Source organism: Shimia litoralis, assembly GCF_005518135.1.
GTDB classification, from domain to species: domain Bacteria; phylum Pseudomonadota; class Alphaproteobacteria; order Rhodobacterales; family Rhodobacteraceae; genus Shimia_E; species Shimia_E litoralis.
In genome coordinates this window covers 56,906-102,339 of record NZ_SULI01000010.1, presented here as the reverse complement: position 1 = coordinate 102,339, position 45,434 = coordinate 56,906, and the positions used below count along the sequence as shown (strand labels likewise).

The following is a 45,434-nucleotide window of genomic DNA, read 5'->3' as shown; positions in this document are numbered from 1 at the left end:
CATAGTTCATCTCCTTTGTTGCAGTAAATGCTATCAAAGGAGCGGCATCAAACCGTGACAGGTCCACTTGTGCTTCTTGTTCGATTATCTGCAAACGCTTGATGCAGCAAACGCTCCACCTCGTTTTCATCATCAACTTCAACTGCAAACACACAACGGAACGGCAACGGCACACTTGTATTATCAAGCGAACGTAATCGTTGTTCCAAATTAGTAGTCCTACCAATCTTCACATAGTTTTCGAACGCTGAATTTACGAGAACGTATACGACACCCAATTTGCACACTCCAATAGCAACCTAAAACGCTACAGATATGCTAAAATCACTAAACCATAACGTCAACACACACTGCATCTGCTTCAATTCTGCTACGCATAAAAAAAGGGCTGCGAAATACGCAACCCTTTGTTTTATATGGTAAATTCGAAGGTTCGAACTTAGCGCTTGGAGAACTGGAAGCTCTTACGCGCTTTGGCCTTACCGTATTTCTTACGTTCCACAACGCGGCTGTCGCGTGTCAGGAAGCCTGCGGCTTTCAATGCGCCACGCAGCGAGGGTTCATACAGTTGCAGAGCTTTGGAGATGCCGTGCTTAACCGCACCCGCTTGACCGGACAAGCCACCGCCTTTGACGGTTGCGTATACGTCAAATTCACCTTCAACGCCGGCAACCGTAAACGGCTGGCGCAGGATCATTTGCAGAACGGGACGTGCAAAATATGCATCTTGCTCTTTGCCGTTCACAGTCACTTTGCCGGAACCAGGCTTGATCCAAACACGAGCAACAGCGTCTTTACGCTTGCCAGTCGCATAGGCACGGCCAAGTTCATCACGAACAGGTTCGCGAGGCGCAGCAGTTTCAACAACAGCTTCGACACCAGCAACGGCGGTCAGCTCTTCGAGAGAATTGATTTGATCAGCCATTGTTTAGCTCCGGGTGTTCTTGGAGTTCATGGATTTCACATCCAACACTTCTGGCGCTTGCGCCTCGTGGGGATGCTCGGACCCGGCATATACACGCAAGTTGGTCATAACTTGGCGTGACAGACGGTTGCCTGGCAGCATACGCTGAACCGCTTTGGTCACAACGCGCTCGGGGTGTGCACCCTCGAGGATCTCGCCAGCCGTGCGGGATTTGATCCCACCTGGGTGGCCAGTGTGCCAATAGTAGTTTTTGTCCGTGCGTTTTTTGCCGGTCAATTGGATCTTGTCCGCATTGATCACGATGACATTGTCACCCATGTCCATGTGCGGAGTAAAAGACGCCTTGTGCTTACCGCGCAGGCGCATGGCGACGATCGATGCGAGACGACCAAGCACGACGCCTTCAGCGTCGATGATGATCCATTTCTTGTCGATGTCTGCCGGAGTAGCAGAATAGGTTTTCATAGTGGTCTACCTGATGTTTGGTTGACAGATGGGCCGTATTCCGGCGCACCGAAATTCGATTGGGGGGTTATATACGTGTGCCAGACACGGTCAAGCACCATAAAGTCCATTATATTGTTTGAATTCAATGACTTGCAAAATAGGTATCAATATACCCCACATATTTTCACCTGAATGCTCCCATAATGACGGAATCTTACTCTGGAACACAAATTTCGTTTTTCACGATCGCAACGATGGTCCGGAACACCAGACCCGTCATGATGACCAGAAGACAGCACAACAACCCCGCTCCAATGATCACATGCGCCCCAGACCCCGTCAGCGTGGCGAACTTAAAAGAGGCAATGGTCAATGCCGCGACGGGAAAGCTCAGAGCCCACCAAGGCAGCGCAAAAGGAAGCTTGGCCAGCTTTGGCAGTTGAACAGCCACCAAAATGGCAAACACATAGCCTGCATTCAACAGCACACGCGCAAAACTGTCGATCTGCCCGGTCAGGCTAAGGTATCCAAGAAACCCAACCGCCGGTGGGGCGATCAAGATCACCAAGGTCGGATACAGTTTCGCCGGAATCGGGTTGTGAAAGATAAGCCGGTTAAACACCAACGTCAGCAAAACCACCCAAAAAACTAGCCCAGCCGAGAAAAACAGCCATGAAAGCTCGACATACCCCAATTGGGCGCCAGCGATTGGGGCGATGACATTGCCCACTGCCGGAATAAACCAAGCGGGTGTCAGTTGACCGACCTCAAAGCTACGGTGGCTAATCCAGCCGGACACAACGGCGATGGTCAGCATGCCTTGCAGAGCTGCGCCGATCACCCAAACCCCATCTGCCGCATCTGGATAATGCGGCAACAAAGCCGATGACATGAGCAAAAGAGAGATCGAAATCGCCGGAAAGAAGGCAAGTCTGACTGGGTGGTTCCATTCAGCCTGAACCGCGGCGTGATACATGAATGCCTTGGCCAGATACAACAACGCAAGCACCACAAACGTGCCGATGCCGACCCACATGACCATTTTGGACGCAGCCCCCACCAATGGCCACACATCGGCAGCGCCATGCAAAGCCAGCGCGAGCCCAAACAAGCCCATGGTGACCGCAAAAAATGGAACGGGAAAGTGTTTTAGACGTGATTCAGTAGTCGCCATCGAGGTGCCCTTTCCGAACAAAAATGAACACGCCTGCAATTACATATAATTTTTGGAATATCAACAGATCATCCCTTGGGCATGTACGCGCAATCGGATGTGGTGTGAGGCCATCAAGACCGTGTCATCGCGGAGGAATGGAATAGGTCATTGTGGATCGTGCGACCGGGTCCGATTTGCCTTCGGAGTACAACAGAATATCCGTCACTGACAACGCCTTGCCTATTTTCAACAATGTCGCCTTGGCAATCAAATCCTTGCCAGCCTCGGGTTTGCGCATAAAATCAATGGAACATCCGGTTGTCACCGCCAAAGCCTGTTTCCCGATTTGGCCCATCGTGGCCACATAGGCGGCCACATCCGCAAGAGCAAACATTGACGGACCAGATACTGTTCCCCCCGGACGTAGATGGGTGTCATTAATCCGCAACCGCATCACGGTGCCAGTGTCATCCAATTGTTCGACGATGAACTGCCCTTTTATCTGGGGAAAAATTTCGTCAAGGAACGCGTTCATCTCGTCGACAGTAAATTGTACAGGCATGCTTTTCTCCATGATCTCTTATCGTTAGAGTTGCCCCAAAGTCACCGGAGGACAAGATGGCAATTTTGGAACGTCGCGACGTAAATGCGGTCGCACACTTGACGATGAATGCACCCGAGCGGCTCAACGCGCTCTCGGATGAAATGCTCGCAGCTCTCCAGAGCACCCTTGGCGAGATCAAGGATGATACATCGATACGTGCGGTTGTACTTTCCGGGACGGGCAAGGCGTTTTGCGCCGGACATGACCTTAAGCAAATGACCGCAGGGCGTCAGGCCGAAGACGGCGGCAAGGCGTATTTCAAGGACCTGTTTGATCGCTGCGCGACCATGATGATGACAATTCAAGCCCTGCCCCAGCCGGTGATCGCCCAAGTCCACGGCATCGCCACCGCAGCAGGATGCCAAATGGTTGCAACCTGTGACATGGCCGTCGCCGCCGAGGGCACGAAGTTTGGCGTCAATGGTGTGAATATTGGACTTTTCTGTTCGACTCCGATGGTGGCGTTGTCACGGAATATTGCGCGTAAAAAGGCGTTCGAAATGCTGACAACCGGAAAATTCATCGACGCTGACGAGGCAGAGAAATTAGGCCTGATCAATCATGTCGTTCCGGCACAAGATTTGGAAACCAGTGCAACTCAGCTTGCTGAAACTGTCGCGGCCAAACTGAGCGCGGCTGTGAAAATCGGGAAAGAAGCCTTTTACACCCAAGCAATGATGTCGACTCAGGATGCATATGCCTATGCTGGGAATGCGATGGTCGAAAACATGCTGTTTCGCGATACCGAGGAAGGTATTAGCGCATTTTTGGAAAAACGATCTCCTGACTGGAGCCAATAAGCGTTTCCACGTATTCAACGGTGTTTTTCCTAACTCGCGGTTAACCTTGGGGTTGAAATAGGCCACAATAAGACGGAACAGATCGTTCGTTGATGCGCTCTGGCCAGATGGCCTGCATCTATCGCGAAATGATCGTACAACGATTCGCTAGGCCTCCATTGGTCCGCCAATGGGACGCCGGTGCGCAGCTTTTCGCTTGGGGCATTTATTGCTTACCTCGCCCCCGAGCGAAAGCTGCGCCACCTAATTTTCATTATCTTTGGCATGGTTGAACGCCACACGGCATATCACTTGGCTGCCGAACGCGATTGTTTCCAATCAGTGCGCCCTCTGTTCGCGGATTTGCGCTAGGTGAGGCGCGGGTCTCGTGGCATAATGTGTAAATCGCCCATGCGATGTGACAATACCAAGCGCCTTTGAGTGGAAGTCCCTCCAACGCTGCCGGAAACCGGCGGTGCAGATGTTCCACAATGGCAGCTTGGCTATGTTCTCAAGACCTACCTTACCGATGCAGCGCGCGAGCTTAACGCTCGGCGCTGCACTGGTTGCCTCTTTCCAAACGCCCTTGGCTGTCCTATGTCGCCTACTATGACCCAAGATTTACATATCATCGGCGGCGGAATGGCCGGATCAGAGGCCGCTTGGCAGGCCGCAAACATGGGCGTATCGGTGGTGATCCACGAGATGCGGCCCAAAGTTGAAACCTTCGCACATCGGACAGGTGACCTTGCCGAAATGGTGTGTTCGAATTCATTCCGATCGGATGATCACGAACAAAACGCTGTGGGGTTGCTGCATTGGGAAATGCGGCAAGCCAACGGGATTATCATGGCAACGGCTGACAAGCATCGCCTGCCCGCTGGGGGCGCCTTGGCGGTCGATCGCGATCCATTTGCCCAAAGCGTGACCGCAGCCTTGATGGATCATCCAAATATTCGCGTGGAATACGGTGAAATCTCCGAGCTTCCGACCGAAGGCCATTGGATTATTGCGACAGGCCCTTTGACGTCTGCGGGTCTTGGGGCAGCCATCCAAAATGAAACCGGTGCCGATGCGTTGGCGTTTTTCGATGCCATTGCCCCGATTGTGTATGCCGACAGCATCGACATGGATGTGGCATGGATGCAGTCACGGTATGACAAAGGTGACACCGAAGCCGAGCAAAAAGCGTATTTGAACTGTCCGATGACCAAGGACCAATACGAGGCGTTTATCGATGCCTTGCTGGCGGCCGATAAGACCGAATTTCACGAAGGTGAAACAGCAGGATATTTTGACGGATGCCTACCCATCGAAGTGATGGCGGATCGTGGTCGCGAAACCTTGCGATTTGGCCCGATGAAACCCGTCGGTCTGACAAATAGCCACAAACCAGAAGACAAACCCTATGCCGTCGTCCAACTGAGAAAAGACAACGCATTAGGAACGCTCCTTAACATAGTGGGGTTTCAGACAAAAATGAAATACGGGGCGCAAACAGATGTCCTGCGCATGATCCCGGGACTGGAAAATGCGAGCTTTGCGCGATTGGGCGGAATTCACCGCAATACCTTTATCAATTCGCCGACGCTGCTAGACGAACAAATGCGCCTAAAGTCCCGACCCAATATCCGGTTTGCCGGTCAAATCACAGGTGTCGAGGGCTATGTCGAGAGTGCAGCCATGGGGCTTCTCGCGGGCCGTCTGGCGGCCGCTGAAATTTTGGGCCGGACATTAAACACGGCGCCGCTGAATACGGCAATGGGTGCGTTGGTGCACCACATCACGGGCGGTGCTGACGCCAAAACGTTTCAACCTATGAACGTGAACTTTGGCCTTTTTCAACCGGTTGACGGGCTTAAAGGTGGGCGGCGCGGACGCAAAGATCGCTACAAAGCCTATTCGGATCGCGCCAAAATCGATTGGCAACACTGGCTGGACGCTCAGTCAGAAGAGTAGAGGGCGCAAGATGTTTCGGACACGGTTTGCGCCTTCGCCGACGGGCCCACTGCATCTTGGTCACGCCTTTTCCGCGTGGTGCGCACATGACGCGGCCCGCGCTGCAGGGGGCGAGTTTCTGCTTCGGATCGACGATTTGGATCAATCGCGCGCCCGCACGCACTGGGAACAGCAAATTTACGAGGATTTAACGTGGCTTGGGATCACGTGGGACGGCCCGGTACGACGTCAATCAGATCATCTTGATGACTACGCGGAAGCGCTCCGCAAACTGGAAGCGCGGGGCCTCACCTATGCCTGCGCATGCAGCCGGCGCGATATCGAACAGGCCGCAGATGCGCCGCAAGAAGGAGTGCCCACGTTTGGACCTGACGGGCGTATATATCCCGGAACCTGCCGTACACTTGCCCTGCCACAGACCGACGCGCATTGTATTCGTCTTGATATGGCCAAAGCCTGCACAGTTGGGTTACCAAAATCTTTTCACGAAACAGGTCAATCGCGCCACGGGACCCATGCGCTGGAGGCGCAAACCCTTCTGCGCTCAGTCGGCGACGTTGTGCTTGCCCGACGCTCGATGGCCGCAGCCTATCATCTGGCTGTTGTCTTGGATGACAGCCAAACCCAGATCAGCCACGTCATTCGCGGCAAAGATCTGTTTGATGCCACGCCCATCCACGTCTTGCTACAATCCCTGCTGGGCCTAAGCACCCCAGAATACCATCACCACGACCTTGTTCGCGACGATGCGGGCAAACGTTTGGCCAAACGCGACGACGCGCGCGCGATCGCGAAATACCGCGCTGATGGCCTTACGCCACAAGACCTGCGGACCATGGTGGGATTGTAATTTTCCGATCATTGACCTCAAGACGCGCTTAAACCATTGGCGCCATCAATTCAGTCTCGCTGCCCTCTCTGACCGCTGTGTAAAAGCAACTGCGCCGGTTTGTGTGACATGCTGGACCCGTTTGATTCACCGTGACCAACACACAATCACGATCACAGTCCAGTCGAAAATCGACCAGTTCTTGGACATTGCCACTGCTCTCGCCTTTGATCCAAAACGCCTGACGCGAGCGCGACCAGTATGTGACGCGTCCAGTCTCCAGCGTTTGGCGGACGGCATCTTGGTTCATCCAAGCCATCATAAGAACGTCTCCGGTCTCGGCGTCTTGTGCTATCGCCGGAATCAAACCAGCTTCGTTATACTTTAAAGTGGTAGGATCAAATTCCATGACAATTCTCCTTCACGAACCCTTTGCATCTTCGGTTGCGCTCTCTATCTAGGAATCACGTGGTAAAGGAAACCGACATGTCCGGCGAAAATGATCTGATCAAGTTGTATTCAGGGCGCATTCTGGCGCTGGCAGCGGAAATTCCACATACGGATCGCCTTGAAACCCCAGATGCGACAGTCAAGAAACGCTCGCCTCTGTGCGGGTCGACGGTAACCGTCGACATCGCCCTTGCGGATGGCCGGATCAGCGCATTTGGCCAAGATGTCAAAGCCTGTGCATTGGGTCAGGCAGCGGCATCAATTGTCGGCGGCAACGTGATCGGGGCCAGCAGATCAGACATCGAAACCGCACGCGACTCGTTAAAAATCATGTTGAAACAAGACGGCCCGACTCCCCCATCCCCCTTTGAGGGACTTGAGGTGTTACGCCCTGCGCGCGAATACAAGAACCGCCATGCATCGATCATGTTGGCGCTCGAGGCGACGCTCGAAGCGTTCGATCAAGCCGAGCAAGCGCACTGCGCCTAAGTCCAGATTTGCAACCACGATAAAAAAACCGCCGCGCTTCTGACAGGAAACGCGGCGGAGTTGGTGCGTGTGCAACCATGGACCCATTTGAAGAGAGAGTGAGGCAACCCCTTCTTGGACTTGGGACAGGCAGTGTCAGTCGCGATGCATCAAAGTTGGGGACAGGATGCAGAACAAGGTCCAAACACACACGCAGGCAAATTTCTCAACAGGTTACGCAACTCCAGGCACATGCAGCGCCACAAGCAACATCACAACCAGCGCGGCGCCACCAATGGCGTCCTGAAACAATGTGTCACCAGAGTTCCGGATCACAGCTTTGATTTGGGTCATCATGGGGCGTCTCCTGCGAATTGATCTTCCGTTGCCCCTTTGTTCTCATATTCTTAACGCTGTGTAAAGAACTTTATGAGAACATTTGCGAACATGAGGGAACAAAACATTTAACCTACTGAGATTAAACGGATCGCCTGATCTTGCTCCATCAACCACAGTAGAACACGTGCCGCCTGCCCTCTGGGTGTTTCCAATGTGGGATCATCTGACAACAGCTTGCGGGCATCACTTTGGGCAACCGCCATCAGCGCCGACTGGTTTTCCAGATCGGCAATGCGGAATTTTGGCAGACCCGATTGCGCGGTGCCAATCAAATCTCCTGCGCCGCGCATTTCCAGATCGGTTTCGGCAATTTTGAACCCGTCTTCGGTCTCGCGCAATGTGGTCAAGCGTTTCTGGCCGTTTTCACTGAGCGGGGCTTGGTACAACAGAAGGCATGTCGACGCCTGTGACCCACGCCCGACCCGCCCGCGCAGCTGATGCAACTGGGCAAGACCAAAGATCTCTGCGCGTTCAATCACCATGATCGTAGCGTTGGGCACATCCACGCCCACTTCGATCACCGTCGTGGCCACCAATACCTGTGTTTCGTTGCGCGCAAACGCCGCCATGGCCGCATCTTTTTCTGCGGCTGGCATTTGTCCATGCACCAGCCCGACAACACCTTCGCCCAGCACAGCACGCAGATGCTTAAACCGGTCTTCAGCCGCCGCCAGATCAACAATTTCGCTTTCGTCCACCAGTGGGCAAACCCAATAGGCCTGTTTGCCCTCCGACACCGCTTTCTGGAGGTGATCCACCACTTCTTGCATCCGTGATGTCGACACCAACGCCGTTGAAATGGGCTGACGGCCTGGGGGCTTTTCGTCCAAGATTGACACATCCATATCGCCATATTGGGCCAACGATAACGAGCGCGGAATCGGTGTGGCCGTCATTACCAGCACGTCGGCGCCGGCGCCTTTTTTACCCAGTTCAAGCCTTTGGCGCACACCAAATCGATGCTGTTCATCCACAATCGCCAGCCGCAAATCGGCAAATTTCACATCTTCTTGAAACACCGCATGTGTCCCGACAAGAATGTGAATTTTGCCTTGTGACAAAGCGGCCAATTTTGCGGCGCGTTCTTTGCCTTTGTCGCGGCCAGTCAGAATTTCCAGCACCACCCCAGCACTTTCGGCAAGGGGCTGTAGCCCTGCAAGATGTTGGCGCGCCAAGATTTCTGTTGGCGCCATCATGACGCCCTGCCCGCCTGCCTCGACCGCGACCAGAAGTGCCATAAACGCCACGAGGGTCTTTCCGGCCCCGACATCGCCCTGTAACAGGCGGTTCATTCTCAGGTCCGTCCCCATATCGCGTGTCACATCGGCGATTGCGCGCCCCTGAGCATTTGTCGGTTGATAAGGCAAAGCCGACAAGACCTTGCGTTGCAAATTCCCTGTGGCCTCGCTGATGATACCTTTGGCGCGTTGCAACTTAGATCGCGCCAGCGCCAACGTCAGCTGGTGGGCGAAAAACTCGTCATACGCAAGCCGCGCACGTGCAGGCGTGTCTGATGCCAAATCCCGCGCATGCGCCGGAGCATGTGCCATCTGTATCGCCGTTTGCCAATCAGGCCATTTTTCTTGGGACTTTTGCCCCGGATCAATCCATTCCTCGAAGGCTGGACATCGGGCAAGTGCGGAAATCACCGCCTTGGTCATCACCTTTTGCGACACGCCAGACGTTAACGCATATACCGGCTCAAACACAGGAATACTCGCGGCATCCTCGATTGTGACGATGTGGTCCGGATGCACCATTTGCGGCACCCCGTCGAACAACTCGACGCGCCCCGAGATCAGACGCCGTTCCCCTTCCGGTAGGATTTTTTGTAAATACTCGCCACGCGCATGAAAAAACACCAGCTGAAAACTACACTGCGCATCCTCGACGTTAATCCTGTACGCGCCCCCCCGAGATCGCGGCACCAAATGGGCCCCGATTTCGACTTCGACCGTTACTGTGTCTGGCAGGCTGACCTCTAGCACAGAGTCGCGGCGTTGCCGATCAATGCCCGAATACGGCAGAGACAGCACCAGATCCTTCGGCTTTTCTATTCCGATTTGTGCAAGATGTTGTGCAGTCTTAGGACCGACACCATCAAGAGAGGTCAGGTTCGCAAAGAGCGGAAAAAGAGCTTCGGGGCGGCCAGTCATAGTCCCTCAATCAAAGATAACCACGTGTCTTCATCAAGGGTTTCCACGCCCAATTCAGCAGCTTTTTTCGCCTTGGATCCCGCCCCAGGTCCCGCGACAAGGATATCTGTTTTCCCGGAAACCGATCCAGACACTTTGGCCCCTAAGGCCTCGGCGCGCGCCTTTGCCTCGGCCCGTGTCATTTTTTCCAAAGTGCCGGTGAACACGACCACCTTGCCCGCTACCGGGCTGCCATCGGTTTTGGGGCGTTCGGCATCTTGCACTGACAAATGCGCCACAAGGGCATCAATCGACTGGCGTTCATGGTCCTGAGCAAATGCAGTCACCAAAGAACGCGCCATGACATCGCCGACACCATCAATATCCAACAAATTCTGCCAGTCGGGCCCCTCGAACTCTTTGGCGCGGACCATGGCGTTTTCAAACTCAGCCCATTGCCCGTAATGCATGGCAATCAAATTTGACGCCGCCTCGCCAACGTGGCGGATACCCAAGCCAAACAGCAAACGGCCAAAACCGATTGTGCGTTTGCTCTCTATGGCTTGAAACAGTTTCGTGGCACTTTGCGCGCCCCAGCCCTTGCGGTTCTTTAACTTGGTAAAGTTATCTGCATCCCGCGCCGCCAGTGTGAAAATGTCTGCGGGTTGGCGAACGGGTAGATCTGGATCGTCATAAAACATCTCGATCTGTTTTGCGCCCAAACCATCTATATCAAAAGCCTTGCGCGAGACAAAGTGCTTAAGCTTTTCAACAGCTTGCGCCGGGCAAATTATTCCGCCTGTACAATATCGCACGGCATCACCCGGTTCTCGAATTGCATCAGAATTACATCGGGGGCAGTTGTCCGGAAAGACGTATGCCAAGGCGTCTGTTGGTCGCTTGGACAAATCCACATCCGCGATCTTGGGAATTACATCACCTGCGCGGTAAACCTGGACCCAATCGCCAATTCGAATGTCCCGTCCGTCACGAATCTCTTTGCCTTTGCTGTCCCTGCCCTGAATATAATCTTCGTTGTGCAGCGTCGCATTCGACACAACAACACCGCCCACGGTCACCGGCGACAATCGCGCAACCGGAGATAACGCCCCTGTACGGCCCACTTGAATGTCTATGCTTTCAAGGCGTGTCCATGCCAATTCTGCGGGAAACTTATGCGCAATTGCCCAACGTGGCGTCGTCGAGCGAAACCCAAGCCGTGCCTGAAGATCAAGCCGATCCACCTTGTAGACGACGCCGTCAATGTCATATCCCAACGTCGCACGCTGGGTCTCAATTTTGCGATACTGTGCAATCAATTCGACTGGGGTGTCGCAAAGTTTTGTCAAAGGATTGATCTGAAAGCCGAGATCGGCCAGCTTTTGTATGGACCCCATTTGTGTCGTGCCAAGGGGGGCGCTCAGGTCCCCCCACGCATAGGCAAAAAACCGCAAAGGGCGCGCCTGTGTTATGCGTGCATCCAACTGGCGAAGTGACCCTGCTGCGGCGTTGCGCGGATTGGCAAAGACTTTTGCGCCGGTTTCTTGTTGTCGTGCGTTCAAAGCGTCAAAATCTGCGTGGCTCATGTACACTTCGCCACGTACCTCAAGCACCTCTGGCGCATGTGTCAGTGACTGGGGAATGTCAGATATTGTGCGCGCATTTTCTGTCACGTCTTCGCCCGTGGTTCCATCGCCACGCGTTGCCGCTTGTTTCAGAATTCCGTTTTCGTACCGCAATGACAGGCTGAGCCCATCAATCTTGGGTTCGGCGGTGAAGGCAAGCGGACCATCGTTTTGTCCCAGATACTTTCGGATACGATCCACGAAATCCGTGACGTCATCATCTTCGAACGCATTCCCAAGCGACAGCATAGGAACCGCATGACGAATCTTCCCAAAGCCATCTGACGGCGCAGCACCGATCATGTGGCTTGGGCTGTCACCACGCGTTAGATCAGGGAATGCCGCTTCAATATCAGCGTTTCGGCGCCTAAGAAAATCATACTCTGCATCCGAAATTTCAGGCGCATCTTGGCCATGATACGCGGTGTTGGCTTGCGCCAACAGGCCCGCCAAACGTTCAAGTTCGGCGCGCGCCTGCTCATGTGTCAGTTCAGAAATGTTAAGTTCGGCCGTCACCTGATCGCTCTCCAATCACATTTTATCAAGTGATAGGCGGCTGTCGCGGTGACGTCCAGTGGCAAGGTTTAGGCGCGCAAAGCCATACGCTCTTGATCGTTTTGGTCCATGGGCTGTGGATCTCGCAAGACATAGCCACGCCCCCAAACGGTTTCGATGTAATTGTGGCCATCGGTGGCTTCGCTTAGTTTTTTGCGCAATTTGCAAATAAAGACATCAATAATCTTAAGCTCTGGTTCGTCCATTCCCCCATAGAGATGGTTCAGGAACATTTCTTTGGTTAACGTCGTCCCTTTGCGCAACGATAGCAATTCAAGCATCTGGTATTCTTTACCAGTCAGATGCACCGGCTTGTCACATGCGGAAACTGTTTTCGCGTCAAGGTTGACCTCCACAAGCCCTGTTTGGATCACAGACTGGGAATGCCCTTTGGATCTTCGGATAATAGCATGAATGCGTGCGACAAGCTCCTCGCGGTGAAATGGCTTGGTCAAATAGTCATCCGCGCCAAATCCAAAGCCTTTGATTTTGCTTTCGGTGTCATCAGCACCGGACAAGATCAAAATAGGAGTATCGATCCGCGCAAGACGAAGCTGGCGCAACACTTCATGACCATTCATGTCCGGCAACCCAAGATCCAACAAAATAAGATCGTAATCATAGAGCTTTGCAAGATCGATCCCTTCTTCCCCCAAATCGGTTGCGTACACATTAAGGTTCGCATGGGTCAGCATCAGCTCGATACTTTTGGATGTGGTGGGATCGTCTTCTACCAACAGCACACGCATATTATTATCCTCATCTCTGGGCTTGTTAAGATTAACCGTGACGAAAAAAGGTTAACCCACAGTTACCGCTTAGATAAAAACTACATAATCTACCTATGGTTGTCTATACTTTTGCAACGCGGTGGCCTTAAGCGCCTCAACGCCATGGATGGACACCGCTGTCACCCATTCAGAAAACTCTTCTTCGCTTAAACCATATCTTTCCAGAGCTTCGGATTGAGAGATCAACCCGTATAGCACGCCGCGCACAACCGCAGCTTTGCGCGACGCCACCCATCGTCGTGTATTTACAGGTGGCAAATCCGCCTGTGTTAACACCTGTCCATCGGCCATTGTCACCGTTCGTGGTCGTTCCACTTTCTTCAAAAACATCACTCTATCCCTCGCAACTTGGGCTATGCTGGGACAGATCGCTTAACAGCATGTGAAACTGCCTCTTGAGAGTAGTTAGGATTTTCATATATTCTTGGCGACTTCTGATCGGAGAGACTCATGCCGCTGGATCGCGCGCCCAAACTGAATTCACTTGGTTTTGCCAAACCGCCCTCTGAAACCCGCGTGGTCGTTGCCATGTCCGGCGGCGTCGACAGCTCTGTCGTTGCCGCCAAGCTGGCTGACGAGGGCTATGACGTTGTTGGAGTTACGCTCCAGCTCTATGATCATGGTGCCGCTCTTGCCAAGAAGGGCGCATGCTGTGCCGGCATTGATATTCATGATGCCCGTCGCGTCGCCGAGGAAAAGGGCTTTCCTCACTATGTTCTCGATTACGAGAACATTTTTCAGGATGCGGTGATAGACGAATTTGCAGATAGCTACCTCGCAGGGGCAACCCCCGTGCCCTGTATCCGCTGCAATGAACGTGTGAAATTCAAGGATTTGCTGGAAACGGCCAAAGACCTTGATGCCGACTGCATGGCGACCGGACACTATATTCAGCGAAAAATGGGGCCAAACGGTCCAGAACTCCACAGCGCGGCCGACGCGTCGCGCGATCAGAGTTATTTCCTGTTTTCCACGACCCGTGAACAACTTGATTATTTGCGATTTCCATTAGGGCATTTGCCCTCCAAGGACGCCACACGCGCCTTGGCGGCCGAATATGGCTTGGCCGTCGCAGACAAACCGGACAGTCAGGATATCTGTTTCGTGCCGAACGGCGATTATGCCAGCGTCATTGAAAAACTTCGACCCGGTGCCGCCGAACCCGGTGACATTGTTGACCCGGATGGCAATGTGCTTGCGCAACACGAAGGTGTTATTCACTACACCATCGGGCAGCGGCGCGGCTTGGGCATTGGAGGGCTTTCCGAACCGCTGTATGTGGTGAAACTGGACGTTGACACCAAACAGGTCGTCGTCGGCCCCAAGTCTATGCTGGCGACCCGTGTGGTGCCTGTGCGGGAAATCAACTGGTTGGGCGACGAGCCGTTAGAGTCGCGCAAGGAATGGCACATCAAAGTTCGCGTGCGCTCTACGCGGGCACCAAGTGACGCAATTTTGCGCCCCATCGGCCCCGACAATGTCGAGGTAGAGCTGCTGACGCCAGAACAAGGCATTTCCCCCGGTCAGGCCTGTGTGTTTTATGACCCTGACAGCAGCCGCATCTTTGGCGGGGGCTGGATTTGGCGGGGGTACTAACCCCTGCCGTGCCTCACACAGCGGTCAGAGCACATCTGTACCGCTGTTGAGCAACACATAGATCCCCACCGCGACCATGGCATAGGGGCCAAGGGTCTCTAGGCGCGTTGGAACCGCGCTAAATGTGGTCGCGATCCGTGACAAAAGGATGCCCAGACCGCCAAGCCCAACGACGGCCAGTCCGGCCCCCAGCACGGCTGAAATACGATACGCTGGCAAACTGTCGGCCAGCAAAGGCGCCATGACGGCCAAACTATCCATTGAGAGGCTCAGAAACAGGGCCGTTGCGCCTAGCAGAGAACTTTGGGACAGCGTGGATGTTGCGTGTGACTGCGTGGGGGCACGAAACTGCTGTAAAATCCCCCGCAATCCAAGCACCAAGGGCACCACGCCAAGATAGCCGGCGTATTGCGTAAACCCCTGATCTGCGCCGACGGCCACCGCCATCGACACCGTCAACACAATCACTTGCGACAGCACAAATCCCGCAACAGCGCGCGGCGCCCCAAGCGTGAGCATCATTCCGGTCAACAGCGCCAGATTATCGAGATTGGTCAACACGTGCGCCGCCCCTGCCGAGACCGCAAATCCGACATGCTCCATCATCAGCCGAGGCCGTCCAAGACCGCCTTGGCCGCACGCAGGCCCGGCTGTTCCTGCCCCAGTCCCAAACGTTCCATAGTCAAAGTCATTGCCGCAGATTGCGCCGACGGGTCTTGTAAGACCTGCACCAAAGCCTGTGCGATGTTTTCAGGCACAAAGGCGGGCCCCAAAAATTCTGGGACGACACGGGTGTCTGACACCAAGTTGACCAAGGTCACTGTATCAATCAGCGCGGCCCTGCTCATGATCTGCCAACTGAGCCAGCTCATATCATAGGCGATCACCATAGGTGTCTGATTGGCGGCCAGTTCCAGAGACACGGTGCCAGATGCCGCCAGCGCCACATCTGCCGCGCGAAAGGCCGCGCGTTTGGTGGCTTGGGCGGTCTCAAAATCGGTCTGTGTCGGATCAAGCAATATCGGAGCAATATCCCAGCTTTGGGTCAGCTCACACACCATCTCCGCCACCGGAGCCGCCGCCGGCACCACGACACGTGCATTTGGTACTTTGGCGGCGACTTGGCGCATGGTCTCGCCAAAGGCCGGTGTCAGCCGTGACACCTCGCCTCGCCGTGATCCAGGGAGCGCCAACACCAGAGGCGCATCGTTGATGCCAAAACTGGCGCGAAATTCTGCCACTTCGGCATCGGTCGCGATGGGTTCACAGACCACCGGATGCCCGACAAAGTCACACCGCATACCATGGGCCCGCATATAGGGGGGTTCAAAGGGCAACAGCGCCAGAACCTGATCGATCATACGCGCCATCTTGGCAGCACGCTTGGGGCGCCACGCCCACACCGATGGGGCCACATAATGCACAGTCCGGATCGTACTGGCCGCCTTGACCTCCTTGGCCACACGAAGGCAAAAATCGGGGCTATCAATTGTCACTAGAACATCTGGTTTTGCGTCAAGAACCGCTTGGGCGGTTTGATGCATGCGTCGCTTCAAATGTCGATATTTGGGCAGCACCTCGGCAATGCCCATGACGCTAAGTTCATCCATAGGAAAGAGACTTTGCAATCCCTGCTCTGCCATCAATGGGCCGCCAACCCCGATAAATTCAATATCTGGACGGCACGAGATCAGGCCTTGCATCAGCGCCCCGCCCAGCCTGTCACCAGACAATTCGCCCGCGACAAGAAAGACCTTCATCACATCACCCGAGCGAGCAGAAACAATCCGGTTTGATCTAGTGCGGCCAGCGTGGCCTCGCGATCCAAAATCACAACCTTACCTGCCGAGACGACAATACCATCCAGCCCAGCCTTGGCAGCATTATGAATCGTCTCGGGTCCAATCGCAGGCATATCAACGCGCAAATCTTGGCCTCGCTTGGGGATTTTGACCAAAACCCCGCCCTTTTGACGTCTCAGGCGCTCGGGCGTGTCTGCAACAAATCCCAACAGCGCATCCGTGCCTTGCAAGGTCTCAATCCCAAGGCAAAGCCCGTGCGCGACGACCGCGCCCTGCCCCACATCCAAAGGCGACAACGCCAGCAAGATATCCGTGGCCCGTGCGGCATCAGACAAATGCGATGCACTTGGTTCTTCTCCAGCAATCAGGCCTTCTTGAGCGGTGATCTCTGGCATCAACTCATGAGCCCCGACGACGTTGAAACCTTGTTCCTCGAATATCGCAATAACCAAACGCAGAACCGCGTCGTCACCACTTTGAAACGCAGCCATCAGCCGCGGGGCAAGCGTCATCATTGTGGCATCAAACTGTGTGGGGTCCAAAGGTGGGCGTGCCATCCCCCCCGCAAAGACAACATCGGTAATTCCATTGGCGCGCATGTCGTCAAACAATGCACCCAACTGGTCAAAGCGATGCTCGGAAACCGGCGCCAACAGGCGATGCTCTACGCCATGAAACACCACACGCATCGCCTCTGGATACGCCTTGGACAGTTGAAACGGCAATGCGCCAGAACCAGAAAGGATCGCCAATGTCTGCATGGGTCAGCCCGGTGTCAAGAACGAACGATCCGTTTCGCCCGTTACAAATTTCACAATCTCTTGCACATAGTCGCTGTCGAATTCTTCGCCCATGCGACGTGCACGCTCCTGAAATGCGCCCTCGCCCTGTGCGAGCATCTGGAACGCCGCGCGCAATGCGGTGATATCAGACCGGTCCACGCCACGGCGCTTGAGACCGACAAGATTAAGACCATCCAGTTGCCCGCGTGGCCCCTGCACCAACCCAAAAGGAATCACATCGTTGGTCACCATCGACACAGCGCCAATGATGGCCCCGCGCCCGATGCGCACAAACTGGTGGATGCCAGACAGGCCCCCGATGATCACGTCGTCTTCGATGATGCAATGTCCCGCCACAGCAGAGGAGTTCACCACAATCACGCGATTTCCAAGAATGGCATCATGCGCGATGTGGCATCCCGCCATAAACAGACAATCATCCCCCACACGGGTGACGCCGCCGCCGCCCTCGGTGCCAGGGTTCATCGTGACATGTTCACGGATTCGATTGCGTTTGCCGATCACCAGCAAAGAGGCCTCGCCGTTGAACTTCTTGTCCTGTGGAATTTCGCCAATCACCGCAAAAGAAAACACAACCGTGTCTTCGCCGATCTCGGTCTGTCCTGTGATCACCACATGCGACTTTAGTTCGACGCGGTCATGCAAGACAACCTGCGGACCCACCACACAGAACGGCCCAATCACACAGTCGGCACCGATTTTGGCCCCGTCTTCGATCACTGCAGAAGGGTGAATGCGGGCCTGATCAGAAATGGCCATATCGGCTTACTCCTTGGGAAGATCCATCATGGCAGTAAATTCGGTTTCACAGGCCATCTCGCCATCAACAGACGCAACGCCACTGAATTTCCAGACCTTTGCGCCCGGCTTGCCGCGCACAGTCGTCAATCGCATTTCCAAACGATCTCCTGGCACGACCATGCGGCGGAATTTGCATTTGTCGATGGACATGAAATAGACAAGCATATTCTTGTCAGCCATATCCAAAGCCGTTCCGACCATCACCGCCGCAGTCTGCGCCATTGCTTCGGCAATTGTGACGCCGGGCATGATGGGCTTTCCAGGAAAGTGTCCCTGAAAATGCGGTTCGTTCATTGTGACATTCTTGATGCCCGTCGCAGTTTTATACCCGTCGATATCAATGACTTTGTCGACCAATAGAAACGGATAGCGATGCGGAATGATCCGTTGGATCAGATGAATATCTGCTGTCTGCAATGTCTCGGACATCAGGCGCTCCTGCTACGTGTCTGTTGTACTTGAAGATAGCCCTAACAATCCCAGCCCAATTGGGCAAGCAAGTCAGGGGATTTGACGAAGCCCGGCCCCATCGCCAATGGCCAAATTCAGCCGAGCAATAGCACGATCCGTAATATCAATTGCATCATTTGACGCAAGAACCGTGCGACGTTCCATAATCACAGACGCCCCTGCATCTTGCATCAATTCGACAAGGATGGGGCGTGTGGCATTGACAAAAGCAACCTGTTCTTGGTCGCGCAGCTGTTCGATCTTGCCAGCCTTCGTGTCTTGGATGCGCCGGATATCTTGGACGCGCACATCAAAGGCATCCGCAACAGCGCGAAAATCCTGTGCCGTCATCTGTTTGCGTTTCTCGGTTAACGCCTTTTCTTCCGCAGTCAGCTCTGCTTCGATCTTGCGATTTTCCGCCAACAGAATGGATTGGGCGGCTTCGATCTCACGCCCCACACGCAACCCGAACTCGGATTCTGCAAAGAGGCGATCAGACTCGACCGTAAGAATGGCAGAGACTGTCACATCTGACGTTTGCGAAACGACTGTGGTGCTAACCAGAAAACTGGCCAGCACCACAAACAAAATATGAAGTTGTCGCGTCATAGACACCTAGAACTGCGCGCTGATAGTAAAGTCAAAGTTCTGTTCAACGTCATAAGTCTCTTTTCTCAGAGCCTTGGTAAAGTTGAAACGAAGCGGACCGATAGGCGTATCCCAGAACAAGGAAACACCGATCACGTGACGCAGACTAAAGTCTTCGTACAGCACATTCGCGGATGAGTTATCCAGCCCCCACAAAGAGCCAACATCATAGAATACGCCACCATTGATCCCGTATTCTTCGGGCAAGCCCAAAGGAAACTCTGCTTCAAAGCGTGCGACCGCAAAATAGTTACCACCCAACGCATCGTCTTGGGTTGCTGTCACACCGCGTTCACGTGGGCCGATCCCAAACGGTTCAAAGCCACGCATTTTTTGCGAGTTCAACACAAAACGGTCGGTGATACGGCTGTCTCGGTTTGGCGAGTAAAGCGCGCCACCTTCAAACACAGCGCGCAACGTGATCTCTTCGTGATAGACTCGGGTTTGCGCGACAGCTTTGGCAGTAGTCTGGATGAACTCATAGTCGCCGCCCAACCCGCCGAAGTCTTGGCCAAACTCAAGCAGAACACCGCTATTTGGATCAAGACCGCGATCGCGTGTGTCATAGCGATAGCTATACCCCAGAGAGCTTTTCCAAATGTCGCCAGTGGCCGCTTCCGAGTCAATAATTGATCCTGGAATGGCTTGCGAGGCTGCGATCTGAAGCTTTTCGTTCTTACCGGTGTACTTCAAGGTCAGATTGCCAAACTCGCTGACTGGGAATGACAGCGAAGGCGAAAATTCCCCAACTGTGTTGCTAAAGCGGACCTGATCAGGTTCGGCTTCTTGATACCGCAGCACCAAACCGAATGCCAAATCCCGACCCAGCAAGAACGGCTCGACAAAAGTAAAGGCATAGTCATCCAGCTCGGACGCAGTCGCGAACGACAGCGACAGTTTCTGGCCGCGACCAAGAAAGTTATTCTCGGAAAACTTAACGATGATGCCGATACCGTCGTTGGTTGAATATGTACCACCAAACGACAGTGACCCAGTGGGTTTCTCGACAACATCGACATCCACAACAACCTGATCGGGTGACGACCCCTCACGCGCATTCACTTCGGCGTTCTCAAAGAAGCCCAAGGCGCGGATACGCTCGGCACTCTCGCGGATTTCACGCGGGTTAAACGGGTCACCTTCTACAATGCGGAATTGTTGACGGATCACGCGGTCAAGCGTCGCCGTGTTACCCTCGACATCAATACGTTCCACAAAAATGCGCGGTCCACGCACGATCGCAAATTCGATGTCAAGCGAAAGATCGCGTTCATTGCGCGTGATCCGTGGATCGACGCGGACAAAATCGAGACCTTGCTTAAGCGCCAACCGCTCAAGACGCGCAATCGAGCTTTCGATCAGCAGCGGGGAATATACCACGCCAGGTTTGATCTTGAGTGCGTCCAGATATTCGGACGCGACCGCACCTTTGACTTCGCTCACAGCAGAGATTTTTCCGAATTTGAATTGCTGACCTTCCTGGATATTGAAGGTGACAAAATATCCGTCACGTTCGCGGGCCAGTTCCGCGTTTACGCCGGTGGTTCGAAAGTCAACAAATCCACGTGACAGGTAAAAATCACGCAACACTTGCTTATCAAACTCGACACGGTCGGTCACGAAAGTGTCCTGCTTGATCAACCCGCGCAAAAGTCCGGCTTGTTTTGTGCCGAGAACACGGCGCAAACGGCGATCCGAAAACTCTTTGTTTCCGACAAAGCTGACACGTTCAATCTCGGTGACGCCACCTTCAAAAATTTCGAATACAAGGTCAGCGCGGTTTTCACTGCGACGGATCACACGTGGGGTCACACGTGCAGCCATACGCCCCTGCAAGGAATACGCCTCGGCAATATTGGCCGCATCGCGCTCTGCAATGGACGGGTTCAAAACATGTCTGGACTGGGATTGGATCATCCCTGCGAGCGCATCATCCTTAAGACGTGCGTTGCCTTCAAACCGGATCAAGTTGATCGTGGGAAATTCTTCGACTTTGATTTTCAAAGACGTCCCCGACGGTGTGATTTCCACAGTTTCAAACAAGCCGCTGGCCAAAATGCGCTGATACGCGCCATTCAAATCGCCTGCGCTGACCGTCTGGCCCTTTTTGATTCCCGCATAGTTGAGGACCGCAGCAGATTCGATCCGCTGGTTTCCCTCAACATTGATTGTATTGAATTGATAGTTCTGCGCCAAAGCAATACCTGGCAGGGCAAGCAAAAGCGCTGAAATTAATAGAAAAATAGCGAAACTACGCTGTGTTAATTTGGTGGTTTCCTGGGCCTGCACCCGTGTCACCGCTCTTTTTTGTTTGGTCATTCCCAAATCCTGCAAGACATCCCGGTTGGGTCGTCACTAGCGGGTCAGGCCCCCGATGTCAAAATGGCAAAAGCCGCACCGACAAGATTAACAATGAAGTGAGTTATCCACAGCACTATCCACAGGCCAACAATATTGCGCGCGACACACAAAAATGCGCCGCGAAATCAGATGCTTCTACTGGGGAGACCGCTTAAAAGTGGCCCAAAGACCCAAGATAGGCCGCAAGCATCAAGCCAGATACAATCGCTGCAAGAAACAACAATCTGTCCCAGTTGATGTCGATCAGCAATCCGATAGCGCGATAGCCCTGATGAATGGTTTGCATGGTCTTAACCCTTGTTTGGTCTTGGTCCTATGCCCCAACCCTATTGACAGAATGGGGCGGGAATGGGGCAAGGGCATGACCGACCTGCGACAATCGCCGCAGGTCTATGCGGATCACGATACGCTTATGGGCAAAACAGATCGTTGGTCAGACCAAAGGTCATCATCCCAAGCACAATTACCAAGCCAATGGTCATAAGCACCCGCACAACACCATCACGCGGTGGGCGCCCTGCAATCGCTTCATAGGCATAAAATACCAGATGCCCACCGTCCAACATCGGGATGGGGAACAGGTTCAACATACCAATGGCTGCAGAAAGTACCGCAATGAACCAGATAAAGCTCTGGGCGCCTTGACTGGCCATGGCACCAGACGTTTGCGCAATGCCAACCGGGCCAGACAAGTTGCAGGTGCTGATCGCGCCTGTGATCATATGATACAGGCCGGAAATCGACCCGCGAATAATGGTGCCCGTCTGACGTACTCCGCCCCAGAGGGCATCGCCAGCGCCTATGCTTTGGGTTGCAGGATCAAATGCCAATCCTCCGCCGATTCCGATGCGCCAATGGGTCTTGAACCCGCCATCAGGTTGCGGTTCATCCACACGTCGCGGTGTCAAAGAAAACTCGTGCGTGGCCCCTGCCCGCCATACCGTCAAAAGCACAGTTGCGCCCGCACCGCCTTCAATTTCGGCTTTCAACTCGGAAAACCCTTGAATCGCGGTGCCATTCACAGCTGTGATGACATCCCCCTGTTCCAAGCCCGCAGTATACGCCGCAGATTGGGGCGCAAGATGCAACACAATGGGTGGATACAGATACGGACCTGTGGCCTCGACTGCTTGGCCGTGACGCAGCACATCATAAGACAGTGACTTCTGAATAGGCAGCGCTGTGGTGAACGCTTCAAATTTTTCAGGCTCATCGAACCCCGGCACGGCTTGACCCGAAATCGCAGTGACCTCATCACCTTCTTGTAATGTGTATGCAGGCGGCGGCAGATCACGCAGATCGCCCACAATCAGGGTATCTCCGATTTGGCCGCGCGACAAAAAGATCGCACCGAACACCAAGATGGACAGAATGAAATTGAACACAGGCCCCGCCAGCACTGTCAGCGTGCGTGCCCACAAAGGCGCACCATGCATGGTTTGACGACGCTCGGCATCGCTCATTTCATCCATGGCCTCGCCGTCTTTGCCGCTGGCCGCGTTCGCATCGCCTTTGAACTTTACATAGCCGCCCAGTGGAAACGCCGCGATTTGCCATTTCGTGCCCCGCTTGTCATAGCGCGACCACAACACCGGACCAAAGCCCAAGGAAAAGACATCAGCCCCAATTCCGGTCCATCGCCCAACAATATAGTGCCCGTATTCGTGGATCGCGACGATCACCGAAAGCGCAACAATAAATGCCATCACAACCCAAAACGTGCTGCCAAAGCCCGAAATCAAACTCAAAATATCCACGTGTCGTCCTATTTATTGTCGCGTTGCCATGATGGCATCGGCGCACTTGCGTGCGAGATGGTCCGTTTTCGACACGGTATCAAGTGTCATTTCGTCATTAATGAGGCAGGCATCCGATGACATTTGCGCGAGCACCTCTTCGACGACTTCGGCCATCTGCAAGAATCCGATGCGCCCATCCAGAAACCCGTCCAAGGCGCATTCTTTGGCCGCATTAAACGCAGCACCGCTGTGCCCGCCCATGGCGAGAACCTCGTGCGCCAAACGCAGCGCAGGATAACGTGTCATGTCAGGATCCCGAAACGTCAGTTGCCCAAGCTTGGCAAGGTCCAGCCGTTCGACCGGAAGGGTGCGCCGCTCTGGCCAATGCAAGGCATAGCCGATGGCATGGCGCATATCGGGTGGTCCCACATGCGCCATCAACGCGCCGTCCGTAAAGCCAACCAACGCATGTACCATAGATTCCGGATGCACCAACACTTCGATCATGTCATGCGGACATCCAAAGAATTCTTTGGTTTCAATCACCTCAAGCGCTTTGTTAAACATTGACGCACTGTCAATTGTGATGCGCTGGCCCATGTTCCAATTGGGATGGCTTGACGCCTGAGCCGGCGTGGCGTGCGCCATATCTTCAAGGCTCCAGTCGCGAAAGGCGCCTCCGCTTGCGGTGATGATAATGCGCTCGACAGCATCAAAATCTTCGCCCACCAATCCTTGAAAAATCGCCGAATGCTCACTGTCGACGGGCAAAATGCGCGCATTGTGATCCCGCGCGGTTTGCATGATCAGTGGCCCTGCCGTCACCAAGGATTCCTTGTTTGCCAAAGCCAATGTCGCGCCCTGCTCAAGCGCCCGAAGCCCTGGCGCAAGTCCGGCCGCACCAACGATGGCCGACATCACCCAATCACTTGGCCGCGCGGCAGCGTCTTCAATCGCCTGCGCCCCTGCGGCCACCGCGACCTCGCTGCCCGCCAGCGCGTCGCGCAGATCGCCCAACAATTCTGGATGGGCCGTCACCGCGACATCCGCCTTGAGCGCCCGCGCATCTTTCGCCAACTGCGCAATATTGCGCCCGCCCGTCAAAGCCACCACGTCATACGCATCGGGATCACGCGCAATCAGATCAATTGTATTTTGCCCAATCGACCCCGTCGCACCAAAAATTGAAACCTGTCTCATCAATGCCCCGCAGGAAGGCCCACAACCACGCCGAAAATCAGCACCAACAATGCAGCCCCCATCATGCCATCAAACCGATCCAATAATCCCCCATGTCCGGGGATCAAATTCGAACTGTCTTTGATTCCGGTGCGGCGCTTGATGGCGCTTTCTGCGGCATCCCCCATTTGCGAGGCGAACGCTGTCAGAACACTCATCATAACCAGCATGGGTCCACCGAAATACGCCCCGACAAGAGCCGCAACAACCCAGCCACCAATTGTGCCAGACCATGTTTTCTTAGGCGACACCTTTGGCCAGAATTTCGGCCCGCCAACCACACGCCCGACGAAATACCCTGCGACATCCGTCGCAATCACGACCAGAACCAGCCAGAGAATCCATTGAATGCCGCGCACATCGCGCAATACGATCAATCCAAAACACGCCAGCATAAGAGCCGCAACATATGCGGCATAGATCATCCGATCTTTTGAGAGTTGCGTCGCCCCCACAATGGCCGGTGCAATCAAAACCGGTAGCACGGCCTGACCAGGTAACAATGTCGCAATATAAATCGCAAACCCAGCCAAGGCACCCATCGGGATATGCAGGGCTGGCCGATCGGGCGCCATCATGCGGGTCAGTTCCCAGACCATTCCACCGCCCACCAAGGCCACAAGCGCAAAAAACCATGCGCCGCCAAGCCAAACGGCCAGAATTCCAACCAGAGCCATGACAGCCGCAGAGCCGACACGCGCCGGTAAATCGCCCCACTTTCCTGAAGATGCGTTCATGGTTTTACCCCCCCGAACCGACGATCTTTGGATCCAAAAGAGGACACCAGTTCATGGAACACTTCTGCAGAAAAGTCCGGCCATAGGGTCTCTATGAATTCGTATTCGGCATAGGCGGATTGCCACAGCAAGAAATTGGAAATACGCGCTTCACCACTGGTTCTAATTACCAGATCCGGATCAGGTAAAACATGTGTATCCAGATACTTAGGCAGGGTTTCTTCATCTACATTTTCTGGCAACAGCGTCCCGTTGGCCACATCTTGCGCAAGCCGCTTTGTGGCGCGTGCGACCTCGTCGCGTCCCCCATAGTTCAGGGCAATCGTTAGGTTTGTACCGGTGCAATGCGCGGTCAGAACTTCGGCTTCATCCATCAGCCCGCGCAGCTTTTTGTCCAGCTTGACGCGGTCACCAATAAACCGGACCCGCACGTTCTTTTTGACGAACTCTTGCATTTCCTTAAAGATATAGCGCCGAAACAGGCTCATCAATCCAGAAACTTCGATTTGTGTGCGCTTCCAGTTTTCGGTCGAAAACGCGAAAATCGTTAGGTACTTAACGTGATTTTCCGGGCAGGCCTCGACGATTTCACGCACACGGCGCGCACCGGCGTGATGCCCGAAAAGGCGCGGACGCCCACGCGCCTGCGCCCAGCGTCCGTTGCCATCCATAATGATCGCCACGTGACGGGGACCGGTGTGTTTCTCAGTCTCTGAACCCATGTCCGGCCCCTTTTAAATCGAGGTCAAACCTGCATGATCTCGGCCTGCTTGTGCTCAAGCGCGGCATCAACATTGGCAATATACTTGTCTGTCAGGTCCTGAACTTCGGATTCCCAAATCTTTTGGTCATCTTCAGACATGCCGTTGTTCTTGGCCTTTTTGATCTTGTCCATACCATCACGACGAATGTTGCGCACCGAGACGCGCGCATGTTCAGCGTACTGCGCGGCAACGCGGCTCAATTCTGTCCGGCGCTCCTCGTTCAGCTCAGGAATTGGCAGCATCACGATTGTGCCATTTGTCTGAGGGTTGATGCCCAAACCACTGTTCATAATGGCTTTTTCAACAGCGCCCACCATGGATTTGTCCCATACGTTGATGGTCACCATACGCGGTTCGGGGACGTTCACGGTCCCAACCTGATTAATGGGTGTGCGTTGGCCATATGCCTCGACCATCACCGGCTCTAGCATTGTTGCCGAAGCGCGCCCCGTCCGCAGGGAGGCAAACTCGGTTTTTAACGACCCCATGGCGCCATCCATGCGGCGTGTCAGGTCATCAGTATCAATTTCAAAATCTTCATCTGACATGGTGTATGCTCTGTCTGTTGTTGGGCCTATTCGGCCATGTTTCATCTGCCAGTGTAACGGCGTTAGCCAACCTTTGTATAGGTACCACGCCCCGCGAGAATGCCGCGGAACCCGCCCGGCTCGTCCAACGAAAACACAATGATTGGCAAATTGTTATCCCGCGCCAAGGCAATTGCGCTCGCGTCCATCACTCCAAGACGTTTGGCAAGCACATCATCATAGCTGACGGTGTCATAGCGGACCGCGTCGTCAAACTTGGCCGGATCCTTGTCATAGACGCCATCGACCTTGGTGCCCTTAAAGATCGCTTCGCAGGTCATTTCGTTCGCACGCAGAGTGGCGGCAGTGTCGGTGGTGAAATACGGGTTCCCTGTGCCAGCAGCGAAAATGCAGACACGCTTTTTCTCAAGGTGTCGCACGGCACGGCGACGGATATAGGGCTCGCAAACCTGATCCATAGGAATTGCCGAAATCACACGGGTAAACACGCCAAGCTCTTCCAATGCGGATTGCATGGCCAAAGCATTCATAACCGTGGCGAGCATGCCCATATAGTCTGCGGTTGTACGCTCCATACCTTGGGCTGATCCGGAGAGACCTCGGAAAATGTTCCCTCCACCGATAACCATACATATTTCGACACCCAAATCATGCACGGTCTTCACCTCTTGGGCGATACGTTGCACGGTTGGCGGGTGCAGGCCAAATCCCTGATCTCCCATCAGGGCCTCTCCCGAAATTTTCAACATTACTCGTTTGAAAGTGGTATCGGCTTGGGCTGTCGCGTCGGTCATGTTGCACTCCGTCTGCGCAAGGATTTAGGATTGGGCGCAAAATGTCGGAAAACACGGATAGTTTCAATGCGAGATATCACATTTCAGGTCAAAGACCTACATTTGGACTGGGTACTGCGATGACCCTGATGTCTCGTATTTCACCTGAACAACCGGTATTGATTGCAGGCCCCACGGCAAGCGGCAAAAGCGCGTTGGCGCTTGAAATTGCCGAGAGCCAAGGCGGGGTGATCGTGAACGCGGACGCCATTCAGGTGTATGATAACTGGCGCGTTCTGACGGCTCGTCCCTCGATTCATGATGAAACATGCGCAAAACACCTGCTTTATGGCCACATCCCCTATGATTCCGAGTATTCTGTGGGACACTGGCTTCGCGACGTGTCCGGTATTCTTGCGCAAGGTTTGCGCCCGATTATCGTTGGCGGAACCGGATTGTATTTCACCGCCCTGACCCAAGGGCTTGCCGATATTCCTGCGACACCAGCCGATCTGCGCACACGGGCAAACGCGCGTGTTGCGGCCGAAGGATACCAAGCGCTACTTGCGGAACTCGACGCCGAGACAAAAGCGCGAATCGATATCCAGAACCCGATGCGTGTTCAACGCGCATGGGAAGTCTTAACCGCCACAGGTCGCCCGCTTGCCGTGTGGCAGGATGAAACACCGCCGCCGATGCTGCCCGTTAAGACATGTGTGCCCGTGCTATTTGACGTCGACAAAGAATGGTTGAACGCCCGCATCGCGCGCCGGTTCGCCCAGATGATCAAGCTTGGTGCGCTTGAAGAGGCACGCAGCAATTTGGCACACTGGAACCCTACATTACTGTCCTCAAAAGCCATTGGAGCACCGGAACTGATGGGCTATTTGCAAGGCACATGCACGCTGGAAGACGCCCAAGAGAAAGCCACGGTGGCCACACGTCAATTCGCGAAACGCCAACGCACTTGGTTTAGATCAAAAATGAAAAACTGGCATAAATACAACCCAGAATTATGAATGCCAGCTTGCATTATCAGCACATTTAGGACATTCAGAACATGAAATGTCCGGAAAAAATGTACAAATTCCATCATTCCTGACCCGACCACCCAATCAAGGCGGTGTGCGGAAAATCACGCATGACACCCCCATGTCAGCACCATCACAAACACCTGACACGCTTCCCCATAATAGCATCCAAGTTATGACACTTGCCCAGATGACTATGGGAGAACAATGGTTGCTCGAACAGTTACATGTGCGTGACCACCATGTTCTGATTTGGGTTACCCGTGGACAGGGTCGCCTATTGCTGCACGGGCTTAGGCGTGGATTTGGCGCACATAATGCCATTTTTGTTCCCGCGGGTAAGCTGCTCGCCCTGGAGTTCGGACGACAGGTACAAGGCCAGGCCGTGATCATTCCTGATGACGGGCGCGTCCCTCTGCCGGATCGCACCCAACAACTCAGACTTCAGGATGGATTGGCACAAGCAGAATTGACGGGCCTGTTTGATGATCTGCGCCGCGAGCTGCATGAACAACGCCCGTTCTTAACCGAGTCCCTGACGGCGATTGCCGCCCTGATCTCGATTTGGCTGCGTCGGCAGATGCAGTTGGATACCAGCAATGCGCGTGCAAGTGCCGCCGAACGTATTGTCCGGCGATATTGCACGCTCTTGGCCGAAGACTTTCACTCTGGCAGAGCCATGGCGTCTTACGCCGAAGATCTGGACATTACGCCAACCCATTTGACACGTGTCTGCAAGCAATGCGTCGGGATCACTGCCGCCGATATGCTGTCGCAAATGATCCAACATGATGCGCGCCTGCAATTGACGCAAACCGACACACCCATCAATGAGATCGCCTCAAGCCTCGGGTTCGGCAGTGCTGCATATTTCACGCGCTTTAGCCAGCAACACTTTGGTGACTCCCCCAGTCAAATTCGAAAACTCGCCTCCGCCAGACGCTAGGTTTACGCGTTACCTGTATTGCAAGGTCACCCGATGACGTGTAGCCATCTTTGTGCCCCCCCCATAAGTTTATGACATGTCACGCTTTGCCCCCCTTCCCGACCCGCCATATTATGCTGTCATCTTCACCGCTTTGCGCTCCGCCGGAGATCACGGATATGACGCGATGGCCGAAGATATGGGCGACCTTGCTGCGCAACAGCCCGGGTACCTTGGCGTTGAAAGCACTCGAGATGCCGATGGGCTTGGCATCACGGTCAGCTATTGGCAGGATGAGACCAGCCTGAAAGCTTGGAAAGACGTGAGTACGCATCTTTTGGCGCAAAAGCTTGGGAAAACACGGTGGTACGATCATTACACCGTGCGTATTGCCAAAGTTGAACGCGCCTATGAGGGTCCAACAGGGCGCTAACTAGTCTTCTAGCAAGTGTTCGTACCGTGCATCCGTGAGGGTCTTCATAAAGGCCACCAGCGCATCGATCCGCTGATCATCCAACGCGGGCCCCTCGGTCAGTTCTGCGACTGAAAGTGTTTTTGCCACCTCGGGCATGCGCCACATCTTTCCGGTCTCGGGATTGATTTGGCGGGCTTTGGCTTTGCTGTTGTATTTGTTGTAAAACAACACAACTGTGCGCAAGTCTTCGAACACACCATTGTGCATATAGGGCCCCGTCACAGCCACGTTGCGCAAAGTCGGCACCTTGAAGCGGCCTGTTTCTGCGGCATGATCCACCAATGGGTTCAAGATCAGCCCAGTATCCACAAACCCCTGCGCCACACCATTTTGCGCACGCACCTTGTGATTCACTGGCACGCCAATGTTGTGATATTCATAATTCGAAAACGTTTCTTGCGGGTCAATTGCGCTGGTGCGCAACTGGTGACACAGCGCGCAATTTGTAAATTGCTCGGAAAAGAACAGCACCCGCCCCAACTCTTCTTGTTTTGACAGCGCGATCTCGCCGCGCAAATAGCGATCGTATTTAGAATCAAACGGTGCAAAAACCTCTGTGCGCTCAAACGCAGCGATCGCTTTTGTCATCCCATCATAGGCTTGATCGGCTTGCGCAAACACATCTGCACCAAACAAATTCTGCATCGCACGGACATAGTCCGCATTTTCCTGCAACCGATCCGCCACGGAGGTTTTGTTAGGCATTCCCATCTCAATCGGGTTCAACGGAGGGCCGCCCGCCTGCCCCTCCAGATCGGCCTCGCGCCCATCCCAAAACATACCGCCGACGTATTTGCCGTCTTTGTTCCGGTGAAAATCGGGCGTAAACGCCGCATATGCAGCGGTCGGTGCTGTACGGTCGCCCAGTGACTCGCCGTCATCTCCGAGTGACACCGCCTTGCCCGCGGCCGTTTCTCTGGGGTCAACAAACCCGTATTCTGGATCGTGACACGTCGCACAAGATTGCGTGCGATTGGCAGACAAATTTACATCAAAAAACAATGCCTCGCCAAGCGCCTCAAGGCTGTCATAGCGATTTTCGGCATATCCAAGCGTTGGCACCCCCAAAATACCCGAAAGCGTTCCCGCCAGAACCCAATTGGTCAACCGTCGCATGTCATGTCCTTTTGAATTGGTAGCTTGAGGGTGACAATACATGTTTCACAAATCGAGAATTTGATCTAGAACAATTTCCGACTATTTTAATCAACTATTAGATTAAGCCCATGATACCTCAAGCCAAGTCGTATCGTTGATTAACTTCCCCAGATGATGCGCACGTATTTTCGCGTTTCCTCATACGGGGGAACGCCACCGTATTTTTTTACGGCCTGCGGACCGGCATTATACGCCGCCAATGCCAACCGCCAAGAACCGAACTTGCGATACTGTTTGGCAAGATACCTTGCCCCCCCATCCAAATTCTGTTGCGGATCCAGCGGATCGACCCGCAACCTGCGGGCCGTCTCAGGCATCAACTGGGCCAAGCCAAGTGCACCTTTGTGCGATTTCGCCGACGCATTCCAATTCGACTCTTGCTGAACAAGCTTGAGAAACAAGTCGACCGGCACACCATTTCGCAAGGCAGCTTCACGCGCCATTGCAAGATACGGGCCATTGTATTTACCTTGATAGCTGCCATCCCCCCACTTGCTGGGCGTATAGATGGGCTTTGGCTTGAGGCGGACAGAGTTTTTGTATTGTTGCTTGGCACGCGTATCGAGCACTTTGGTCTGAGACCGGAACAGCTTTTTGTTGGACTTGGATGACAGATAATCCGCTGCTCCCGCAGGGAATGCAGAAATCAATGCCAATGCCAGCCCACTATAAATCAAACGCTTCATGCGTGATTGCCTGCCTCTGCTCTTTTCTTGCGGGCAATATACGCTATTTCTTGGGTTTTTCCAGTCGCCCTATCAAACAAGGCCGTCCAAAGCATCTTTTCGCGCAGAAATTCTGTGGGTTTCTGTGAAAAGCGGCTTTCAATCACGTCTCTTGAATGGTCTATGATGGCGTTCATCACGAAAAAGAATCTGAGGGGGGACCGCATGGCCGGCTCTATCAACAAAGTCATTCTGGTCGGAAATCTGGGAAACGATCCAGAAGTGCGTAGCTTTCAGAACGGTGGCAAAGTGTGCAACCTGAGCATCGCGACCTCTGAAACATGGAAAGACAAAAATACCGGCGAGCGCCGCGAGCGCACCGAGTGGCACCGCGTCGCCATTTTCCAAGAAGGCTTGGTACGGGTTGCAGAGCAGTATTTGCGCAAAGGCTCCAAAGTCTATCTCGAGGGCAAACTCCAAACCCGCAAATGGCAGGACCAATCCGGCCAAGACAAGTACAGCACCGAGATTGTGTTGCAGGGGTTTGACGGCACATTGGTCATGCTAGATGGCCGAAGCGGCGGCGGCCAAGGTGGCGGCGGAGGCCAAGGCGGTGGCTATGGCGGCGGGTACGACAGCGGCCCACAACAAGGTGGCGGCTATGGCGGCGGATATGACAGCGGACCACAAGGTGGCGGCGGTCATGGCGGCGGAGCCCCTTCACGTGATCTGGATGACGAAATTCCATTCTAATTACAACAAACGAGTAAGCAGTAGATTTATAAATCTATCGACTTTCTGAAACAAAAACAAAGGGCTGGCACTTGCCAGCCCTTTGTCGTTGTGAACAAGACGTCAAAGTAAACCAAAGGCTTACTCTGCATCCCCAAACCCATATGTTTCAGTGACATAATCGATATCTTTGTCACCGCGTCCAGACAGGTTAATCAGGATAGATTTACCTGGATTTTGTGACGCCTCACGCATTGCAAACGCAACGGCATGCGCGCTTTCGAGTGCGGGAATGATCCCTTCTTTACGCGACAGTGCGTAAAATGCGTCCAAGGCTTCTTTGTCGTTCGCCGACGTATAATTTGCACGTCCGGTCCGGTACAAATGGGCGTGTTCTGGCCCAACACCCGGATAATCAAGCCCGGACGCCACCGTATGTACGGGTGCGGGTTCACCATTTTCGTCCTTGAGCACCATGGTGCGGAAACCATGGATGTCTCCGTCTTCGCCAAAAGAAATGGTCGCGGCATGCTCGCCAAGCTTGGATGATGTGCCCATCGGCTCTACACCATACAGCGCGACATCTTCATCATCAATGAAGCCGGCAAAGATGCCCATGGCGTTTGATCCACCACCAACGCACGCGCCAACCATATCCGGCAATCCGCCCGTCATTTCGATAAACTGCTCTCTTGCCTCAATGCCAACGACATGCTGAAAATCCCGCACCATTCTGGGGAACGGGTGTGGCCCCACCACAGACCCGATTGCAAACAAGGCAGTATCAGCCTGAGGGACATACGCTTGGAATGCGGAATCCACCGCCTCTTTCAGGGAGCGACCACCAAACCCGACGGGCACGACAGTGGCTCCCAACAGTTTCATCCGGGTGACGTTTGGTGCTTCTTTGGCGATATCAATTTCGCCCATATGGATTTCGCATTCCATTCCGAAATACGCAGCCGCAGTGGCCAGCGCCACACCATGTTGCCCCGCGCCGGTTTCCGCCATCAACTTGGTTTTGCCCATATGCTTGGCCAACAACGCCTCGGCCATACAGTGGTTCAACTTATGTGCGCCCGTGTGGTTCAGATCCTCGCGTTTTGCATAAATTTGCGCACCACCAGCCATATCTGAAAGGTTTTTCAGATAGGAAATCGGCGTCGGTCGCCCTTGGAAATGCGTGCGAATATAGCGCAGGTCCCGAATAAACTCGGACGACTTCGAAATTTTGTCATAGCTCTCGGCAATCGCCTTGAAATGCGGCTCCAAGACGGGCGGCAGGTCGGCCCCTCCGTACTCCCCGAAATATCCGTCACGTGTGGGGGTACTTTTGAGATAAGACGACATGGTTCCATTCCTTCAAATTTGTTCAGGAGGAACTCTTGCCCAAAGTTTCAGCACATGTGATGGGGCGTTTTGCCGCGCCACCCGATTGGCGCGCCGTCCATGCAGATGGACCGCGTTGACGACCGTTCGATACGGTCATCAATGCGGCTGTATCAACGCATTATCAACGCTGTGCCAAGGCCTCTTGCAGAACGGTTTTCACCACATCGCGCGGCACATCCCCCGTCACAAAAGCAGACCCAATTCCACGTGCCAGAATAAACCGCAGCTGGCCATCGACGACCTTTTTATCTTGGCCCATCAAGTCAAGCAGCCCATCGGCATCCGGCAGATCACCTTCAATGTCAGCAAGATCAACCTTCATGCCCATGTCCCGCAGGTGGGCGCGCACCCGACTTGGGTCTTCTTGTGGGCACAACCCCAACCGTGCAGAGACCTCGAATGCCAAGGCACATCCAATTGCGACACCTTCACCGTGCAACAACCGATCTCCATATCCTGTGGCGGCTTCCAAAGCGTGGCAAAATGTATGCCCCAGATTGAGCAGGGCGCGATCCCCCTGCTCTGTTTCGTCCCGCGCAACAATGTCGGCTTTCATTTCACAAGACCGCTTGACCGCGGCGATCCGTGCCGCCTCGTCTCCGGCAGCCATGGCAGGCGCTTGCGTTTCCAGCCACTCAAAAAATGCAAGGTCGCCCAACATGCCGTATTTCACAACCTCGCCGTACCCCGCCAGAAAGTCGCGCGGCGTCAGCGTGCCCAGAACATCAATATCGGCCAACACAAGGTTAGGCTGGTGAAAGGCTCCGATCAGGTTTTTACCTTGCGGGGCATTGATTCCCGTTTTTCCGCCAACCGAAGAGTCCACTTGCGCCAATAGCGATGTCGGAATTTGGACAAACCCGACGCCCCGCCGCAAAACCGACGCTGCAAACCCTGTCAGGTCTCCGATCACACCGCCACCAAAGGCCACAACCAGATCGCGGCGCTCGACTTTCTGCGCCAGCAACCATTCGACAGTGCGCTCGAACTGCGGCCAGCTCTTGGTGCTTTCTCCGGCAGGCAAGACCAGCGCATCCATGTCAATTCCACCACGCGCCAATCCGGCCCGCAATGTTTCAAGATGAAGCGCAGCGACGTTTTCGTCCGTGACCACGCACACACGCGGTCGCGCCAACATCGGTGCAATCAACTCTCCTGCGCGCGCCAAAAGTCCAGGGCCGATATGAATATCATACGCCCGATCCCCCAGCCCCACATGCACCGTTTCCATCATTTGTCTTTCTCCAATACGTCGGGGCGCGTCAAAAGCACATCAACAACGCGTTCTGCCATGTCTTCAATTGAAAATTGTGGCGCGGCTTTGACCGACAAATCCGACAATTGATAAACTGGGACACGTGCGTTGAATATATCACGCAAGGTGGCCTTGGGGTCTGGCGTGCGCAACAAAGGACGCGTGTCCTTGTGCTTGACACGTGACCACAACAACGACAAATCCGCATCCAACCAGACCGCAACGCCTTTTTGGGAAATCACCGCCCGGTTGCGCTCGGCCAGATAGGCACCGCCCCCTGTCGACAGAATACCCCGTTCTTCATCCAGCAACCGTTCAATGACTTGCGCTTCTTTTTCGCGAAAGAACGGTTCTCCGTCACGGGAAAAAATCTCGGCAATACTCATATTGGCTGCTTTTTCGATCTCGGCATCCGAGTCGAGAAAAGGCACATCAAGACGCTGTGCCAGTGCGCGACCAACAGCCGTTTTTCCGGCCCCCATCATGCCTACTAAAACCACGGTTTTCTTAAGCATCAATCCCATCTTTCGCCCGCAATCGGCCAAGCCTTGCCCAAAATTCATCTTTCGTCATTGAATGACGTGATCTTACGCAAAAGGCCAGTTATAAGTTGGAAAAAATGAGCAGAGAAAAATGGGGAATATGATGGGCAAACTGATCCGCTTGATATTGGTGTTGGTCGTTCTTGGGGCCGTCGGGTTGGTTGCATATGCGTATCTGGGCCCCATTTTCGGCGCTGACTTCTCTGCGCCACAACAGGAAATACGCCAACCGGTTACGCTTGATGGCAATGAAGGCTAAACCTCTCGAAAGTGCCCTCGCGCTGATGGCAACCAGTTTCGCATATGCAGATCAGGGGGATGCCCCACTGTCTGCGATTGACTGGTTGAACGAAACGCCGACGGTGACGCTTGATATAGGGTTGCCCCCATCAGAGCCTCCGATTGCGCAAAACGCGACCACGCCGGATATTTCGGTCGACACCCTTGACCAGCCGGGCCGTGATGCGGTGGGGCTATTGCCGTCCCATGTCACAGGCCTGCCCGCGTCGCTTTGGCACAACAGCGCTGCCCTTGAACTGGCACGATTGATTGATGCCCAACGCCCCGAAGTCCTGCCTGCGGTGCAAGCCCTGCTGTACACATTGCTTCTGGCAGAGGCGAACCCGCCGCACGATGCGGGAACTTCAGATCGTCTATTGCAGTCGCGCGTTGACAAGCTTGTTGAACTGGGTGCCATCGAACAGGCCAACGCCCTTTTGGAACGTGCAGACCCCTCTGCCCCGTCTTTGTTTGCGCGTTGGTTTGATGTCACATTGCTTTTGGGGCAGGAAGACGCCGCCTGCTCAGCACTTCTCGCGGCCCCTCATCTGGCGCCGGATTATGCCTCGCGGATCTTTTGCACTGCGCGTGCGGGCGACTGGAACAGTGCGGCTCTGATGCTCGACAACGCAAATGCACTTGGGCTTTTGACGGATGAGCAAGACGCCTTGTTGCTACGCTTCTTGGACCCGGAGCCATTTGCCGACCAACCGATCCTTGTCGCGGCGCATGCGCCCACCCCCCTGACGTTTCGCCTGTATGAAGCCATCGGAGAGGCCCATCCGACCACAACCTTGCCACGTCCGTTTGCGCATGCTGATCTGCGCGACATCACCGGCTGGAAAGCGCGCCTTGAATCCGCCGAACGTCTGGCGCGCACGGGTGCCTTGCATGAAAACCGGTTGCTGGGCATCTACTCAGAGGGCAAACCTTCGGCATCTGGCATGATCTGGGATCGTGTGGACGCCATTCAGTCCTTTGATTCAGCCCTAGAGTCCCGAAACCTTGAAAACGTGGCGGCGACATTGCCGGCTGCTTGGGCGGCGATGCAATCTGTCCACCTCGAGGTCCCATTTGCAAGTCTGTTTGGCGCGCGCTTGTTGGGTCTGCCGCTGAATGGTGTCACGAAAAAGCTTGCGCGTGATATTGCGTTTCTTTCGTCTGATTACGAGCGCGCTGCACGCACAGGCCCTCGTGATTTTCTTGCAATGCTTGCCTTGGGCGCCCCACCGCGAACGCCGACCAATCCAGTGCATCGCGCCATTTCTGACGGGTTTCACGACGCCCGCGTCCCACAAGAAATCACCACGATGTTGGCGCGCGGACAATTGGGAGAGGTCATCCTGCGCGCCATGTCCCTTATGTCTGACGGGGCCGCAGGAAACCTAGAGGCCCTGACCGACGCCATCGCCATCTTCCGGGCCGTAGGATTGGAAGACACGGCACGCCGCGCAGCGTTGCAAACGGCCATCCTTGATACGCGAGGATAACGCATGGAGGATCGCAGATGGATTTCTACATTTATCGAGGCGCAAGCAGCGGAACTTGGCGCGTCCCAAAACACCCAAAGCGGCTATGCCAATGATCTGAACAGTTTCCTGGACTGGGCTGCATCAAAAGGGCGAAGGTTTGCCAAAGCCACCCGCGCCGACATCGAAGACTATTTGATATTTTGCGACACACAAGGCCTTGCAAAATCCACGCGTGCAAGACGTCTGTCCTCGATCAGACAATTGTTTCGGTTCGCCTATGAAGAGGGCTGGCGCGACACGAATCCTGCCTTACAGATCAAGGGACCAAAACAGGACAAACGCCTGCCTAAAACACTGGACGAATCCGAAGTCGATCGCCTGATTGAGGCCGCACGCGTCACGGGCCGCACGCATATCGACCGCGTGCGCAATACCTGTTTGATTGAATTGCTGTATGCGACAGGTATGCGTGTGACCGAACTTGTGTCCCTGCCCGTTGCTGCCACACGCGGAAACCCCGATATGCTATTGGTCCAAGGGAAAGGCGGCAAAGAACGCATGGTGCCTTTGTCACCTCCTGCGCGCGAAGCACTTACCGCGTGGATTACCATCCGAGACGAAGCGCAAAAACTTGCGCAATCAAACGGCAAGCCTGCATCCAAGTCGCTTTTTCCCTCACGTGGCAAAGCCGGACATATGACGCGAAATCACTTCTATCTGCTGATGAAAGACTTCGCAGTGGCCGCTGGCGTTGCGCCAGCCAAGGTAACCCCCCACACATTGCGCCATGCATTCGCCACGCATTTGCTGGCAAATGGCGCAGACCTGCGGGTGATTCAAACTCTGTTGGGGCATGCCGACATTTCCACCACCGAGATTTACACGCATGTGCTTGATGAACGGCTGCGTGACCTTGTCATGGAACATCACCCGCTTTCAAACGGATCCCAGCGCGCGAAATAGGTCACGCATCCCTTGATTATGGCGCTTGGCATCCCCATAACTCGGACATGGATAAGACCCTTGAAGCCCCCTCCGAGTCCCTTGCCGCTCTGGCAACATCTCAACCTCTGGATTCCGCATTTTGGATGACAGCCGCAGCCATTATTGGATTGTTGGTGCTGTCCGCCTTTTTCTCTGGGTCTGAGACCGCACTGACCGCGGCGTCACGCGGCAAGCTGCGCACGCAAGCCGACAAGGGCAACAAGGGGGCAGCACGCGCGCTGCACATCACCGAAGACAACGAGCGGCTGATCGGGTCGGTTTTGCTCGGCAACAACCTTGTGAACATTCTGGCCGCCTCGCTGGCGACGGCGTTGTTTACACAGGCCTTTGGCGAATCTGGCGTGGCGGTTGCCACTCTCGTCATGACGTTGTTGGTGTTGATATTTGCCGAAGTGCTTCCCAAAACCTATGCCATCACAATGCCGGAAACCGCTGCGGCCAATGTCTCGCGCCCTATCAGTTTGATCGTGACTGTGTTTGCCCCGATCGTATCTGCGGTACGCTGGTTTGTGCGCATCATCTTGCGCTTGTTTGGGGTGCAAACCGACCCAGACAGCCACATTCTGGCAGTGCGCGAAGAAATTGCCGGCGCCATTCAGTTGGGACACTCTGAAGGCATCGTTCAAAAAGAAGATCGCGACCGTATTTTGGGCGCGCTGGATTTGTCTGATCGCACGGTTGAAGAGATCATGCTGCACCGTTCGGGCATTGAAATGGTCGACGCAGACCATGATCCGGCTGATATCCTAAGCCAATGCTTGGAGAGCACACACACGCGGTTACCCGTATTCAAGAATGACCCCGAAAACATTATCGGGGTGATCCACGCCAAAGACCTGTCGCGTGCTATCCACAAGAAAGTCTTGGACTCCACGACCGACTTTATTGGATTGGCCGATTTCGACATCTCCGAAGTCGCCAAAGATCCTTATTTCGTGCCGGAAACCACATCGCTTGACGACCAGATGCGCGAGTTCCTGAGACGTCATTCGCATTTTGCGCTTGTGGTTGACGAGTACGGTGCGCTGCAGGGATTGATCACGCTCGAGGACATTCTGGAAGAAATCGTTGGCGAAATTACCGATGAATTCGACACTGGCGACGAACCTGACATTGCGCGCTCGGACGATGGGCAGTTCTTGGTTGATGGGGCGATGACAATTCGCGACCTCAATCGCGCCACCGATTGGACATTGCCGGATGACGAGGCCAACACCGTTGCTGGCCTTGTAATTCACGAAGCGCAAATGATCCCGACCGTCGGTCAGGTCTTTTCGTTCCATGGCTTTCGATTCGAGGTGACCGGACGAGAGGCGAACCGTCTGACCAACCTGAAGATTCGCCCTTTGTAAAAATGGGTTTGCACGCGCACCTCTGAACACAGCAGACTCCGTCGCGACGAGCGTTCACATCCAGTGATATGCCACGCCACGAAACGTCATCAGTTCAAGACGGATTATTCTTGCGCTGTTAATAACAATCGCGTTTCTGTCGCGGGTGCTATTCTTTTTCGGAGCCCACGCATGCAAAACGTTCAAGGCATTCTGCTTGTGGTCCTCGCAATGGCGGGGTTCACGCTTGAAGATTTGTTTATCAAAAAGCTGTCGGTTTCATTGCCGACGGGGCAAATTCTGATCATCCTTGGTGTTTTCAGCAGTGCCATCTTTGCAGGCATCGCCATCGCGAAAGGCCAATCCTTGGTGGCGCGTGCAGCGTGGGGGCGTGCCGCTCTGATCCGGGCCTGCAGCGAAGCGATGGCAGCAATGTCCTTTGCCTCCGCGCTGGCGCTTGTGGACATCTCGACGGTTGCAGCTGTCTTTCAGGCCATGCCCTTGGTGATTACCATGGGTGCGGCGATATTTCTTGGGGAACATGTCGGCTGGCGACGCTGGAGCGCCATCGGCGTCGGTTTCGCAGGGGTGCTTTGCATTATCCGTCCCGGATTTAGCAGTTTTGAACCTGCCACGCTGTTGGTCATTGTGGCCGTCTTTTCGGTTGCGCTCCGCGATCTCATCACCCGCAAAATTGACGCCTCGGTGTCGGCATATGTCGTATCTTTTCAAGGTTTTGGCTCGCTCGTCTTTGCCGGAGCAATCCTCTTGCTCTTTACAGACAAACCCACTGTGGCGCCTGATGTCGCCCAGTCTGCTATGTTTGCCGGCGCGGTTTTGTTTGGCACCATGGGGTATTGGGGCATTGTAACCGCTATGCGCGTTGCGGATGCATCGGTGGTTGCGCCGTATCGATACAGCCGATTGGTGTTTTCAATTTTGGTCGGAACAATTTTCCTGAATGAACGGCCCGACGTTGCGACGCTGTTTGGCGCGTCTTTGATTATCGGCTCGGGGCTGTATACCTTCTTGCGTGAGCGACGGTTGGCGGCTCATCCCATTGAGGTGGCCTAGTCCGTTTCGCCGAGCGTCGCCCACGCACGGTACAACAATGCCCACCCCGTTGGCGCAAACATGTCGCTGTTAGCCCTAACGATCCCGCTGAGGCCGGTCACACCGTTTACATTCACTCAACCCCTGCTATGAAACGCGCAACTGATGCATTTTCCTAAGGAATAGAGTTCATGAGCACGATTATCGACATTCACGCCCGCGAAATCCTCGACAGCCGTGGCAACCCCACCGTCGAAGTCGACGTGATCCTCGAAGATGGCACAATGGGCCGCGCGGCTGTCCCTTCGGGAGCCTCGACAGGCGCTTATGAAGCCGTGGAAAAACGCGATGGCGACGCTGCACGCTATATGGGCAAAGGCGTTTTGGAAGCCGTGGCCGCGGTGAACGGCGAGATCGCCGAAGAACTGGTCGGCTTTGATGCCACCGAGCAGGTTGCGATTGACCAAGCCATGATCGAACTTGATGGTACCGACAACAAGGGCCGCCTCGGCGCAAACGCGATTTTGGGTGTGTCTATGGCCGTGGCCAAGGCAGCTGCCGATTTCACCGCACAACCTTTGTATCGCTATATCGGCGGTACGTCTGCGCGCGTTCTGCCCGTGCCGATGATGAACATCATCAACGGTGGTGAACATGCCGACAACCCCATCGACATTCAGGAATTCATGATCATGCCGGTCGCCGCGACCAGCATTCGCGAAGCTGTGCGCATGGGCTCGGAAGTCTTCCACACATTGAAAAAAGAACTCACGGCGGCGGGCCTGTCCACAGGTATCGGCGACGAAGGTGGCTTTGCACCGAACATCGCATCCACACGCGAAGCTCTGGATTTCGTTCTTAAGTCCATCGAAAAGGCCGGATACAAACCTGGTGAGGAAATTTACCTCGCGCTCGATTGTGCTGCGACCGAGTATTATAAAGACGGCAAATACGTTCTGTCTGGCGAAGGCAAGGCCCTGACGTCAGAAGAAAACGTTGCCTACCTTGCTGCTTTGGTCAACGACTATCCAATTATCAGCATCGAAGACGGCATGTCCGAAGATGACTGGGATGGCTGGAAGGCTCTGACAGATGCGCTTGGCGACAAAATTCAGCTGGTGGGTGATGATCTCTTTGTGACCAACCCAGACCGTTTGGCCATGGGCATCGAGCGCGGTTCCGCCAACTCTATGCTGGTCAAGGTAAACCAGATCGGATCGCTGACCGAGACCCTCAAAGCCGTCGACATGGCACATCGCGCAGGCTTCACAAATGTGATGTCCCACCGTTCTGGCGAAACCGAAGATGCCACCATCGCGGACCTCGCGGTTGCGACCAATTGCGGCCAAATCAAAACCGGATCCCTGGCGCGCTCTGACCGGTTGGCAAAATACAACCAATTGATCCGCATCGAAGAATCCTTGGGTGAAACTGCAGAATATGCAGGACGCTCTATCCTGAAATAAGACATCTCAGGATCATCAAATCAGGCCTCGCGATGTTCGCGGGGCCTTTTTTATTGTGAGCCAGCTAACCTCTGTGCAATCCTAAGCTTAGTATGCACAAGGACAAGCTTGGAGAGTATCGCGTGGTCACATCGTCTGGTTATGAAATATATACGCTTACACTGGACTTTCTTGCCAAGCACCCATTTGACCTCGCTGCCGCCCCGGACGCCTTCCCCGAAGACATCTACAAAACCGCGATGGAAACCTTGTTTGCCTCGCGTACAATTTTGACCGCAACTGATTGGGCTAAGTCTTCAAACTCTAAAATGCATCGCCCCCCTGATGGAAACGATCACGAGGCCATACGCCGAACTATTTTCGCCACCCGAAACGTTGCCGATGATGTGTTGGCGTCGTCCGTCTTTGCGCCCTCTCAGGATGTCATAATTCTGTTAGATCATGTCCCGTCTGTACGCTTTGGCTGTGTCTCTGGAAAGTTCGAGCGCATTGTGGCGGTAGCGGGCGTGGTCGCGGCGACAGGGATTTTTGGGGTCGCGCTGGATCATTACTTAACCCGCCCTAATTTTTCGACAAATTGTGCACTCAATATCACGTCCCCAAAGGCGCTCCCGACACATTTTGCCACGCAACTAAGCATGAAAAATGCAATGTTGTTTGATCCAGAGAATAAAGCGTGTGTGGTTCTGCGCCAGCGGTTGCTTGAACTTGCAGGGTATTACCAAGGGCCTATTGATGGCGTGTATGGCGACATCATGATTGGTGCAGAAATCGCCTTTGCAACAAAGCACATGCTTGCACCAGAGAAACTGGATACGTTGTATACGCGCCTATCCGATACGCTTTGAACAAGGCACGGGGTAGCTCCGCTCACGTGACGTCATCATGTTCACACAACTCTGTCTGTCCTAACTTTGTCGAAAGACACACACAGGATCGCGCATGTTGCATACTGAAATCCAGACACCTCATGGCCCGCACACAGCGACCGCATTGAACCTGTCCGATAACGGACCAGCATTACACTTTTATCATGCAAACGGCTTTGGTCCGGAATGCTACATGCCGTTCTTGTCTCATTTAACCCCGCACTATGCCGTCAGCGCGCTGAAAATGCGGCCATTGTGGCCCACCCAGCCGATGCCGGTCGCGCGCAAAGGCTGGCGGCAATACGGCGATGATCTGATTGCTTGGCTTGATCACCAGAACCTCGGGCCTATCCTTGCTGTTGGGCATTCGATGGGGGCTATTGCAACCGCCTATGCTGCAAATGCGCGCCCCGATTTGTTTCGCGCGCTGGTACTTATTGAACCTGCTGGAGCCAAGCGGATGAATGCTGCACTTTTGCACAGCCTGCCTTACCGCTACCGCCACCGGATCAAGGTCGTGGACAATGCCTTGCGCCGGCACACGACATGGTCTGATCCCGAACATGCGTTTTCACATATGCGGCAAGACCCTGTTTATAAACGCTTTGACGATGCGCAGCTGCGCCATCTTGTGACCGAGACGACCACCCCGCACGAGTCAGGACTTGTGCTGGAATACCCGCGACACTGGGAAAACCACAACTATTTGACCGCGCCATATTCCCTTCCTGCTTTGACGCGCCTGTCAGTCCCCACACATATTATCATGGCAAAACCCAGCTTCTTTAGCGCGCCGGAAACCACGGCCAAGCTCAAAGCCAAACGGCCGGATATCGAAATCACGCACATGCCAACACATGGGCATCTATTGCCATTAGAAGCGCCTGATGCGGCCGCCAAAGCCACGTTAGAAGCTGTCACTCAGCTGGCCAACTCGACGGCCGATCCAGCCAAGGGCCTTGCCAAAGCGTGAGGATGTAGGTCACAAGTTTGCATCCTTGGAAACGGGCCGCACCTATGCAAAACCTCACCGCCGATCAAATTATTTCCCGCCTTGACCTTCAACCACACCCAGAAGGCGGATTTTACCGTCAAACATGGATCGCGTCGGGCCATGAAACGGGCCGGTCCGTGGGCACCAGCATCTATTTCTTACTCAAGGATGGCGGATCAAGTCACTGGCACAAGGTCGATGCCACTGAAATCTGGCACTATTACGCGGGCGCCCCGTTGGTGTTGTCGCGATCTGAAACCGACCATGGTCCTGCGACCGATGATATTCTTGGCCCGGATATTGGAGAAGGACAGTCCCCGCAGCTGATTGTCCCAGAACATCATTGGCAGGCCGCGCGCACGTTGGGGGCTTGGACTCTGGTTGGTTGCACAGTGTCGCCTGCGTTTGAATTTGACGCTTTCACTCTCGCCCCGCCCGGCTTTGACATTCCACGCCTGTAACAACACCACCCAGCCCCGGAAACATTCGGACGAAATTGGCAGGGCTCCAGCCGCGCTTTGCCCCTGCAAGGGCAAAGCATATCCTGCGTGCATGCCACGCATGCACCCCGCTTGAATAAGGCCGCCCAGTGCGCGCGCGCTATTTTCCGTCGGGCTGACTAAGGAGACCGCCGCCAACCAATGCGCCCACACCCGTTGTGCTGGGACAAGAGGTTGGCAAGCCCTTGGCCACACGAACAGCAAGATATGCAAATGCCTGTGCTTCAAGCATGTCCCCATCAAGACCGACGTCTTCCACTGGAACAACCGGGCAATCCAAGGACACCCGCAACATTTCCATCAATACGGGGTTCTTTCGCCCGCCCCCCGTGACCAAAACTTTTTCGGGAGGGGCCGGTAAATGCGTCATGCCAGCAGCAACCCCGGTGGCACACATGGCCGTCAGCGTTGCCGCTGCATCCGCATCGGACAGTTCTCGAACCAATTCAATCATTTCAGAAAAATCATTTCTATCCAACGACTTTGGTGGAATTTTCGAAAAATACGCCTCGGCCAGAAACAACTCGAGAGCCCCTGTTTCAACGGTTCCTTGCATTGCAATTGATCCATCAAAATCACAATCCAAACCAAGACGTTCGCGCATCAGATCATTGAGTGGCGCATTGGCAGGACCTGTGTCAAATGCCAGCAGCGCCCCTTCAGCTTCGGGCGCAGGTTGGCGTGGGTCCACCCACGTGATGTTGCCAACGCCCCCAAGGTTCAGAAAACACAATGGCGCCTGCGCCCCTATCCATTTTGCACAGGCGAAATGGAAAAACGGTGCCAACGGTGCGCCTTCGCCACCTAATTCGACATCGGACGACCGAAAGTCAGACACGACGGGGACCCCCAAGGCTTGTGCCAAAACCGCGCCATTTCCAACCTGAAGCGTGCCGCGCCCTCGCGG

At 54.4% G+C, this 45,434-nt stretch carries 49 protein-coding genes (1 of these 49 cut by a window edge); 18 read left to right on the top strand and 31 right to left on the bottom strand.

Annotation, left to right across the window (positions count from 1 at the left end; translation table 11 throughout):
• Positions 1-47: 47 nt before the first annotated feature.
• From FAP39_RS10365 to FAP39_RS10345, 5 genes are all read right to left on the bottom strand, one after another.
• Positions 48-287 carry a GIY-YIG nuclease family protein gene (locus tag FAP39_RS10365; RefSeq protein ID WP_425471419.1) on the bottom strand — a complete coding sequence of 80 codons (240 nt, stop codon included), beginning with the start codon at positions 285-287 and terminating at the stop codon, positions 48-50.
• Positions 288-439: 152 nt separating this feature from the next.
• Complete coding sequence (rpsI, locus tag FAP39_RS10360) at positions 440-925, bottom strand: 30S ribosomal protein S9 (protein WP_138016326.1); 486 nt, start codon at positions 923-925, stop codon at positions 440-442.
• 3 nt (positions 926-928) lie between these two features.
• Positions 929-1,390: a 50S ribosomal protein L13 gene (gene rplM / locus FAP39_RS10355; RefSeq protein ID WP_138016325.1), complete on the bottom strand. Its 462-nt coding sequence runs from the start codon at positions 1,388-1,390 to the stop codon at positions 929-931.
• Positions 1,391-1,586: 196 nt separating this feature from the next.
• Complete coding sequence (locus FAP39_RS10350; RefSeq protein ID WP_138016324.1) at positions 1,587-2,546, bottom strand: SLAC1 anion channel family protein; 960 nt, start codon at positions 2,544-2,546, stop codon at positions 1,587-1,589.
• A 124-nt stretch (positions 2,547-2,670) separates the two neighbouring features.
• The gene (locus tag FAP39_RS10345) at positions 2,671-3,090 is read right to left on the bottom strand and encodes a PaaI family thioesterase (RefSeq protein ID WP_138016323.1); all 420 of its coding nucleotides are present in this window, start codon (positions 3,088-3,090) and stop codon (positions 2,671-2,673) included.
• Positions 3,091-3,146: 56 nt separating this feature from the next.
• Here FAP39_RS10345 and FAP39_RS10340 point away from each other — a divergent pair, with 56 nt between their 5' ends.
• From FAP39_RS10340 to gluQRS, 3 genes are all read left to right on the top strand, one after another.
• On the top strand, positions 3,147-3,932 hold the full coding sequence (locus tag FAP39_RS10340) for an enoyl-CoA hydratase (protein WP_138016322.1): 786 nt from the start codon (positions 3,147-3,149) through the stop codon (positions 3,930-3,932).
• A 588-nt stretch (positions 3,933-4,520) separates the two neighbouring features.
• Positions 4,521-5,870, top strand: coding sequence for a methylenetetrahydrofolate--tRNA-(uracil(54)-C(5))-methyltransferase (FADH(2)-oxidizing) TrmFO (gene trmFO, locus FAP39_RS10335; protein WP_138016335.1), 1,350 nt, complete (start codon positions 4,521-4,523; stop codon positions 5,868-5,870).
• Between the two features lie 10 nt (positions 5,871-5,880).
• On the top strand, positions 5,881-6,720 hold the full coding sequence (gene gluQRS, locus FAP39_RS10330) for a tRNA glutamyl-Q(34) synthetase GluQRS (RefSeq protein WP_138016321.1): 840 nt from the start codon (positions 5,881-5,883) through the stop codon (positions 6,718-6,720).
• 28 nt (positions 6,721-6,748) lie between these two features.
• On the opposite strand, the gene hisI is transcribed toward gluQRS, so the two are convergent.
• Positions 6,749-7,108, bottom strand: coding sequence for a phosphoribosyl-AMP cyclohydrolase (hisI, locus tag FAP39_RS10325; protein WP_138016320.1), 360 nt, complete (start codon positions 7,106-7,108; stop codon positions 6,749-6,751).
• A gap of 77 nt (positions 7,109-7,185) precedes the next feature.
• Here hisI and FAP39_RS10320 point away from each other — a divergent pair, with 77 nt between their 5' ends.
• Positions 7,186-7,638, top strand: coding sequence for an iron-sulfur cluster assembly scaffold protein (locus FAP39_RS10320; RefSeq protein ID WP_138016319.1), 453 nt, complete (start codon positions 7,186-7,188; stop codon positions 7,636-7,638).
• Between the two features lie 213 nt (positions 7,639-7,851).
• Here the strand turns inward: FAP39_RS10320 and FAP39_RS17890 are convergent, their stop codons facing one another.
• From FAP39_RS17890 to sciP, 5 genes are all read right to left on the bottom strand, one after another.
• Positions 7,852-7,974: a hypothetical protein gene (locus FAP39_RS17890; protein WP_281280251.1), complete on the bottom strand. Its 123-nt coding sequence runs from the start codon at positions 7,972-7,974 to the stop codon at positions 7,852-7,854.
• A gap of 107 nt (positions 7,975-8,081) precedes the next feature.
• On the bottom strand, positions 8,082-10,172 hold the full coding sequence (recG, locus tag FAP39_RS10315) for an ATP-dependent DNA helicase RecG (RefSeq protein ID WP_138016318.1): 2,091 nt from the start codon (positions 10,170-10,172) through the stop codon (positions 8,082-8,084).
• On the bottom strand, positions 10,169-12,292 hold the full coding sequence (gene ligA / locus FAP39_RS10310) for an NAD-dependent DNA ligase LigA (RefSeq protein WP_138016317.1): 2,124 nt from the start codon (positions 12,290-12,292) through the stop codon (positions 10,169-10,171). Before ligA ends, recG begins: the two co-directional genes overlap by 4 nt.
• 68 nt (positions 12,293-12,360) lie before the next feature.
• Positions 12,361-13,080 (bottom strand): response regulator transcription factor CtrA, encoded by a 720-nt coding sequence (gene ctrA / locus FAP39_RS10305; RefSeq protein ID WP_138016316.1) that lies wholly within the window; start codon positions 13,078-13,080, stop codon positions 12,361-12,363.
• Between the two features lie 93 nt (positions 13,081-13,173).
• A complete protein-coding gene (gene sciP, locus FAP39_RS10300; RefSeq protein ID WP_138016315.1) occupies positions 13,174-13,452 on the bottom strand; it encodes a CtrA inhibitor SciP in 279 nt (92 codons plus the stop codon).
• 120 nt (positions 13,453-13,572) lie between these two features.
• Here sciP and mnmA point away from each other — a divergent pair, with 120 nt between their 5' ends.
• Entirely contained in the window at positions 13,573-14,718 is a 1,146-nt protein-coding gene (mnmA, locus tag FAP39_RS10295; protein WP_138016314.1) for a tRNA 2-thiouridine(34) synthase MnmA, read from the top strand.
• A 24-nt stretch (positions 14,719-14,742) separates the two neighbouring features.
• On the opposite strand, the gene FAP39_RS10290 is transcribed toward mnmA, so the two are convergent.
• The 14 genes from FAP39_RS10290 to pyrH all read right to left on the bottom strand — a co-directional run bounded on the left by FAP39_RS10290 (position 14,743) and on the right by pyrH (position 27,404).
• Complete coding sequence (locus FAP39_RS10290; protein WP_138016313.1) at positions 14,743-15,324, bottom strand: hypothetical protein; 582 nt, start codon at positions 15,322-15,324, stop codon at positions 14,743-14,745.
• Positions 15,324-16,478, bottom strand: coding sequence for a lipid-A-disaccharide synthase (gene lpxB, locus FAP39_RS10285; protein WP_138016312.1), 1,155 nt, complete (start codon positions 16,476-16,478; stop codon positions 15,324-15,326). Before lpxB ends, FAP39_RS10290 begins: the two co-directional genes overlap by 1 nt.
• Complete coding sequence (locus FAP39_RS10280) at positions 16,478-17,281, bottom strand: LpxI family protein (protein ID WP_138016311.1); 804 nt, start codon at positions 17,279-17,281, stop codon at positions 16,478-16,480. The genes lpxB and FAP39_RS10280 overlap by 1 nt, the downstream gene beginning before the upstream one ends.
• Positions 17,282-17,284: 3 nt before the next feature.
• Positions 17,285-18,082, bottom strand: coding sequence for an acyl-ACP--UDP-N-acetylglucosamine O-acyltransferase (lpxA, locus tag FAP39_RS10275; protein ID WP_138016310.1), 798 nt, complete (start codon positions 18,080-18,082; stop codon positions 17,285-17,287).
• Positions 18,083-18,088: 6 nt separating this feature from the next.
• Positions 18,089-18,553, bottom strand: coding sequence for a 3-hydroxyacyl-ACP dehydratase FabZ (gene fabZ / locus FAP39_RS10270; protein ID WP_138016309.1), 465 nt, complete (start codon positions 18,551-18,553; stop codon positions 18,089-18,091).
• A gap of 72 nt (positions 18,554-18,625) precedes the next feature.
• The gene (locus FAP39_RS10265; RefSeq protein ID WP_138016308.1) at positions 18,626-19,183 is read right to left on the bottom strand and encodes an OmpH/Skp family outer membrane protein; all 558 of its coding nucleotides are present in this window, start codon (positions 19,181-19,183) and stop codon (positions 18,626-18,628) included.
• 6 nt (positions 19,184-19,189) lie between these two features.
• Entirely contained in the window at positions 19,190-21,541 is a 2,352-nt protein-coding gene (gene bamA, locus FAP39_RS10260; protein WP_138016307.1) for an outer membrane protein assembly factor BamA, read from the bottom strand.
• Positions 21,542-21,734: 193 nt separating this feature from the next.
• Positions 21,735-21,869, bottom strand: a complete 135-nt coding sequence (locus FAP39_RS17885; protein WP_281280250.1) for a hypothetical protein — start codon at positions 21,867-21,869, stop codon at positions 21,735-21,737.
• 124 nt (positions 21,870-21,993) lie between these two features.
• Positions 21,994-23,340, bottom strand: coding sequence for an RIP metalloprotease RseP (gene rseP, locus FAP39_RS10255; RefSeq protein ID WP_138016306.1), 1,347 nt, complete (start codon positions 23,338-23,340; stop codon positions 21,994-21,996).
• Positions 23,341-23,352: 12 nt separating this feature from the next.
• Positions 23,353-24,522, bottom strand: a complete 1,170-nt coding sequence (gene dxr, locus FAP39_RS10250; protein ID WP_138016305.1) for a 1-deoxy-D-xylulose-5-phosphate reductoisomerase — start codon at positions 24,520-24,522, stop codon at positions 23,353-23,355.
• Positions 24,522-25,298: a phosphatidate cytidylyltransferase gene (locus FAP39_RS10245; RefSeq protein ID WP_138016304.1), complete on the bottom strand. Its 777-nt coding sequence runs from the start codon at positions 25,296-25,298 to the stop codon at positions 24,522-24,524. Before FAP39_RS10245 ends, dxr begins: the two co-directional genes overlap by 1 nt.
• Positions 25,295-26,020, bottom strand: coding sequence for an undecaprenyl pyrophosphate synthase (locus tag FAP39_RS10240; RefSeq protein ID WP_138016303.1), 726 nt, complete (start codon positions 26,018-26,020; stop codon positions 25,295-25,297). Before FAP39_RS10240 ends, FAP39_RS10245 begins: the two co-directional genes overlap by 4 nt.
• A gap of 23 nt (positions 26,021-26,043) precedes the next feature.
• A complete protein-coding gene (gene frr / locus FAP39_RS10235) occupies positions 26,044-26,610 on the bottom strand; it encodes a ribosome recycling factor (RefSeq protein WP_138016302.1) in 567 nt (188 codons plus the stop codon).
• A 62-nt stretch (positions 26,611-26,672) separates the two neighbouring features.
• Positions 26,673-27,404: a UMP kinase gene (gene pyrH / locus FAP39_RS10230; RefSeq protein ID WP_138016301.1), complete on the bottom strand. Its 732-nt coding sequence runs from the start codon at positions 27,402-27,404 to the stop codon at positions 26,673-26,675.
• Between the two features lie 119 nt (positions 27,405-27,523).
• On the opposite strand from pyrH, the gene miaA reads away from it, so the two are divergent.
• The 3 genes from miaA (at position 27,524) to FAP39_RS10215 (ending at position 29,772) form a co-directional block, all read left to right on the top strand.
• Positions 27,524-28,402, top strand: a complete 879-nt coding sequence (gene miaA, locus FAP39_RS10225; protein WP_138016300.1) for a tRNA (adenosine(37)-N6)-dimethylallyltransferase MiaA — start codon at positions 27,524-27,526, stop codon at positions 28,400-28,402.
• A gap of 133 nt (positions 28,403-28,535) precedes the next feature.
• Positions 28,536-29,360 (top strand): helix-turn-helix domain-containing protein, encoded by an 825-nt coding sequence (locus FAP39_RS10220; protein ID WP_138016299.1) that lies wholly within the window; start codon positions 28,536-28,538, stop codon positions 29,358-29,360.
• A 76-nt stretch (positions 29,361-29,436) separates the two neighbouring features.
• Positions 29,437-29,772, top strand: a complete 336-nt coding sequence (locus FAP39_RS10215) for an antibiotic biosynthesis monooxygenase family protein (RefSeq protein WP_138016298.1) — start codon at positions 29,437-29,439, stop codon at positions 29,770-29,772.
• On the opposite strand, the gene FAP39_RS10210 is transcribed toward FAP39_RS10215, so the two are convergent.
• Complete coding sequence (locus tag FAP39_RS10210; RefSeq protein WP_138016297.1) at positions 29,773-30,930, bottom strand: cytochrome-c peroxidase; 1,158 nt, start codon at positions 30,928-30,930, stop codon at positions 29,773-29,775. It lies immediately after the preceding gene.
• Positions 30,931-31,070: 140 nt separating this feature from the next.
• On the bottom strand, positions 31,071-31,658 hold the full coding sequence (locus tag FAP39_RS10205) for a lytic transglycosylase domain-containing protein (protein WP_138016296.1): 588 nt from the start codon (positions 31,656-31,658) through the stop codon (positions 31,071-31,073).
• Between the two features lie 204 nt (positions 31,659-31,862).
• On the opposite strand from FAP39_RS10205, the gene ssb reads away from it, so the two are divergent.
• A complete protein-coding gene (gene ssb / locus FAP39_RS10200) occupies positions 31,863-32,390 on the top strand; it encodes a single-stranded DNA-binding protein (RefSeq protein ID WP_138016295.1) in 528 nt (175 codons plus the stop codon).
• Between the two features lie 120 nt (positions 32,391-32,510).
• Here ssb and trpB read toward each other — a convergent pair whose 3' ends face one another.
• From trpB to FAP39_RS10185, 3 genes are all read right to left on the bottom strand, one after another.
• Positions 32,511-33,719, bottom strand: a complete 1,209-nt coding sequence (gene trpB, locus FAP39_RS10195; protein WP_138016294.1) for a tryptophan synthase subunit beta — start codon at positions 33,717-33,719, stop codon at positions 32,511-32,513.
• Between the two features lie 163 nt (positions 33,720-33,882).
• Complete coding sequence (gene aroB, locus FAP39_RS10190) at positions 33,883-34,995, bottom strand: 3-dehydroquinate synthase (protein WP_138016293.1); 1,113 nt, start codon at positions 34,993-34,995, stop codon at positions 33,883-33,885.
• The gene (locus FAP39_RS10185) at positions 34,992-35,540 is read right to left on the bottom strand and encodes a shikimate kinase (RefSeq protein ID WP_138016334.1); all 549 of its coding nucleotides are present in this window, start codon (positions 35,538-35,540) and stop codon (positions 34,992-34,994) included. Before FAP39_RS10185 ends, aroB begins: the two co-directional genes overlap by 4 nt.
• Positions 35,541-35,649: 109 nt before the next feature.
• Here FAP39_RS10185 and FAP39_RS17530 point away from each other — a divergent pair, with 109 nt between their 5' ends.
• The 9 genes from FAP39_RS17530 to FAP39_RS10145 all read left to right on the top strand — a co-directional run bounded on the left by FAP39_RS17530 (position 35,650) and on the right by FAP39_RS10145 (position 44,488).
• On the top strand, positions 35,650-35,817 hold the full coding sequence (locus FAP39_RS17530; protein WP_171006825.1) for a hypothetical protein: 168 nt from the start codon (positions 35,650-35,652) through the stop codon (positions 35,815-35,817).
• Positions 35,801-37,327 (top strand): hypothetical protein, encoded by a 1,527-nt coding sequence (locus FAP39_RS10180; RefSeq protein ID WP_171006829.1) that lies wholly within the window; start codon positions 35,801-35,803, stop codon positions 37,325-37,327. The genes FAP39_RS17530 and FAP39_RS10180 overlap by 17 nt, the downstream gene beginning before the upstream one ends.
• Before the next feature lie 3 nt (positions 37,328-37,330).
• Entirely contained in the window at positions 37,331-38,272 is a 942-nt protein-coding gene (locus FAP39_RS10175) for a site-specific tyrosine recombinase XerD (RefSeq protein ID WP_138016292.1), read from the top strand.
• 47 nt (positions 38,273-38,319) lie between these two features.
• The gene (locus FAP39_RS10170) at positions 38,320-39,666 is read left to right on the top strand and encodes an HlyC/CorC family transporter (protein WP_138016291.1); all 1,347 of its coding nucleotides are present in this window, start codon (positions 38,320-38,322) and stop codon (positions 39,664-39,666) included.
• A gap of 171 nt (positions 39,667-39,837) precedes the next feature.
• On the top strand, positions 39,838-40,719 hold the full coding sequence (locus FAP39_RS10165) for a DMT family transporter (protein ID WP_138016290.1): 882 nt from the start codon (positions 39,838-39,840) through the stop codon (positions 40,717-40,719).
• Between the two features lie 170 nt (positions 40,720-40,889).
• Positions 40,890-42,164 (top strand): phosphopyruvate hydratase, encoded by a 1,275-nt coding sequence (gene eno, locus FAP39_RS10160; RefSeq protein WP_138016289.1) that lies wholly within the window; start codon positions 40,890-40,892, stop codon positions 42,162-42,164.
• Between the two features lie 92 nt (positions 42,165-42,256).
• Complete coding sequence (locus FAP39_RS10155; RefSeq protein ID WP_138016288.1) at positions 42,257-43,012, top strand: peptidoglycan-binding domain-containing protein; 756 nt, start codon at positions 42,257-42,259, stop codon at positions 43,010-43,012.
• Positions 43,013-43,106: 94 nt separating this feature from the next.
• Positions 43,107-44,006 (top strand): alpha/beta fold hydrolase, encoded by a 900-nt coding sequence (locus FAP39_RS10150; protein ID WP_138016287.1) that lies wholly within the window; start codon positions 43,107-43,109, stop codon positions 44,004-44,006.
• 44 nt (positions 44,007-44,050) lie between these two features.
• The gene (locus FAP39_RS10145; protein WP_138016286.1) at positions 44,051-44,488 is read left to right on the top strand and encodes a cupin domain-containing protein; all 438 of its coding nucleotides are present in this window, start codon (positions 44,051-44,053) and stop codon (positions 44,486-44,488) included.
• A gap of 139 nt (positions 44,489-44,627) precedes the next feature.
• Here FAP39_RS10145 and FAP39_RS10140 read toward each other — a convergent pair whose 3' ends face one another.
• Positions 44,628-45,434 carry the 3' portion of an anhydro-N-acetylmuramic acid kinase gene (locus FAP39_RS10140; protein ID WP_138016285.1) on the bottom strand. The gene runs 306 nt beyond the window's last position, so only the last 807 of its 1,113 coding nucleotides appear in the window; its start codon lies beyond the right edge, outside the window; the stop codon is at positions 44,628-44,630.

Coding starts and splice junctions, on each gene's coding strand:
- pyrH (WP_138016301.1), bottom strand. CDS start 27,404: ATGACCGACGCGACAGCCCAAGCCGATACCACTTTCAAACGAGTAATG.
- trmFO (WP_138016335.1), top strand. CDS start 4,521: ATGACCCAAGATTTACATATCATCGGCGGCGGAATGGCCGGATCAGAG.
- lpxB (WP_138016312.1), bottom strand. CDS start 16,478: ATGAAGGTCTTTCTTGTCGCGGGCGAATTGTCTGGTGACAGGCTGGGC.
- rpsI (WP_138016326.1), bottom strand. CDS start 925: ATGGCTGATCAAATCAATTCTCTCGAAGAGCTGACCGCCGTTGCTGGT.
- FAP39_RS10180 (WP_171006829.1), top strand. CDS start 35,801: ATGGCAATGAAGGCTAAACCTCTCGAAAGTGCCCTCGCGCTGATGGCA.
- ssb (WP_138016295.1), top strand. CDS start 31,863: ATGGCCGGCTCTATCAACAAAGTCATTCTGGTCGGAAATCTGGGAAAC.
- mnmA (WP_138016314.1), top strand. CDS start 13,573: ATGCCGCTGGATCGCGCGCCCAAACTGAATTCACTTGGTTTTGCCAAA.
- FAP39_RS10185 (WP_138016334.1), bottom strand. CDS start 35,540: ATGGGATTGATGCTTAAGAAAACCGTGGTTTTAGTAGGCATGATGGGG.
- hisI (WP_138016320.1), bottom strand. CDS start 7,108: ATGGAATTTGATCCTACCACTTTAAAGTATAACGAAGCTGGTTTGATT.
- FAP39_RS10340 (WP_138016322.1), top strand. CDS start 3,147: ATGGCAATTTTGGAACGTCGCGACGTAAATGCGGTCGCACACTTGACG.
- FAP39_RS10205 (WP_138016296.1), bottom strand. CDS start 31,658: ATGAAGCGTTTGATTTATAGTGGGCTGGCATTGGCATTGATTTCTGCA.
- FAP39_RS10245 (WP_138016304.1), bottom strand. CDS start 25,298: ATGAACGCATCTTCAGGAAAGTGGGGCGATTTACCGGCGCGTGTCGGC.
- FAP39_RS10280 (WP_138016311.1), bottom strand. CDS start 17,281: ATGCAGACATTGGCGATCCTTTCTGGTTCTGGCGCATTGCCGTTTCAA.
- trpB (WP_138016294.1), bottom strand. CDS start 33,719: ATGTCGTCTTATCTCAAAAGTACCCCCACACGTGACGGATATTTCGGG.
- FAP39_RS10175 (WP_138016292.1), top strand. CDS start 37,331: ATGGAGGATCGCAGATGGATTTCTACATTTATCGAGGCGCAAGCAGCG.
- eno (WP_138016289.1), top strand. CDS start 40,890: ATGAGCACGATTATCGACATTCACGCCCGCGAAATCCTCGACAGCCGT.
- FAP39_RS10290 (WP_138016313.1), bottom strand. CDS start 15,324: ATGATGGAGCATGTCGGATTTGCGGTCTCGGCAGGGGCGGCGCACGTG.
- FAP39_RS10350 (WP_138016324.1), bottom strand. CDS start 2,546: ATGGCGACTACTGAATCACGTCTAAAACACTTTCCCGTTCCATTTTTT.
- FAP39_RS17885 (WP_281280250.1), bottom strand. CDS start 21,869: ATGCAAACCATTCATCAGGGCTATCGCGCTATCGGATTGCTGATCGAC.
- FAP39_RS17530 (WP_171006825.1), top strand. CDS start 35,650: ATGGGGAATATGATGGGCAAACTGATCCGCTTGATATTGGTGTTGGTC.
- FAP39_RS10165 (WP_138016290.1), top strand. CDS start 39,838: ATGCAAAACGTTCAAGGCATTCTGCTTGTGGTCCTCGCAATGGCGGGG.
- lpxA (WP_138016310.1), bottom strand. CDS start 18,082: ATGGCCATTTCTGATCAGGCCCGCATTCACCCTTCTGCAGTGATCGAA.
- recG (WP_138016318.1), bottom strand. CDS start 10,172: ATGACTGGCCGCCCCGAAGCTCTTTTTCCGCTCTTTGCGAACCTGACC.
- FAP39_RS10170 (WP_138016291.1), top strand. CDS start 38,320: ATGGATAAGACCCTTGAAGCCCCCTCCGAGTCCCTTGCCGCTCTGGCA.
- FAP39_RS10220 (WP_138016299.1), top strand. CDS start 28,536: ATGTCAGCACCATCACAAACACCTGACACGCTTCCCCATAATAGCATC.
- FAP39_RS10215 (WP_138016298.1), top strand. CDS start 29,437: ATGTCACGCTTTGCCCCCCTTCCCGACCCGCCATATTATGCTGTCATC.
- ctrA (WP_138016316.1), bottom strand. CDS start 13,080: ATGCGTGTGCTGTTGGTAGAAGACGATCCCACCACATCCAAAAGTATC.
- dxr (WP_138016305.1), bottom strand. CDS start 24,522: ATGAGACAGGTTTCAATTTTTGGTGCGACGGGGTCGATTGGGCAAAAT.
- frr (WP_138016302.1), bottom strand. CDS start 26,610: ATGTCAGATGAAGATTTTGAAATTGATACTGATGACCTGACACGCCGC.
- rplM (WP_138016325.1), bottom strand. CDS start 1,390: ATGAAAACCTATTCTGCTACTCCGGCAGACATCGACAAGAAATGGATC.
- fabZ (WP_138016309.1), bottom strand. CDS start 18,553: ATGTCCGAGACATTGCAGACAGCAGATATTCATCTGATCCAACGGATC.
- FAP39_RS10145 (WP_138016286.1), top strand. CDS start 44,051: ATGCAAAACCTCACCGCCGATCAAATTATTTCCCGCCTTGACCTTCAA.
- sciP (WP_138016315.1), bottom strand. CDS start 13,452: ATGTTTTTGAAGAAAGTGGAACGACCACGAACGGTGACAATGGCCGAT.
- FAP39_RS10240 (WP_138016303.1), bottom strand. CDS start 26,020: ATGGGTTCAGAGACTGAGAAACACACCGGTCCCCGTCACGTGGCGATC.
- bamA (WP_138016307.1), bottom strand. CDS start 21,541: ATGACCAAACAAAAAAGAGCGGTGACACGGGTGCAGGCCCAGGAAACC.
- FAP39_RS17890 (WP_281280251.1), bottom strand. CDS start 7,974: ATGATGACCCAAATCAAAGCTGTGATCCGGAACTCTGGTGACACATTG.
- FAP39_RS10210 (WP_138016297.1), bottom strand. CDS start 30,930: ATGCGACGGTTGACCAATTGGGTTCTGGCGGGAACGCTTTCGGGTATT.
- FAP39_RS10265 (WP_138016308.1), bottom strand. CDS start 19,183: ATGACGCGACAACTTCATATTTTGTTTGTGGTGCTGGCCAGTTTTCTG.
- FAP39_RS10155 (WP_138016288.1), top strand. CDS start 42,257: ATGCACAAGGACAAGCTTGGAGAGTATCGCGTGGTCACATCGTCTGGT.
- miaA (WP_138016300.1), top strand. CDS start 27,524: ATGACCCTGATGTCTCGTATTTCACCTGAACAACCGGTATTGATTGCA.
- FAP39_RS10320 (WP_138016319.1), top strand. CDS start 7,186: ATGTCCGGCGAAAATGATCTGATCAAGTTGTATTCAGGGCGCATTCTG.
- FAP39_RS10150 (WP_138016287.1), top strand. CDS start 43,107: ATGTTGCATACTGAAATCCAGACACCTCATGGCCCGCACACAGCGACC.
- aroB (WP_138016293.1), bottom strand. CDS start 34,995: ATGATGGAAACGGTGCATGTGGGGCTGGGGGATCGGGCGTATGATATT.
- gluQRS (WP_138016321.1), top strand. CDS start 5,881: ATGTTTCGGACACGGTTTGCGCCTTCGCCGACGGGCCCACTGCATCTT.
- FAP39_RS10345 (WP_138016323.1), bottom strand. CDS start 3,090: ATGCCTGTACAATTTACTGTCGACGAGATGAACGCGTTCCTTGACGAA.